Source organism: Halomonas flagellata (assembly GCF_022487945.1).
GTDB lineage: Bacteria > Pseudomonadota > Gammaproteobacteria > Pseudomonadales > Halomonadaceae > Halomonas > Halomonas flagellata.
Map to the genome: position 1 here is coordinate 1 of NZ_JAKVPY010000014.1, position 55529 is coordinate 55529.

51 protein-coding genes, 1 pseudogene and 2 riboswitches (1 of these 54 running past the window's edge) are annotated in these 55529 nt (G+C 66.0%); of the genes and pseudogenes, 34 read left to right on the plus strand and 18 right to left on the minus strand.

Annotated elements, in window-relative coordinates; genetic code table 11:
• Positions 1-179: 179 nt before the first annotated feature.
• Complete coding sequence (locus MKP05_RS12455; protein WP_240568560.1) at positions 180-1115, minus strand: LysR substrate-binding domain-containing protein; 936 nt, start codon at positions 1113-1115, stop codon at positions 180-182.
• A 236-nt stretch (positions 1116-1351) separates the two neighbouring features.
• Here MKP05_RS12455 and MKP05_RS12460 point away from each other — a divergent pair, with 236 nt between their 5' ends.
• The 8 genes from MKP05_RS12460 (at position 1352) to MKP05_RS12495 (ending at position 10616) form a co-directional block, all read left to right on the plus strand.
• Positions 1352-2380 carry a GlxA family transcriptional regulator gene (locus MKP05_RS12460; protein ID WP_240568561.1) on the plus strand — a complete coding sequence of 343 codons (1029 nt, stop codon included), beginning with the start codon at positions 1352-1354 and terminating at the stop codon, positions 2378-2380.
• A gap of 205 nt (positions 2381-2585) precedes the next feature.
• On the plus strand, positions 2586-3476 hold the full coding sequence (gene dapA, locus MKP05_RS12465; RefSeq protein WP_240568562.1) for a 4-hydroxy-tetrahydrodipicolinate synthase: 891 nt from the start codon (positions 2586-2588) through the stop codon (positions 3474-3476).
• A gap of 24 nt (positions 3477-3500) precedes the next feature.
• Positions 3501-4829 carry an NAD(P)/FAD-dependent oxidoreductase gene (locus MKP05_RS12470; protein ID WP_240568563.1) on the plus strand — a complete coding sequence of 443 codons (1329 nt, stop codon included), beginning with the start codon at positions 3501-3503 and terminating at the stop codon, positions 4827-4829.
• A gap of 25 nt (positions 4830-4854) precedes the next feature.
• A complete protein-coding gene (locus MKP05_RS12475; RefSeq protein ID WP_240568564.1) occupies positions 4855-6360 on the plus strand; it encodes an aldehyde dehydrogenase in 1506 nt (501 codons plus the stop codon).
• 268 nt (positions 6361-6628) lie between these two features.
• Positions 6629-7657, plus strand: a complete 1029-nt coding sequence (gene dctP, locus MKP05_RS12480) for a TRAP transporter substrate-binding protein DctP (protein WP_240568565.1) — start codon at positions 6629-6631, stop codon at positions 7655-7657.
• A gap of 86 nt (positions 7658-7743) precedes the next feature.
• The gene (locus MKP05_RS12485; RefSeq protein ID WP_240568566.1) at positions 7744-8247 is read left to right on the plus strand and encodes a TRAP transporter small permease; all 504 of its coding nucleotides are present in this window, start codon (positions 7744-7746) and stop codon (positions 8245-8247) included.
• A gap of 44 nt (positions 8248-8291) precedes the next feature.
• Complete coding sequence (locus MKP05_RS12490; protein WP_240568567.1) at positions 8292-9590, plus strand: TRAP transporter large permease; 1299 nt, start codon at positions 8292-8294, stop codon at positions 9588-9590.
• A 30-nt stretch (positions 9591-9620) separates the two neighbouring features.
• On the plus strand, positions 9621-10616 hold the full coding sequence (locus tag MKP05_RS12495) for an Ldh family oxidoreductase (RefSeq protein WP_240568568.1): 996 nt from the start codon (positions 9621-9623) through the stop codon (positions 10614-10616).
• Positions 10617-10657: 41 nt separating this feature from the next.
• On the opposite strand, the gene MKP05_RS12500 is transcribed toward MKP05_RS12495, so the two are convergent.
• Together MKP05_RS12500 and MKP05_RS12505 are read right to left on the minus strand one after the other, a co-directional pair.
• The gene (locus MKP05_RS12500) at positions 10658-11731 is read right to left on the minus strand and encodes a proline racemase family protein (protein WP_240568569.1); all 1074 of its coding nucleotides are present in this window, start codon (positions 11729-11731) and stop codon (positions 10658-10660) included.
• Positions 11731-13782: an NADH:flavin oxidoreductase gene (locus MKP05_RS12505; RefSeq protein ID WP_240568570.1), complete on the minus strand. Its 2052-nt coding sequence runs from the start codon at positions 13780-13782 to the stop codon at positions 11731-11733. The genes MKP05_RS12500 and MKP05_RS12505 overlap by 1 nt, the downstream gene beginning before the upstream one ends.
• Before the next feature lie 175 nt (positions 13783-13957).
• Here MKP05_RS12505 and MKP05_RS12510 point away from each other — a divergent pair, with 175 nt between their 5' ends.
• The 3 genes from MKP05_RS12510 to MKP05_RS12520 are packed head-to-tail and all read left to right on the plus strand — an operon-like array spanning position 13958 to position 16485.
• Positions 13958-14752: a pyrroline-5-carboxylate reductase family protein gene (locus tag MKP05_RS12510; protein ID WP_240568571.1), complete on the plus strand. Its 795-nt coding sequence runs from the start codon at positions 13958-13960 to the stop codon at positions 14750-14752.
• A 33-nt stretch (positions 14753-14785) separates the two neighbouring features.
• Positions 14786-15538 carry an electron transfer flavoprotein subunit beta/FixA family protein gene (locus MKP05_RS12515; RefSeq protein ID WP_240568572.1) on the plus strand — a complete coding sequence of 251 codons (753 nt, stop codon included), beginning with the start codon at positions 14786-14788 and terminating at the stop codon, positions 15536-15538.
• Positions 15535-16485, plus strand: a complete 951-nt coding sequence (locus tag MKP05_RS12520; protein WP_240568573.1) for an electron transfer flavoprotein subunit alpha/FixB family protein — start codon at positions 15535-15537, stop codon at positions 16483-16485. Before MKP05_RS12515 ends, MKP05_RS12520 begins: the two co-directional genes overlap by 4 nt.
• An 18-nt stretch (positions 16486-16503) precedes the next feature.
• Here MKP05_RS12520 and MKP05_RS12525 read toward each other — a convergent pair whose 3' ends face one another.
• Positions 16504-17145 (minus strand): TetR/AcrR family transcriptional regulator, encoded by a 642-nt coding sequence (locus MKP05_RS12525; protein WP_240568574.1) that lies wholly within the window; start codon positions 17143-17145, stop codon positions 16504-16506.
• Between the two features lie 387 nt (positions 17146-17532).
• Between MKP05_RS12525 and MKP05_RS12530 the strand changes: the two genes are divergently transcribed.
• Positions 17533-18360, plus strand: coding sequence for a creatininase family protein (locus MKP05_RS12530; protein WP_240568575.1), 828 nt, complete (start codon positions 17533-17535; stop codon positions 18358-18360).
• Positions 18361-18377: 17 nt separating this feature from the next.
• Here MKP05_RS12530 and MKP05_RS12535 read toward each other — a convergent pair whose 3' ends face one another.
• Together MKP05_RS12535 and MKP05_RS12540 are read right to left on the minus strand one after the other, a co-directional pair.
• Positions 18378-19487 (minus strand): glycosyltransferase family 4 protein, encoded by a 1110-nt coding sequence (locus MKP05_RS12535; protein WP_240568576.1) that lies wholly within the window; start codon positions 19485-19487, stop codon positions 18378-18380.
• A complete protein-coding gene (locus MKP05_RS12540; RefSeq protein ID WP_240568577.1) occupies positions 19487-19672 on the minus strand; it encodes a 6-carboxytetrahydropterin synthase in 186 nt (61 codons plus the stop codon). Before MKP05_RS12540 ends, MKP05_RS12535 begins: the two co-directional genes overlap by 1 nt.
• Positions 19673-20214: 542 nt before the next feature.
• Between MKP05_RS12540 and MKP05_RS12545 the strand changes: the two genes are divergently transcribed.
• The 4 genes from MKP05_RS12545 (at position 20215) to thiC (ending at position 24910) form a co-directional block, all read left to right on the plus strand.
• Complete coding sequence (locus MKP05_RS12545; RefSeq protein ID WP_240568578.1) at positions 20215-21336, plus strand: porin; 1122 nt, start codon at positions 20215-20217, stop codon at positions 21334-21336.
• Positions 21337-21346: 10 nt separating this feature from the next.
• On the plus strand, positions 21347-21673 hold the full coding sequence (locus MKP05_RS12550; protein WP_146218746.1) for a hypothetical protein: 327 nt from the start codon (positions 21347-21349) through the stop codon (positions 21671-21673).
• Positions 21674-21810: 137 nt separating this feature from the next.
• Positions 21811-21938: riboswitch (TPP riboswitch) on the plus strand.
• 77 nt (positions 21939-22015) lie between these two features.
• A complete protein-coding gene (tenA, locus tag MKP05_RS12555) occupies positions 22016-22684 on the plus strand; it encodes a thiaminase II (protein ID WP_240568579.1) in 669 nt (222 codons plus the stop codon).
• Positions 22685-22779: 95 nt separating this feature from the next.
• Positions 22780-22929: riboswitch (TPP riboswitch) on the plus strand.
• Between the two features lie 91 nt (positions 22930-23020).
• Positions 23021-24910 carry a phosphomethylpyrimidine synthase ThiC gene (thiC, locus tag MKP05_RS12560; protein ID WP_240568580.1) on the plus strand — a complete coding sequence of 630 codons (1890 nt, stop codon included), beginning with the start codon at positions 23021-23023 and terminating at the stop codon, positions 24908-24910.
• 88 nt (positions 24911-24998) lie between these two features.
• Here thiC and MKP05_RS12565 read toward each other — a convergent pair whose 3' ends face one another.
• Complete coding sequence (locus tag MKP05_RS12565) at positions 24999-25499, minus strand: porin family protein (RefSeq protein WP_240568581.1); 501 nt, start codon at positions 25497-25499, stop codon at positions 24999-25001.
• Between the two features lie 187 nt (positions 25500-25686).
• Between MKP05_RS12565 and MKP05_RS12570 the strand changes: the two are divergent.
• From MKP05_RS12570 to MKP05_RS12590, 5 genes and pseudogenes are all read left to right on the plus strand, one after another.
• Positions 25687-25832, plus strand: a pseudogene (locus tag MKP05_RS12570) (phosphate acyltransferase); the annotation flags it as partial.
• Between the two features lie 76 nt (positions 25833-25908).
• Positions 25909-26511, plus strand: a complete 603-nt coding sequence (locus MKP05_RS12575; protein ID WP_110285546.1) for a class I SAM-dependent methyltransferase — start codon at positions 25909-25911, stop codon at positions 26509-26511.
• Positions 26512-26710: 199 nt separating this feature from the next.
• Positions 26711-27898, plus strand: a complete 1188-nt coding sequence (locus MKP05_RS12580; protein WP_240568583.1) for an acetate/propionate family kinase — start codon at positions 26711-26713, stop codon at positions 27896-27898.
• Complete coding sequence (gene pta, locus MKP05_RS12585) at positions 27895-30114, plus strand: phosphate acetyltransferase (RefSeq protein WP_240568584.1); 2220 nt, start codon at positions 27895-27897, stop codon at positions 30112-30114. The genes MKP05_RS12580 and pta overlap by 4 nt, the downstream gene beginning before the upstream one ends.
• 71 nt (positions 30115-30185) lie before the next feature.
• Positions 30186-31322 carry an aminotransferase class V-fold PLP-dependent enzyme gene (locus MKP05_RS12590; protein WP_240568585.1) on the plus strand — a complete coding sequence of 379 codons (1137 nt, stop codon included), beginning with the start codon at positions 30186-30188 and terminating at the stop codon, positions 31320-31322.
• Positions 31323-31388: 66 nt separating this feature from the next.
• Here MKP05_RS12590 and MKP05_RS12595 read toward each other — a convergent pair whose 3' ends face one another.
• Both MKP05_RS12595 and MKP05_RS12600 read right to left on the minus strand, forming a co-directional pair.
• Entirely contained in the window at positions 31389-32078 is a 690-nt protein-coding gene (locus MKP05_RS12595; protein ID WP_240568586.1) for a CBS domain-containing protein, read from the minus strand.
• Between the two features lie 149 nt (positions 32079-32227).
• A complete protein-coding gene (locus MKP05_RS12600; RefSeq protein WP_240568587.1) occupies positions 32228-33001 on the minus strand; it encodes a DeoR/GlpR family DNA-binding transcription regulator in 774 nt (257 codons plus the stop codon).
• Positions 33002-33210: 209 nt separating this feature from the next.
• Here MKP05_RS12600 and MKP05_RS12605 point away from each other — a divergent pair, with 209 nt between their 5' ends.
• The 6 genes from MKP05_RS12605 to cdd all read left to right on the plus strand — a co-directional run bounded on the left by MKP05_RS12605 (position 33211) and on the right by cdd (position 39099).
• On the plus strand, positions 33211-34485 hold the full coding sequence (locus MKP05_RS12605) for a NupC/NupG family nucleoside CNT transporter (protein ID WP_240568588.1): 1275 nt from the start codon (positions 33211-33213) through the stop codon (positions 34483-34485).
• Between the two features lie 70 nt (positions 34486-34555).
• Positions 34556-35332, plus strand: a complete 777-nt coding sequence (gene deoC, locus MKP05_RS12610) for a deoxyribose-phosphate aldolase (RefSeq protein ID WP_240568589.1) — start codon at positions 34556-34558, stop codon at positions 35330-35332.
• Positions 35332-36672 (plus strand): thymidine phosphorylase, encoded by a 1341-nt coding sequence (gene deoA, locus MKP05_RS12615; RefSeq protein ID WP_240568590.1) that lies wholly within the window; start codon positions 35332-35334, stop codon positions 36670-36672. Before deoC ends, deoA begins: the two co-directional genes overlap by 1 nt.
• The gene (locus MKP05_RS12620; RefSeq protein WP_240568591.1) at positions 36669-37931 is read left to right on the plus strand and encodes a phosphopentomutase; all 1263 of its coding nucleotides are present in this window, start codon (positions 36669-36671) and stop codon (positions 37929-37931) included. The genes deoA and MKP05_RS12620 overlap by 4 nt, the downstream gene beginning before the upstream one ends.
• On the plus strand, positions 37931-38668 hold the full coding sequence (gene deoD / locus MKP05_RS12625) for a purine-nucleoside phosphorylase (protein ID WP_240568592.1): 738 nt from the start codon (positions 37931-37933) through the stop codon (positions 38666-38668). Before MKP05_RS12620 ends, deoD begins: the two co-directional genes overlap by 1 nt.
• A complete protein-coding gene (gene cdd / locus MKP05_RS12630; RefSeq protein ID WP_240568593.1) occupies positions 38665-39099 on the plus strand; it encodes a cytidine deaminase in 435 nt (144 codons plus the stop codon). The genes deoD and cdd overlap by 4 nt, the downstream gene beginning before the upstream one ends.
• Positions 39100-39127: 28 nt before the next feature.
• Here the strand turns inward: cdd and MKP05_RS12635 are convergent, their stop codons facing one another.
• On the minus strand, positions 39128-40240 hold the full coding sequence (locus MKP05_RS12635; RefSeq protein ID WP_338072356.1) for a LacI family DNA-binding transcriptional regulator: 1113 nt from the start codon (positions 40238-40240) through the stop codon (positions 39128-39130).
• 200 nt (positions 40241-40440) lie between these two features.
• Between MKP05_RS12635 and rbsK the strand changes: the two genes are divergently transcribed.
• From rbsK to MKP05_RS12650, 3 genes are all read left to right on the plus strand, one after another.
• Complete coding sequence (gene rbsK, locus MKP05_RS12640; protein ID WP_240568595.1) at positions 40441-41394, plus strand: ribokinase; 954 nt, start codon at positions 40441-40443, stop codon at positions 41392-41394.
• Between the two features lie 23 nt (positions 41395-41417).
• Positions 41418-42467, plus strand: coding sequence for a nucleoside hydrolase (locus MKP05_RS12645; protein WP_240568596.1), 1050 nt, complete (start codon positions 41418-41420; stop codon positions 42465-42467).
• A gap of 71 nt (positions 42468-42538) precedes the next feature.
• Positions 42539-43804 (plus strand): NupC/NupG family nucleoside CNT transporter, encoded by a 1266-nt coding sequence (locus MKP05_RS12650; protein WP_240568597.1) that lies wholly within the window; start codon positions 42539-42541, stop codon positions 43802-43804.
• A gap of 75 nt (positions 43805-43879) precedes the next feature.
• Here MKP05_RS12650 and MKP05_RS12655 read toward each other — a convergent pair whose 3' ends face one another.
• Positions 43880-44248: a glutaredoxin family protein gene (locus MKP05_RS12655; protein ID WP_240568598.1), complete on the minus strand. Its 369-nt coding sequence runs from the start codon at positions 44246-44248 to the stop codon at positions 43880-43882.
• The gene (locus MKP05_RS12660; protein ID WP_240568599.1) at positions 44245-45726 is read right to left on the minus strand and encodes a hypothetical protein; all 1482 of its coding nucleotides are present in this window, start codon (positions 45724-45726) and stop codon (positions 44245-44247) included. The genes MKP05_RS12655 and MKP05_RS12660 overlap by 4 nt, the downstream gene beginning before the upstream one ends.
• Before the next feature lie 166 nt (positions 45727-45892).
• Here MKP05_RS12660 and MKP05_RS12665 point away from each other — a divergent pair, with 166 nt between their 5' ends.
• Both MKP05_RS12665 and MKP05_RS12670 read left to right on the plus strand, forming a co-directional pair.
• A complete protein-coding gene (locus MKP05_RS12665; RefSeq protein ID WP_240568600.1) occupies positions 45893-46777 on the plus strand; it encodes a DnaJ domain-containing protein in 885 nt (294 codons plus the stop codon).
• Position 46778: 1 nt separating this feature from the next.
• Positions 46779-47192 (plus strand): hypothetical protein, encoded by a 414-nt coding sequence (locus MKP05_RS12670; protein WP_110283440.1) that lies wholly within the window; start codon positions 46779-46781, stop codon positions 47190-47192.
• On the opposite strand, the gene MKP05_RS12675 is transcribed toward MKP05_RS12670, so the two are convergent.
• The 4 genes from MKP05_RS12675 to MKP05_RS12690 all read right to left on the minus strand — a co-directional run bounded on the left by MKP05_RS12675 (position 47155) and on the right by MKP05_RS12690 (position 52642).
• Positions 47155-48231: a Gfo/Idh/MocA family protein gene (locus tag MKP05_RS12675; RefSeq protein WP_110283439.1), complete on the minus strand. Its 1077-nt coding sequence runs from the start codon at positions 48229-48231 to the stop codon at positions 47155-47157. The genes MKP05_RS12670 and MKP05_RS12675 overlap by 38 nt on opposite strands.
• The gene (locus MKP05_RS12680; RefSeq protein WP_240568601.1) at positions 48228-49007 is read right to left on the minus strand and encodes a ThuA domain-containing protein; all 780 of its coding nucleotides are present in this window, start codon (positions 49005-49007) and stop codon (positions 48228-48230) included. The genes MKP05_RS12675 and MKP05_RS12680 overlap by 4 nt, the downstream gene beginning before the upstream one ends.
• Before the next feature lie 192 nt (positions 49008-49199).
• The gene (locus MKP05_RS12685) at positions 49200-50180 is read right to left on the minus strand and encodes a LacI family DNA-binding transcriptional regulator (protein ID WP_240568602.1); all 981 of its coding nucleotides are present in this window, start codon (positions 50178-50180) and stop codon (positions 49200-49202) included.
• A gap of 119 nt (positions 50181-50299) precedes the next feature.
• On the minus strand, positions 50300-52642 hold the full coding sequence (locus MKP05_RS12690) for a mechanosensitive ion channel family protein (protein WP_240568603.1): 2343 nt from the start codon (positions 52640-52642) through the stop codon (positions 50300-50302).
• A 253-nt stretch (positions 52643-52895) separates the two neighbouring features.
• Between MKP05_RS12690 and MKP05_RS12695 the strand changes: the two genes are divergently transcribed.
• Entirely contained in the window at positions 52896-53903 is a 1008-nt protein-coding gene (locus MKP05_RS12695) for an amidoligase family protein (protein WP_240568604.1), read from the plus strand.
• The gene (locus tag MKP05_RS12700) at positions 53900-54589 is read left to right on the plus strand and encodes a gamma-glutamyl-gamma-aminobutyrate hydrolase family protein (RefSeq protein ID WP_110283434.1); all 690 of its coding nucleotides are present in this window, start codon (positions 53900-53902) and stop codon (positions 54587-54589) included. The genes MKP05_RS12695 and MKP05_RS12700 overlap by 4 nt, the downstream gene beginning before the upstream one ends.
• A 52-nt stretch (positions 54590-54641) precedes the next feature.
• Here the strand turns inward: MKP05_RS12700 and MKP05_RS12705 are convergent, their stop codons facing one another.
• Entirely contained in the window at positions 54642-55073 is a 432-nt protein-coding gene (locus MKP05_RS12705; protein ID WP_110283433.1) for an OsmC family protein, read from the minus strand.
• 45 nt (positions 55074-55118) lie between these two features.
• Positions 55119-55529, minus strand: the 3' portion of a protein-coding gene (tpx, locus tag MKP05_RS12710; protein ID WP_110283432.1) for a thiol peroxidase. The gene runs 90 nt beyond the window's last position; the window shows 411 of its 501 coding nt (coding positions 91-501); its start codon lies beyond the right edge, outside the window; the stop codon is at positions 55119-55121.

Consider the following 55529-nt stretch of genomic DNA (forward strand, 5'->3'; position numbering starts at 1 on the left):
GAGGGGAGCCCGCCGTCCTTCACTCGCCGAGGTCGCTCGGGCTACGCCCTCACGACCTCGGCGACACAAGGTCTCGGCTTTCTCATCTTGATTGTCGCGTGACTCTCAACTTGATTGTCGCTCTACACATGAGGGTCCGGCGCCTGGCGCAATCACCTGCCGGACAGAACCTAAAGGCCTCAGGTGGCTGTCGGCACGCCGTTTTGGTCCATGAACCATTCCCGGAAGCGGCTCAGTGCCTCGTCCTCCTCCTTGTCCTCGCGGTAGGCCAGGTAATGGCGCGTGTCCTCCAGTACGACCTCCTGCTCGACCGGCCTGACCAGTCGGCCCTGGTCGACCAGCGGCCCGATAAGGTGATCCCAGCCCAGGGCCACGCCCTGGTCATTGAGTACCATCTGCACCAACATGTTGTAGTCGTTGGCATTGAAGTAATGAAGGCTGTCCCGGGAACGGCTCTCGATGTCGATATCATGGATGGCCAGCCAGACCCCCCAGTCCACATGCTCGGCGACCTGGGAGCGACCGTAGGGGCTCAGGTTCAGCAGGACCCCGTCTCGCAGTCCCTCGAGGGTCCGGATCTCGGGGTGTGCCTCGAGATAGGCCGGCGTGCATACCGGATAGATCACGTCATGGAACAGCGGCAGGCTGACGTAGCCGTCCCGCACCCGCGACATCTTGGTGATGAAGATATCGGGATAGACCCCCGGCTCCATGGAGAGGAAGTTCTGGGTCGTGACCAGATTGAGGTCGATATCGGGGTTGGCGCTGAAGAAGCTCGGCAGGCGTTGCGCCATCCACAGCGCCGAGAAGGCCGGGGAACAGCACAGCGTCAGGGGGCGCCTGGCGCTGGTGCCGTGGTCCTTGCGGATGCGATCCGCCGCCTGGGCGATGTTGATGAAGGAGAGCTGAGCCGCATCGAAGAAGATGGAGCCGGCGGTGGTCAGCTCGACCGAACGCCCGACACGCTTGAACAGGTCCGTGCCTAGGTAGCTCTCGAGTTCACGGATCTGCCGGCTGATGGCCGCCTGGGTGACGCACAGTGCCTCGGCGGCTCGAGTGAAGTTCTGATACTTGGCCGCCGCCACGAAGGATCTCACCGCGCGCAGCGATGGCATCTTGAGCAGCCTCTGATCGGGATCGGTGTGTGTTGTCATAACAAAAAGTTATCAACATCCTGAAAAAAAAGTCGATGCCGGCGATAATCGGCCGGAACCTAGACTACGGTCATGGAAAAGACGCCGCACCCGCATCTTTCAGGTTATCCAAAAGCGACGCCGGACAACAGCCGCAATTCGCCCTCAACCCTTGATGCATGCTTGGCATGCAAGGTTGCCGGGCCCCCTGGAGTGACATGATGCACACCTCCTTCAAGAGCTTGTTGAAACGCAAGAACATGGCACACCTCAACGCAGAGGAGGATTCCAGGTCCTGTCCTCCGCTGCGACGAGTGGGGTTCGTGCTCCTGGATAACTTCTCCTTGATGGCCTTCGCCGGAGCGGTGGATGCCCTGGTAACCGCCAACCTGATGACTCGGGAGCCGCTGATCGAGGTGCTGGTGGTCGGTGCAACGAGCGATCTGGTCGTCAGCGATCTGGGCACCGCCATCTCGACGGATTGCCAGCTACCGGCGCTTCCGGCACAACGGCTGGACCTGCTCATCATGTGCGGTGGTTTCCGTGTGCGCTTGCAGAGCTCGCCATCGATCCGCTCAACGCTACGCTGCTTCGATGCCGCAGGCACGACCCTGGGAGGGCTGTGGAACGGTTCCTTCTTTCTTGCCGAGGCGGGAGTGCTGGACGGCCATGACTGTGCAATACATCCCGATTCCCGGGCCATGCTGCTCGAGTCATTTCCCGGGGTATGCCTGTCCAGGCACTCCTATGTGCTGGACAGGAAACGGATCAGCTGCGCCGGTGCCAATAGCTCGCTCTCCATGATGCTGGACTGGCTGAGACGTGATCATGACCCGAGCTTTGTCGATGCAATCGAGGAAATACTCAATTGTGACAAGGCTCAAGAGGTCATGGATGTTTCCGTCCTGAGCCTCGATCGTGATCCTACCCTGCCGCAAGCCCTGAAACTGGCACTGGAGCTGATGCATAACAATATCGACGAACCTCTTTCGGTGGACGAAATAGCCCGCTGGGTCAACATCTCCCGTCGTCAACTCGAACGGCTCTTCAGTCGTTATGTCGATGCCTCCCCGTCCCGCTACTACCTTGAGCTCCGCGTGACTTACGCTCGGCAATTGCTGCAGCAGACCAACAAGTCCGTTGCCGATATTGCGGTGGCCAGTGGCTTTACCAGCCTTACCCACTTCCGTCATTGCTTCCGCCAGTTCTTTCACGTCGCCCCGGCGAAGTTCCGCAGGCAGCGCTAGCCCTGACATCTTGAGCCTGACTTATCGTAGGGAGCAAGCATTCCACATCGACCTGTCGGCACCGCACGCCGCTTTTCTACGAAGGTATGATCATAACATCTGGTCATGATTTGCCGGGATTAAATGTTGCTTTTCCGTGGCGAAGCTGCCCGCGTACCATCGTTTTACCGACCCATCCTCCAGCAAACAATCACAAGGTGACTTCATGAACTTCGATGGTATCTGGACACCCGTCATAACCCCTTTCGCTCAGGACGGCTCCATTCAGCTCGACACGCTGAGGAAGGTGGTCGACACGCTGATCGACCAGGGGGTACATGGCTTGATCATCGGCGGCACGACCGGCGAATACTATGCCCTCAGCAAGGAAGAGCGCAAGCAGGTCTTCGACTCTGTGGCAGGCCATGCCAAGGGCCGTATCCCGATCATGGCGGGCATCAATGCCACCACGACCGAGGACAGCCTGGAGCTTGGCCAGCATGCCAAGGCGGCCGGCTTCGACGCCATCCTGGTAGCGGCGCCCTACTACTGCCAGCCGGCCCAGGACGAGCTGCTGACCCATGTCCGGTGTGTCGATGATGCCCTCGACATGCCGATCATGCTCTACAACTTCCCCGACCGCACTGGTGTGCCAATGACGCTCGAGTTGATCGAGGCGTTGCGTGATCACCCGAATGTCCAGGCGATCAAGGAGAGCACCGGCTCGATCGAGCGGATGCATGCCCTGGCCAACGATCACGCCGACCAGCTTCAGCTGAGCTGCGGCATGGACGACCAGGTGCTGGAGTTCTTCGTCTGGGGGGCGCGCAGCTGGGTGGCGGGGGCTTCCAACTTCCTGGCGCCGGAGCATGTGGCGCTGTACCAGGCCTGCGTCGTCGAGCAGGACTTCGTCGCCGGCCGCGAACTGGCCGCCCGCCTGCTGCCGATGCTCAACCTGCTGGAGCAGGGTGGCAAGTTCTGCCAGTACATCAAGTACGGCTGCGAACTGGCCGGCCTGCCGGTCGGACCGGCGCATCGTCCGCTGCTGCCGCTGAACGAGACGGAAAAAGCCCGCTTCCAGCGTACCTATGACGCCCTGCTTCAACACCGCGGCTGACATCCCGCGCTGGAGATTCGCCCCATGCAGTTGACATGCCATTTCTTGCCCCAGAACGACGGGCGCTGTGGCTGGTACGAGACACTGCCCCCACCGCCCGCGTCGGCACCGCTTCAAGGTGAAGTGAAGGCCGACTGGGTGGTGTTGGGGGCGGGACTGGCCGGCCTGGCCGCCGCTCGGCGCCTGGCCGAACTGCAGCCGAATGCCGCCATCGCCCTGGTGGATGCACGGCGTGTCGGCTTCGGGGCCGCCGGGCGTAACTCCGGGTTCATGATCGACCTGCCACACGACCTGAACTCACACGATTACACCGGCGACCGGAGCCGCGATCTTGAACAGATCCGCCTCAATCGTGGGGCGATCGACTACATGCGCGAGATCGTGCAGCGCCATGGTATCGACTGTGACTGGCGGGAGCAGGGCAAGCTGCACGGGGCGGTGGAGGCGCATGGGCTGCGCGCCCTGGAGGCCTTCGCCAAGGGGCTGTCGGCCCTTGGCGAGCCCTACCGCGAACTCGACGCCCGGCAGATGAAGGCCATCACCGGCTCCGACTTCTATCACGGCGGCCTGCACACTCCCGGGTGTGTACAGGTCCAGCCGGCCTCGCTGGTACGTGGCCTCGGGGCCACTCTGCCGAAGAACGTCCGCCTCTACGAGGACAGCCCGGTCCGCGAGATCAACGTCGGCCAGCCCCATACGCTGGTGACCGACCAGGGGCGTCTCGAGGCGCCGCGGCTGGTGCTCGCCAACAACGCCTATGCCGCCCAGTTCGGCCAGTTGGGGCTCAAGGGCCGGATTCTGCCCGTCTATACCTACGGCAGTCTGACCCGTCAGTTGAGCCCCAAGGAGCTTGCGGCACTGGGCGGCGAAGAAAGTTGGGGGCTGATCCCGGCGAACCCGATGGGCACGACGGTGCGGCGCCTGGGAGACGGGCGCATCGCCATCCGTAACTCCTTCACCTACAACCCGCATGTCAGCACCAGTGCAAGCCGGCTGGCGCGTGTGCAGGCCGCCCATCGGCGCTCCTTCGAGCGGCGTTTCCCCATGCTGCCGGACGTGGAGCTCGAATACACCTGGGGAGGCGCGCTGTGCGTATCCCGCAATGGGGGCACGCCCTTCGGTGAGCTGGCCCCCGGTGTGTTCAGCGCCGTCTGCCAGAACGGGCTGGGCCTGACCCGCGGCACGATCTCCGGGAAGTTGATCGCCGAGCATGCACTCGGCGTGGAGAGCGAACTGCTCGACATCATGCTGAAGCAACCCAAACCCGCCGCCAATCCACCCGAACCGTTCCTCGGCCTGGGCGTGCGCTCGACGCTTGCCTGGAAAGAGTGGCAGGCCGGCAAGGAACTCTGAACCATCCGACACGAGGAGAACAACAATGTCCGATAATCTGACTCCGGATGCCATTGCGCGTCAGATCGAGCAACTCGAGTATCGCAACCTGGCCTTCATCGACGGTCGCTTCGTTCCCGCGAGTTCAGGCGAAACGTTCGATACCCTGAACCCGGCCACCGGGGAGCTCCTGACCCGGGTAGCCGCCTGTGACGGCACCGATGTGGACCTCGCTGTCCAGGCCGCCCGCCGGGCCTGCGAGTCCGGGGTCTGGTCGGGGCTCGCGCCCGCCGAGCGCAAGGCCATCATGCAGCGCTTCGCCGACCTGATCGAGGAACACTGCCTCGAGCTGGCCGTGCTGGAGGCCCTGGAGGCGGGCAAGCCGATCGGTGAGTGCTTCAACGTCGACATCCCCGATACCGCCAACACCATCCGCTGGCACGCCGAAGCCGCCGACAAGCTCTACGATGCCGTGTCGCCGACCGCCAAGGACGTGGTGGCGACAATCAGCCGTGAGCCGATCGGGGTCGTCGGTGCCGTGCTGCCGTGGAACTTCCCCGCCATGATGGCCGGCTGGAAGCTGGGACCGGCGCTGATCACCGGCAACAGCGTGGTGCTCAAGCCCGCCGAGCTGACGTCGCTCAGCACGCTACGGCTCGCCGAGCTGGCCCATGAGGCCGGCATCCCGGCCGGCGTGTTGAACGTGGTGCCGGGGCTCGGTCATGTGGCCGGCAAGGCCATCGGCCTGCATCCCGACATCGACCTGGCCGCCTTCACCGGCTCCACCGAGGTGGGCCGACGCTTCCTCGAGTACTCGGCGGCGAGCAACCTCAAGCGGGTGGTGCTGGAGTGCGGCGGCAAGAATCCGCAGGTCGTGATGCCCGACGTCGGCGACCTCAAGACCGTGGCGAGCAATGTCCTGGCCGCCGCCTTCTGGAACATGGGCGAGAACTGCTCGGCGGGTTCGCGGCTGATCGTGCATCGGTCGGTGAAGGAGGCGTTGGTCGACGAGATGCAGCGCCAGCTCGAGGAGGAGTGGGTCACTGGCGATCCCCTGGACCCCAATGTGCAGCTCGGCGCCCTGATCGAGCAGGACCACATGGACAAGGTGCTGGCGCATATCGAGCGGGCCAAGGCCGATGGGCTGGCGCTGGTGACCGGTGGGAAGCGCATCCTGCAAGAGGTGGGGGGCTATTTCGTCGCCCCGACCATCTTCGACGACGTGCCCAAGGATGCCGCCGTGGCGCGGGAGGAGATCTTCGGCCCGGTACTGGCGGTGATCCCGTTCGACACCGAGGAGGAAGCCATCGACATCGCCAACGACACCTGCTACGGCCTGGCGGCCTCGCTGTGGAGCGATGATCTCAATACCGTGCATCGCATGGCGGCCGCCATCCGGGCCGGCACCGTCTCCGTCAACTGCTTCTCGGAAGGCGATATCACCACCCCCTTCGGCGGTTACAAGCAGTCCGGCTTCGGTGGCCGCGACAAGTCCATCTATGCCCATGATCAGTACTGCGAATTGAAGACGACCTGGATTCAGCTTTCCTGATCCAGCGAGCCGTTCACAACACAGATTGCATTCTTTCCCCGCCATTCGCGGCCCCGTGGATGGCGGCTTGCTTGCCACCAGCGAATATCAGCATGTATCGATAAATGTCTACATTCATCGATCGAGGCAACGATAACCTCAGGTTTTGCTTTGTACTAAAGAAAAGTCGTTTCCATTACTTCCGCCACAGTAATAGCTTTAATACATGCCTGGCCACGGCCAGGCAAGAGGTGAACCCAACGACAATAGCCCACCCGGAGAAGGTGTTATGACATTAAAAAACTCAATAAATGTTAGCTCAAGCATAGCCGCAGTATCGGTTATCACCGCACTTGGTTTCTCAGCGTCCGCCTGGGCAAGCGATGAGGAATTAAAGCTTACGATCGCAACGGAGTCTGGTGACCGAGAATCGCCCCATGGTCTGGCAGTTAAGAGAATCTCTGATATAGTCGAAGAAAAATCCGATGGCAGAATTACCATCAATGTCTTCTATCAGGATGAGATCGGTGGGCCTCAGGAGCTTTTCGACCAATTGGTCAGAGGAAACATCGACCTCTTCCTGGGCTGGCCTCAAACCTCCTACGATGAGCGACTTGGCGTACTACAGCTGCCCTATCTGACCTTGGGTTGGGATGAAGCACTAGATGCCTATGGCAAAGATGGTTGGGTCTCGGAGGTCATCGGGCCCATCCTGTCGGATATTGGCCTGGAATACCTGGGGCCCTTTCCGGAAGGCTTTGGCGGCATAGCTACAGCGGATACATATGCTACTAACCATGAAGATGCACGGGGGATCAAGCTCCGGTCACAACCCATCTTCCCGCTGCCCCAAACGATACAGGCCATGGGGTTCCAGGCCGTTCCCATCGACTGGTCCGAGGTCTACACGTCCATCCAGACTGGGGTCGTCGATGGCGATTCGAGTAATGTGATCTACTGGGACTATACCTATTTCAACGACCTGCTTGACTATTTCGTCCACTCCAAGCACAACTTCTCCTTCTATACTTTTCTGATGAACCAGGATTCCTGGAACGCTCTCGACGAAGAGGATCGCGGGATCATCGCGGATGCCGTGGAAGTCGTGTCCAATGAGCAGTTCGAGAATGCCAAGGCCGAGGATGAAAAGTGGATCCAGACGGCCCAGGAAGAAGGTATGGAATATATCGTGCCGTCCGATGAAGAGATGGCTGCCTGGATCGAACGAGTCCGCGAGACAGTATGGGTCGAGGCGGAGGAGTCCCTGGGGGAGGATGTCATGAGCGCCGTCCGCGAGCATGCATCGGAACCACAGTAACGGCTTGCCGGATGACATGGAGTGGCGCCTGTTGATAGGGCCACTCCGTGTTCGATTCCTTTTAGGGTAACATTAGGGAAGTCATTATGGATTATTTCGCCCGCATCGATAATGTGGTCGCATCTATTCTGAAGGCTGCCGTTACAGTGCTAGGCCTTTTCATTTCTTTTGCCATGGTGGGTGGCATAATCTTCAGGGCACTGCTTGGCGTTCAGGTATTTGGCCTTGAGGAACTGGTGTTGATGGCCGCCATGTGGCTGTACATGCTCGGAGCGGCCCTGGCCTCGCGGGAGAGGTCCCATCTCAGTGCCGATTTCTTTCAGGCCTTTACCGACAACGAGGTCCTGCACGACATAATGAGGCTGATTGCCACAACCCTTTCGGTAGTGATGGCAGTTTTTTTCGTCACCTGGAGCTACAGCCTTTTTTCCTGGGGAGTCGAAAAGGGACAAGTCACACCGGTGTTCAGTATTCCGCAATACATTTCACAGGGAAGCCTTCTCGTTGCGAGCATTCTGCTGTTGCTCTACGCGCTCCGGGACCTCATTCATGATGTCAGAAAGCTATCCAGAAAAGCCGCAACCCAATAAACGTCTCTCCTCAAGAGACTTCCTGACAATAATAGGAGAAACACATGGGTGCCTTATTAGCGATAGGCGCAGTCATAATATTGATGGTCATAGGCGTGCCGGTCGTGTTCTCTTTCGCCGCCATGACCCTCGTACTCTCGTTCGCTTATGATGTCGACATATCGTCGCTGATGACGACGGGATTCTGGTCCATCAATTCCATTATCCTGCTCGCCCTCCCCTTATTTATCATGACCGGGTATTTGATGCAGTCAGGGGGGATTGCGGCCAGGCTCATACGCTTTGTCGAGGCCATCGTCGGCTCGTCGCGCAGTGGGATGGGGACCTCGATGGTGATGGGCTGTGGCGTCTTCGGAGCCATTTCGGGGACGGCCTCGGCCGCGGTGGCCGCGATTGGCACCATCATGATCGGCCCGATGGAAAAACACGGCTACAGCCGCCCGTATTCCACCGCTCTGGTCGGGATCTCTTCGCTGCTCGGCCTGTTGATTCCCCCCAGTATCACCATGATCCTGTACGCCGTGGTAACCCGGCAATCCGTTGCGGCCGTATTCCTGGCTACCATCGGACCGGGTATTTTGCTGATGATCTTCCTGTGCGTGGTCAACGCCATCAAGATGCGCAAGAATCCCGACTACAGCCCAGAAGTGATCGCACTGAGTGACCGGTTCCGGAATATCGGCAGTACCGGCTGGAAGGCCTTCCCCGCCTTGATGCTCCCTGTCATCATCCTGGGCGGCATCTACGGGGGCATCTTCACCCCCACCGAGGCGGCCGCCATTGCCGTCGTCTATGCCATTCCCGTCGGACTGTTCGTTTATCGCGACCTCGACCTGAAGGCCCTGGCACGGTGTTTCATCCAAGCCGCCACGACCACTGGCGTCATCATGATCATTCTGCTCTTTTCCTTCGTGGCCAGTCGTATCTTCACCTTCGAGCGAGTGCCACAGCAGCTGACCGAGCTGTTGCTCGAGTTGTTCCAGAACAAGCTACTGATTCTCCTCATGGTCAATATCTTCTTGATCTTGATGGGGATGATCATGGATGACGTGAGTGTCGTGGCCATCCTCAGCCCGCTGCTGCTGCCGGTCATGGAGAGCATCGGCATCCATCCGGTGCATTTTGCCGCCATCGTGGGCACCAGCGTCGTCATCGGCTGCAATAGCCCACCCATGGCGCCCATCCTGTTCATGAGCTGCCGGATCGGCCAGGTCGGGATGTCGCAGGTCATTCGGCCCGCCTTCAGCTTCATGCTGCTTGCCGCGCTGCCCGTGATGCTGATCACGACCTACTGGCCGGCGCTGTCACTCTTCCTGCCAAGGCTGCTCGGATACGTGAATTAATCAATATCAGAACATGAGAGGTATCTTTCCTTGAGTCAGCAGACACTTTTCGCCCACGATGCAGAGACATTGGCTGAACAGGCCTGTCTCGCCGCGGGCGCCAACCATGCTACCGCACGCTCCCTGGCAAGGGCGACGGTTTCGGCGGCGCTTTTCGGACACCCCGGTGTCGGGTTCCCGCATCTTCTGGATTATCTTTCCAGTTTCCGTGAGGGACGCATCAACAGAGAAGCAGAGCCGAAAATCACTTCGCCCTTGCCCGCCATCATCCACTCGGATGCGGATGGAGGCATTGCGCAACTCGGCTTCGACTTGGCAATGCCGACGCTTGTCGAAAACACACAGAAACTGGGCGTTGCGATCTTCACCCAAGGCAACAGCTATACCACCGGTGAACTGGGCTACTATGTTCGCCGTCTCGCCCTGGAAGGCGTGATCGCCTTTGCCGTGTCCAACAGTCCGGCCGTGGTGGCGGGCTCGCCCAGTGGCAAGATCGTTTTCGGCACCAATCCGATGGCGTTTGCCGCACCCCTGGCCGATGTCAACGCGCCGCTGGTCATTGACCAGGCATCCAGTGCGACGGCCTTCGTCAACCTGGTAAAGGCGGCGGAAGAAGGGCGTAAGATTCCCGAAGGTTGGGCCATCGACGAGCAGGGTAACGCGACCACCGATGCAGCGGCCGGCCTGCGCGGCGCACTCTTGGCATTCGGCGGTACGAAAGGCGCGAATGTGGCGCTGATGGTCGAGTGCCTCGCGGCCGGATTGTCCGGTGCATCATGGTCGCTCGACATGCCGGATTTCCAGGGCGGAGATCAGGTGATCGACGCCGGGATGACGATCATTGCGATTCAACCCACCGTTATTGACGACCGTTTTTCCACCCGCCTGACCCAGCATCTTGACCGAATCGCCGAACGTGGTGGTGCCTATATGCCCAACCGCCGCCCGGTACGAAGCGATCGTTCGGAAGAGGAACGCATTACCATCGACACGGTAGTGATTGAGAAAATCCGCCGCTCCTTGTGAGCGGCGGATGGGGTGCGTACTAGCCAGGGCCGCGCTTGTCTTCAGGCCCAGATGTCCTGCACACAGAATCCTTCCGTGAATGGATCATCATTGTCCAACACGTAGGTATTGATCCCATAGATCCAGCTCGTTCCCGAAATGGTAGGAATTACCGCTTGCCGTTCGCCAATTGTCGTTTCCTCAACCAGTCTTCCCGTAAACACATTGCCCAGGATCCCCTGGTGGCGAAAATCCTTATTCAACGGCAACTCCCCCTTGGCATGCAGGACCGCCATTTTTGCGCATGTTCCCGTCCCGCATGGACACCGGTCGATGGCACCTGTCCACGTGCTAGGCTTGTCCCAATCAAAGTCACCAGACGCCACTGTCACGACATTCTTCCAATCTGCATCTGGGCTACTTGCCGGCCCGGAAAGCTGTGATATCGTGATCCCGACCCCTGGATAATCAGGGTGCTCAACGGGCAACTGCTCGATAGCAGCCTGCCTGATCATGGCCGAGATCCGCGTTATCTCTGCGCCATGCTCGGGTGTGAGTTCTATCCAGGGAAACTGTCGGACATCCGCAATGACATAGAACATTCCACCCCATCCAACGTCTACTTTTACCTTGCCAAGGTGGGGAACGTCTATTTCTCTATCAAGGTAGGCTGCAAACGCAGGTATATTTTTGAAGGTGACGCTCTTTACCTTGCCATCCTTGCATTCGGCCCTGATGTTAATGAGTCCGGCCGGCGCCTCAAGAACAAGTTCCGTAACGGGCTCTTGCATCGGCAGCATTCCCATTTCAAGCAGCACCGTTGCCACGGAAATGGTATTGCCGCCAGACATGACCGGATACTCGACCTGCTCCATGATGACATAGCCGGCATCGGCATCGGGATGACATGGCGGAACAATGACATTACAGCAGAGAGGCGGGTAACCGCGAGGCTCACGCAGCATTAACTTACGCAGCTGGTCGTCATTTTCCCTCAGCCACACCATTTTCTCATGCACCGTCTTGCCGGGTATGTTGGGAACACCGCCAGTGACAACGCGCATCGGTTCGCCTGCATGCGTATCGATGGCATGTATGGTTCTCTTGAATGACATTTCTTCCCCCTTTGAATCCATCACAAATCCTTGACCAGCCGCAAGGCATCGTAGATCGCCGCATGGGTGTTCCGCGACGCGACGGCATCACCGATCCGGAACAGCTGGAATCCATCACCCGAATTGCGAATGACGGCCTGGGGCTTGCCAATGATCAGGTCCTCGTAGTTCACCTCGCCGCCATTGCTGGAATGCGGCTTCAGCTCGAAATAGATGTCGGCCATCGGCGTGATGCCGTAGTTGACCACCACCTGGTCGATGCGCCGCTCATGATCCAGGTCCAGCTGACCTTGAGGTACATAGTCGCTGGTGATCTTGGCCAGCAGATCGCTGCCGTCCCGCTGCACGGACTTCAGCCGATAGGTGGGCGTGAAGGTGACGTTGGGTCGCTGCAGGGAACGCATGTAGGGTACGAGATTCATGGCCATGATTTCCGACGAGAAGGTACGGTCCGGCGTCATGATCTCGAGCTGTGCCCCGGTGGCGGCAATGATCTCCGCGGCCTGCATGGCGGCATGATCGCCGGCATCGTCGAACAGCAGCACCCGATTGCCCGGGGTCACGTGTCCGGAGAGGATATCCCAGGCGTTGACCACCAGGTCGTGCCCGACCGCAGGCTGGTCTTCCAAGGGGTAGCCGCCGGTCGCCACGATCACCACGTCCGGTTTCTCGGCGAGCACGTCCTCGACCTCGGCCCAGGCGTTGTAGCGGATCTCGACGCCGAGAGCCTCGCAGCGCGCCAGGCGCCAATCGATGATGCCCATCATCTCGCGACGCCGCTCACTCTGCGCCGTGAGGCGCACTTGTCCGCCGGCATCGCTGGCGGCTTCCAGTACCAACACCTCATGGCCTCGCTCGCCGGCGACGCGGGCGGCCTCCAGCCCCGCGGGCCCGGCGCCGATGATCACTACGCGACGCTGCTGCGCTGCCTCGGGGATGGTGTGGGGCATGGTGGTTTCCCGCCCGGTGGCGGCGTTGTGGATGCAGTAGGCGGCACCACCCTGGTAGATGCGATCGAGACAGTAGTTGGCACCGACGCAGGGACGGATCTCTTCCTCGCGGCCTTCGATAATCTTGCGCACGATGTGCGGGTCGGCCATGTGGGCGCGGGTCATGCCGATCATGTCGACCTTGCCCGAGGCGATGGCATAGCGGGCGGTGGCGACATCCTGGATCTTGGCGCCATGGAAGGTGGGGAAGTCCACCTCGCGACGGATCTCTCCGGCGAAGTCCAGGTGCGGGGCGCTGGGCATCCCCTGGATGGGGATCACGTCGGTGAGCCCCGGGTCGGTGTCGATGTGGCCGCGGACCACGTTGAGGAAGTCGACCAGGCCGCTGTCCTTCAGGCGCCGTGAGATCGCCATACCGTCGCTGGCCGTCAGCCCGCCCGGCAGCATCTCGTCGCCGGTATAGCGCACGCCGACGATAAACGCCTCGCCGACTCGCTGGCGAATGGCACGCAGCACGTCGAAGGTGAAACGCAGCCGGTTGTCGAGATCGCCCCCGTAGGGGGCCTCGAGGGTGTTGGTCAGCGGTGACCAGAACTGGTCCATCAGGTGGCCATAGGCCATCAGCTCGATGCCGTCGAGGCCGGCCGCGTGCATGCGTTCGGCGGCGTCGGCGTAGTCACGGATCAGGCGCTCGATATCCCAGTCCTCGACCTGCTTGGGAAAGGCGCGGTGGGAGGCTTCGCGACGGTGCGAGGGCGACACCGCCGGCAACCAGTCGCCCTTGTCCCAGCGGGTACGCCGGCCCAGGTGGGTCAGCTGGATCATCACCGCGGTGCCGTGCTCGTGACAGGCATCGGTCAGCTCGCGCATCCAGGGCACCACCTCATCCCTGTAGGCCAGGATGTTGTTGAACACCGGCGGGCTGTCCTTGGCCACTGCCGCCGAACCGGCGGTCATGGTCAGGCCAAGGCCGGCCTTGGCCCGCTCGACGTGGTAGGCACGGTAGAGCGCCTTGGGCATGCCGTCCTCAGGGTAGGCAGGCTCGTGGGCCGTCGTCATGAGCCTGTTTTTCAAGGACAGATGCTTGAGCTGAAAGGGCTGCAGCAGCGGATCGTTAGCCATGGTCGGGTCTCCATCTTGTTGTGGTCTTGACAAAGCTAGCGGCACATGTACACACTTGTCAACTAAGTGTACATCGATGTACATAAAGAAATAAACCGGATGTGCCAGGCCGTCATGAAGCGGTGAGACCAGCTACCGGCGGGGTGTCGGCCTATGGCAAGAGGAGATTGGACGCATGTCGCAAGGCGCAGTGATCGGCATCATTGGAGGTCATGGGTGGATGGGGCGTTCGTTGGGCATTGCCTTGCTGGAGCGGAACGTCGTGCCCGCCGGGCAACTGGTGGTCTCATCGCGTTCCGGGCGCGGCACCGCTTACCGCGACTGGCCCGAGGTGCGTTGCGTCAAGGACAACCGTGAGCTGGCTGACCTGGCGGATGTCATCGTGCTGTCCATTCGCCCGGAGGATCTCGCCAGCGTCGATATCGAGGCACACGACAAACTGGTCATTTCCCTGCTGGCGATGGCCTCCTCGCAGGAGATCTCCAGCCAGGTGGGAAGCCGACGGGTGGTGCGTGCCATGCCGAATGCCGCGGCGGAGATCCGTCGGGCTTACTTTCCGTGGCATGCCTCACCGCAGGTCACCGATGCCGACAAGCAGCTCGTCCAGGCGCTGCTGGCGAGTTGTGGCACGGCACGGGAGCTTCCCACGGAGCGCGACCTCGACTACCTGACGGCCCTGAGCGGGGCCGGGCCGGCCTACCCCGCCCTCCTGGCCCAATCGATGCTGGAGCACGCCAGGCAGATGGGGATCGCCGACGATATCGCCCTCGAGGCCGTCATGCAGACCCTGGTGGGCGGCAGCCTGCTGCTGGAAAGGCTGGGAACCGACCCCGGCGACATGGTGGAGCGGCTGATTGCCTATGACGGCACCACCGCCAAGGGGCTGCGAACGATGCTGGATGAGGGCATCGGCCAGGCGATTCATCGTGGCCTCGATGCGGCCCACCGGGCGGCCGGTGGATCGCGGTAAAATAAGTCAATCAAGAATTCGGGAGAGCATGGAATGAAAATCCTCGTCGCGGTCAAGCGCGTCATCGACTACAACGTCAAGATCCGGGTCAAGCCGGATCACTCCGACGTCGACCTGACCAACGTCAAGATGGCCATGAACCCCTTCTGCGAGATCGCCGTGGAAGAGGCGGTGCGGCTGAAGGAAAAAGGCGTGGCCAGCGAGGTGGTCGCCGTCACCGTCGGCCCCAAGGCCGCCCAGGAGCAGCTGCGCACCGCCCTGGCGCTGGGCGCCGACCGGGCGATTCACGTCGAGACCGAGGAACGCGTGGAATCCCTGGCCGCCGCCAAGGCCCTGGCCAAGGTGGTGGAAAGCGAACAGCCGGGGCTCACGATCCTCGGCAAGCAGGCCATCGACAGCGACAACAACCAGGTCGGCCAGATGCTCGCCGCCCTGACCGGCCTGCCCCAGGGCACCTTCGCCTCCGAAGTGGTCATCGAGAACGACAAGGCCCAGGTGACCCGCGAGATCGACGGCGGCCTGCAGACCGTCGAACTGACCCTGCCGGCCATCGTCACCACCGACCTGCGCCTCAACGAGCCGCGCTACGCCAAGCTGCCCGACATCATGAAGGCCAAGAAGAAGCCGCTGGCCGTCACGACCCCGGCCGAGCTCGGGGTGGAGATCCAGAGTAGAGTGACGCTGCTTAAGGTCGAGTCGCCGGCCGAGCGCCAGGGCGGCATCAAGGTGGGCTCCGTCGACGAGCTGGTCGAGAAACTCAAGAACGAAGCGAAGGTGATTGCATGAGCATTCTGGTCCTGGCCGACTATCACGACGGACAATTGAGCGCGGCGACGGCACAGGTCGTGGCCGCCGCCCAGCAGATCCCACAGGCCGGCGGTGGTGAGATCCATGTGCTGGTGGCGGGCGAGGCCGCCAGCGCCGAGGCCGAGGCCGCTGCCCGGTTCGACGGCGTGCGCAAGGTGCGCGTCGCCGACCACGCCGTCTATGCTCACCAGTTGGCCGAGCCGCTGAGCGCCCTGCTGGTCGACCTGGCCGGTGACTACACCCACGTGCTGGCTGCCGCCTCCACCACCGGCAAGAACGTGCTGCCGCGTCTCGCCGCGCTCAAGGACGTCAGCCAGATCTCCGAGATCATCGGCGTCGAGTCCGACGACACCTTCAAGCGCCCGATCTACGCCGGCAACGCCATCGCCACCGTGCAGAGCGCCGACCCGCTCAAGGTGATCACCGTGCGCGCCACCGCCTTCGATGCGGTTGCCGAGGGGAATAGTGCTCCCATCGAAGCCGTCGATACCGTGGTGGAGAACGCCCAGTCCACCTTCGTCAAGGAAGCACTGGCGGCCAGCGACCGCCCCGAGCTCTCCGCGGCGCGGGTGGTGATCTCCGGCGGCCGCGGCATGGGCAGCGGCGAGAACTTCAAGCTGCTCGACGGCATCGCCGACAAGCTCGGCGCGGCGATCGGCGCATCAAGAGCCGCGGTGGACGCCGGCTTCGTGCCCAACGACATGCAGGTCGGCCAGACCGGCAAGATCGTCGCCCCGGAGCTGTATATCGCCGTGGGCATCTCGGGGGCCATTCAGCACCTGGCGGGGATGAAAGACTCCAAGGTGATCGTGGCGATCAACAAGGACGAGGAGGCGCCGATCTTCCAGGTCGCGGATTATGGACTCGTCGCCGACCTGTTCGAGGCCCTGCCGGAGCTGGAAAGCAAGCTGTCAGGACCTTCTTGAGAGCAGCATAGGGCGCCGCTAACCGCCCTTCTCCGGCGCATAACCATGCCGGGCTTGAAAGCGTTGCAGCTCTCGGGGACGCGGCGGCTGCCCAGTGAAGATCTCGACATAGGCGGGAATGCGCCGCATGCGTACCTCGAGCGCTTCCTGGGTCTTCATCGAGATATAGCCGATCTGGGTGAGATAGATGGTGCGGCCGCGGACGTTGGCTGCCAGCGGTTCATAGCCGTAACGCTCGAACATGCGCGTCAGCGCCTCGATACGCGCCTCGTCCGCAGTATCGATCTCCCTTGCCACCCCCTCTGACTGCAACGCCCAGCTGCGCATCGCAAATTCCAGCTGGGAGTCGAAAAGCCCAGGATCCAGCCAGCAGTCGAAGACATTGAGGATCGCTTCGACAATGGTCTCGGCATAGGCCTCGGTCTGCCGCACCAGGCCCTGGGTGTTCTTTTCCCGCCAGCGCTCGATCAGAGCATCCAGCAGCGCCTCGCGATCCTTGAAGAACCAATAGAAACTGGTCCGCGAGAGGTTGAGCCGCTTGGCCAGCGGCAGGATCCGTACGCTATCCACGCCCGACTCAAGCAGCAACTCGAAGGCCGCATCGAGCCAGGCATCGCGGGAACCTTTCCATTTGGTGTTGTGATTATCGGCGGGTTGCATCGAGACGGTCTCTGTGGGGCGAGAATGCAGGGGAAGTGCAGGAGAAAACCCAAGCGTACATTAGTGTCTATTTTATGTACACAAAGTCATGCTGCCATCATTCCATGGTGAGCAGGACGAGAGACACTCCATCATGACCCACGATCCGCTACCACCTCCGGCCAGGATCACGGGCGTGAACACGAGCGAACCTCCTCTTGACGGGCGGCGCCCGGCGTGCAGGAACGTCACTCCGCGACGACACTGTGTTCGAAAGGCCGGAGACCACTTCATGCCCATGCCGTCACGCCCCCTGCGACACCTTTTCCTGCTCGGCATGCCCGGGCTGGCCTCCGGCGACCTCTATGCGCGACTGACCGATGACCGACACGGCATCAAGGAGACCTCATGAGCGACGCCCCCTCTCCCGATCAGACACGATGGGCCCGCTGGCTGGACCTCACCAGTCGCGAGATGGAGTACCTGCAGAGCAGTGCCGTGGCGGTGATGGTGCTCGGCGCCATCGAGCAGCACGGCGCCCATCTGCCGCTCTCCACCGACCTGGACATCGGCCAGGGGCTGCTCGAAGAGGCGCTTACCCACCTTCCCGCGCGGTTCCCGCTGGTGATCCTGCCACCCATGGCGGTGGGCGCCAGTGACGAGCACCTGAGCTTTCCTGGCACCCTGAGCCTCTCGCCGGAGCTGGCCATCGCCACCCTCGAGGCTCATGGCGACGCCGTGGCCCGCGCCGGCCTGCACCGGATGGTGCTGATCAACAGCCATGGCGGCAACCAGGCGGTGATGAACCTCGCCGGACTCCGGCTGCGCCGCCACCACGGCATGATGGTGGTCAAGGTCAACTACACCCGCATGCCCCCTCCCGGCACCCTTCCCGCCGGCGGCCTGCCGGCCGAGGAGCTGCGCCACGGGCTGCACGGCGGCGCCGTGGAGACCGCCATGATGCGTCACCTGGCCCCGCACAAGGTGCGCCTCGACCAGCTGGACCATCCCCATTCCTGCGGGGAAGCGATGGAGGAGCAGGGACTGCTGCTGGCCCCGGAGGGCGAGGCCGCCTTCGCCTGGCTGGCCGAGGACCTGCACCCCGAGGGAGTGGTGGGCAATGCCCGGCTGGGCACCGCCGAGCTGGGCGGTCGACTGGTGGCCCATTACGGCAAGCGCATCGCCCGCATCCTGCGCGAGACCCAGGCGATGGACACCGGTCGCACCCGCGGCTGAGCGACCTCAGGGCCGGTTCATGCCCCTCGGTCTCCGGGCGCCAGCGAAGCGGACGCCGGGAGATCCAAAGCGACCGCGAACCGTTCGCCGGCCTGCTGCCAGTCCGCCAGCCCCTCTCGGGCCCGACGGGCGCCGCGGCGTAGCCGACGGCGCAGCTCGGCGTCGTCGAACCAGCGCGCCAGGGCCCCGCGCAGCGCCAGTGCGTCGCCGGGCGGCACGGTGATGCCCGCCGCCGGCGGCAGGGTGTCGGCGAGCGCCCCGCCGGTGGTGGTGATCACCGGCAGCCCCCGGGCCAGGGCCTCGGTGACCACCATGCCGTAGCCCTCGTAATGCGAGGGCAGCACGAACAGATCCGCGTGATGGTAGGCCTCGGCCAGGCCGGCGGCGTCCCGTTCGCCCGGCCAGAGCAGGCGCTCGGCCAGGCCGTGGCGGCGGGTCGCGGCGACCAGGCGGGCGGCATGCGCCGGGTCCCGGTCGTGGCTGCCAATCGCTTCGCACTCCCAGTCGCGGTCGGCGAACCCGGCCAGCGCCTCGACCAGCAGCTCATGGCCCTTGCGCGGCGTCAGGCTGGCCACGCAGAGCAGGCGATGGGGGCGTTCGGTGTCCTCGAGATCCAGCGCGCTGGCGGCCAGGGCCGCCCGCTCGACCCCCGGCTCGACCACCCGGATGCGCGCCTCGGGCACGCGCAAACGCGACAGGCCCCGGGCGGTATAGGGGCTGGTGACGATCACCCGGTGGATCGCGGCCAGGGCGCGGGCCTCGCTCGCGAACAGGCGTCGTTGACTCTCCTCGTCGAGCCCGGTCTCGTCGGCCAGGGGATGGTGAACCAGGGCGGTGATCGCCAGGCGATCGGCATGCCGTTCGACCACCTCGGGCAGCCCGCCCATGGCCAGGCCATCGATCACCACCCGGGCCCCCTCGGGCAACGCTGCCAGGGTCGTGTCCAGGCTCCGCCGGGCCGTGGCGTCGGGGTCCGGGAAACGGCCGTCGAGCCCCGTCACCGCGACCCGCCATCCGCGGCGGCACAGCTCCGCGACCATGCGCGCGTCATAGACATAGCCCCCGGTGAGCTGGCCGGGGTCGCCGGCGACGATCAGGGTGAGGTCGGGCATCGTGGTCTTCTCCATCAGGACTTGTCCTCGCAACCGGTCCAGGAAAGATGGGACTCGTACAGGGTCACGCTCATGGCGTCGAGCTGGAAGCCGACGTCGATCACATAGCTGGCGCCGTGGATACGCCGGACGGGTCCGAAGATCTCGCTATGCAAGCCGTGGGCGATCATGAAGTGGTCGCGGACATTGAGTCGGTACATGCAAGGCTCCGGTCGGACATCGGGTCAGTCGTAGGCATCGTGATTCACAAATATACAAGATCATTCTATCTTTTTCCGATGCGAGATCTTGGCAGCCCGCTTTCAGCAGACGATCCAAGTGCCAACATTGCAGTGTCGAACTACTTGACTTTCTCCAAGCCGTCTACCAAGGTACATCAAGAGTATTTCATACCCATTCTGTCATGGATAATCGCGGCATTCACAAGGACAAGCAAGGGGGGGGCTGACGGACGAAAAGTCGCATTATGACGTGTATATGACTTCGATATCTTCTATTTGGCCAAGCTTGGCAGAGTGTTTCTTTTCGACGCTCAGGAGAAGTGAGCCTGGCATCAGGCGCACCTAGCTTCAGGCGCATAATAAGCACAAAGGACTCGGAGAACTCTATTCGGCACTAGACACAGAACATAGGCGCAGACATCCATAACCCCGCACCATTCCAGTGGAGAGTGAAGCAGCAGGCCGGCGCTCAGCCCCCAACAACCGACGCTCTTGTATCAACAACCATGGAGAGTTTACTCATGACAAAGCAATTCGTCACCCTGCAGCACCTTGGTGCGTTGTCCGCCGTCGCGCTGCTCGGGGTTTCGGGAACCGCATCGGCCATCGAAGCCGAGATCTCCGGCCACGTGAACCGGGCGATCATGGCTTACGAAGACGGCGAGGACTCACAGACCGCGTTCGTCGACAACGAGACCAGCAACAGCCGCATGCGCTTCCGGGGCTCCGGCGAGATAATGCAGGGGGTGAGCGCCGGCGTCTTTGGCGAATGGGAGATCGTCTCCACCAATTCCAGCGAGGTCACCATCGACACGACAAGCAGTGACAATAGTGAATTCCAGATCAACAAACGCCACCTGGACGCCTTCGTCGAGGGGGGCTTCGGCAAGGTCAGCCTGGGGCAGGGTGATGGCGCGGCCAATGGCATCGCCGAGATCGACCTCTCCGGCACCTCGCTGATCAACTATGCCGGCGTGACGGACATCGGCGGTAGCATCGCCTTCCAGGAGGGCGGCCAGCCGTTTACCGCGAATGGCGCGGTAGGGCAAGCCAGAATCCGGGATACCTACAGCCAGTTTGACTTCGAGAGCCGCTTCGACCGGGTGCGCTACGACACGCCGAGCGTCGGCCCCTTCGACTTCGCCATCGCCACCGGGACCAAGAGTGATGACGACGACACCACCGACGCGGCAGTGCGCTACGGGGCCACCTATGCCAACGGTGCGCAGATCGCCGCAGGGCTTGGCTATTCCGCGCGTTCCAGGGGTGGCGACACGGGAACGGTGGAGACCTTCGGCGGTTCGGCTTCGCTGCTGCTTGCCAACGGCCTGAACTTCACCCTCCTCTACACTCAGCGGGAGGATGATGCCGACCTGGATGCAGACACTGTCTGGGGCAAGGTCGGCTACAAGGTGGGCCATCACGCCGTCACCGTCGACGTGGGCCAGACCAACGATCTGCTGGGCGGCGGCGCCTTCGACTCCGAGAGCACGGTGTACGGTATCGGCTATACCTATATGCCGGTCAACTGGGCAGAATTCTATGCCGGCGTGAAGCAGCATCAGCTGGACGTGTCACTGGCCAGCGTAAGCGACCCTGATGACATCAACATCGCCACCGTCGGCACCCGACTGAAGTTCTGAGGAGGCGACCTTGAAGTACGCGCAACCGCTTCTCCCAATGATTCTCACCGTGGGCCTGCTGACTGGCTGCGCCGGTCAGCCCACGGAGTTCCGTTCCGACCGGGAGACGCCAGAGGGGCCAGGCATGCTCTCCGGCGAAGAGGGAGGGTGGGTACTGTTCGGCGAGAAGCGCCGACAGCGGAGCGAAGAGTCTTCATCCGGCGGGCCACTGCCGGATGAAGGCGAGTTCCGCGAATACCAGGAGTGGAAGGAACGGGCCCGGGAGTCCGGCGAGTACGAGGAGTTCCAGGACTGGCTGCGCTGGCGTGAATATCGCCGCTGGCAGGAGGCGCAGTAGCACCTCAGCCGCCCCTTTCAGGGCATAACGGCAATCACTCAACATCTGAACGATATGATGGTAATCATTTCCAAGAAACCTTTGGATATCACGACCTAAAGGCTGGCAAGTCACGGCCAGCCTGCTAGACTGGCCTCCAACGCTTGACGGGGTGCCGGTGAATCCGGCTGAGATGGCGCAGACTGACCGCAAGGTCATCACAGCGCTGGTCCCGTGGAACCTGATCCGGTTGGTACCGGCGTAGGGAATCAGGCGGTGGGATCGGCCACGCAGCACCTTCTTCGGCCCTCCCCCTCCTTCTCCTCGCCAGTGCTCCGGATCGACGCTTCGACCGGAGGCAAGATGGGCTACCGCTTCGACGACCTGACCGCCGCCTGCCAGCACGACTGGCGCGCCTACATCGAGCACGACTTCGTGCGCGAGCTCGGCGCCGGCTCACTCGCGCATGACGCCTTTCGCCACTACCTGCAGCAGGACTACCTGTTCCTGATCCACTTCGCCCGGGCCTATGCCCTGGCCGCCTACAAGAGCCGCACCCTCGCCGACCTGCGCCAGGCCCATGAGGGGCTCAAGGCGATTCTCGACGTGGAACTCGATTTGCATGTGAGCTACTGCCGCGACTGGGGCATCGACGAGGACGACCTGGCCCGGCTGCCGGAGGCTCGGGCAACGCTGGCCTATACCCGTTATGTGCTGGACACCGGCAACCGCGGCGACCTGCTCGACCTGCACGTGGCGCTGGCCCCCTGCCTGATCGGCTACGGCGAGATCGCGGGCTGGCTGGGTGCCCAGTCTTTCACGGTACGCGGCGAGGCCAACCCCTATGACGCCTGGATCGCCATGTACGAGGGCGAGGAGTTCCAGGGCGCCATGCGCGCCGAGCTCGACTGGTTGAATGCACGCCTGGCCGACGTCACCCCGGCACGCTTCCAGGAGCTGTCGGAGGTGTTCCGCGACGCCACCCGCCTGGAGATCGATTTCTGGCAGATGGGGCTGGATCGGGCTTTCTGACCTCCAGAGGCCCCTGGCCCCAACGCCACCCTCCCGCTGGCCCTGGTCAGGCCAGCGGGTGACGTCAGACTGGTGATCACGTGATCGCCCGACCACCACGCTTGACGGGGTGCCGTTGACGACGGCTGAGATCATGCCTCCCGCCACAAGGCGACAGCATGGATCCCGTTGAACCTGAACTGGCTAATTCCCTGTTTTCAAGGACAGGAGAGGGTACCAGCGTAGGGATCAAGCGACACGCCGCCATGGCGCTCCATGCCTGGCCGCCCCTGTCCTCCCCAGCTGTCCTCCCTGACAACAACCCCAGACGTGACCATCCCCAAGGGAGAACAACCGATGAGCAAGACCCAGCACTTCCTCGCCGAGACCGCCAAGGTCGACGCCGCCGCCGTCCAGCCGCTGCCCGGTTCGCGCAAGGTCTATGTGGAGGGTACGCGTCCCGATATTCGCGTGCCCTTCCGCGAGATCGCGCTGTCGCCGACCAAGACCTCCGGTGCCGACGAGGAGAACCCGCCGCTGCTGGTCTACGACACCTCGGGCCCCTACACCGACCCCGCGGCCGAGATCGACCTGCGCCGTGGCCTGCCCGAGCTGCGTCGTGCCTGGATCGAGGAGCGCGACGACACCGAGTTCCTCGATGGGCCGACCAGCGAGTACGGGCAGCGCCGTGCCAACGACCCCATGCTCGCCCAGTTGCGCTTCGACCTGACACGCACGCCGAGGCGCGCCAAGGCCGGCCGCAACGTCACCCAGCTGCATTACGCCCGCCAGGGCATCATCACCCCGGAGATGGAATTCATCGCCCTGCGCGAGAACCAGCGCCGCCAGGCCCTGGGCACCGAGGAAGTCGAGCGCATCCTCGGCCACCAGCACCCGGGCCAGGGCTTCGGCGCCCGCCTGCCCGAGGAGATCACCCCCGAGTTCGTGCGCCGGGAAGTGGCCGAAGGCCGGGCGATCATCCCCAACAACATCAACCATCCCGAGTCCGAGCCGATGATCATCGGCCGCAACTTCCTGGTGAAGATCAACGGCAACCTGGGCAACTCGGCGGTGACCTCCTCCATCGAGGAGGAGGTGGACAAGATGACCTGGGGCATCCGCTGGGGCGCCGACACCATCATGGACCTCTCCACCGGCCAGAACATCCACGAGACCCGCGAGTGGATCATCCGCAACGCCCCGGTGCCGATCGGTACCGTGCCGATCTACCAGGCGCTGGAGAAGGTGGGCGGCGTGGCCGAGGACCTGACCTGGGAGGTGTTCCGCGACACCCTGATCGAACAGGCCGAACAGGGCGTGGACTACTTCACCATCCACGCCGGCGTGCTGCTGCGCTACGTGCCGCTGACCGCCAAGCGCGTGACCGGCATCGTCTCGCGGGGCGGCTCGATCATGGCCAAGTGGTGCCTGTTCCACCACCAGGAGAGCTTCCTCTACACCCACTTCGAGGAGATCTGCGAGATCTGCAAGCAGTATGACGTGGCCTTCTCGCTGGGTGACGGCCTGCGTCCCGGCTCGGTCGCCGACGCCAACGACGAGGCCCAGATGGCCGAGCTCAAGACCCTGGGCGAGCTGACCCACATCGCCTGGAAGCACGACGTGCAGGTGATGATCGAGGGCCCCGGCCACGTGCCCATGCACCTCGTGAAAGAGAACATGGACAAGCAGCTCGAGTACTGCGACGAGGCGCCCTTCTACACCCTCGGGCCGCTGGTCACCGACATCGCCCCGGGCTACGACCACATCACCTCCGGCATCGGCGCGGCGATGATCGGCTGGTACGGCTGCGCCATGCTCTGCTACGTGACCCCCAAGGAGCACCTCGGCCTGCCCAACAAGGATGACGTCAAGACCGGCATCATCACCTACAAGATCGCCGCCCATGCCGCCGACCTGGCCAAGGGGCATCCGGCCGCCCAGCGTCGCGACAACGCCCTGTCCAAGGCGCGCTTCGAATTCCGCTGGGAGGACCAGTTCAATCTGGGCCTCGACCCGGACACCGCGCGCGAGTACCACGACGAGACCCTGCCCAAGGACTCGGCCAAGGTGGCCCACTTCTGCTCCATGTGCGGGCCCAAGTTCTGCTCGATGAAGATCAGCCAGGAGGTGCGCGACTACGCCAGCGAGCATGGCCTCGACGGCGACCAGGAAGCGGTGATGAAGGGCATGGAGGAGCAGGCGGAGAAGTTTCGCCGCGAAGGTGGCGAGCTCTACCGGGAGGTATAAGGCTCGACGCGGGCCTTGAAACGGAATGCCCCGCCGCTACTTGGTAGCGGCGGGGCATTCTTCATACGCCGGCCCGGGCCCGCGCGGGTCAGAACCGGTAGGTCAGGCCGATGCTCGCCGCGTCGAAGTCGTGGTTCGACTTGTCGAGGTAGCGCATGAAGTCGGCGCCGATCGCCAGGTTGGGGGCGACATCGAACTCGCCGCCGGCCCCGTAGGAGAAGTCGTCCTCGCGATCGATGTCGAAGTCCACCTCGGTGTAACCCAGCAGGCCGTAGAGGCGGAACTGCGGGGAGATGGGCAGGATACCCTTGGCATAGCCGCCGACCAGGTAGTCGAGATCGGCGCCACCGTCGGAGCCACCGGTACCCAGGTGGCCTTCGACGGCGAAGTAGTCGTTGAACTGGGCGCCGCCGCGCAGGCGCAGGCCGACGCTGTCGCGATCAGGCGCCCGGTCGCGATCGAGTTCCCAGAACATGGCGTCGCCGCCGATGTAGGGCTGTATGCTCATTGGCTGCTGGGCCTGGGCGGTGGACGCGAAGGCCCCCGCGACCAGCAGGGCCGAAACAGAGGAAATGGCAAGCGTCTTCATGGAGCACCTCCATAATTAGGAAACAGCGTTTCCCTTCGCAAGCACAATTCTGGTACAGTCAGGGCTCGAACGCAAGTCCCGGCTTACCTCTGCCGCGACTGGCCCAGCAGCATGTCAGGTATCCCCACTGTCTGACGCAATGCAGCATGCGTCCGCCGTTACGGCTTCCACGACACCGGCCATGCATCGTCAGAAGGCCCCGGATTCGCCGGTGGCGGCCGCACCACGGTGTTCGTCTTCCCCGACCTCAACACCGGCAACACCACCTACAAGGCGGTGCAGCGCAGCGCCCGGGGGGTCAGCGTCGCCCCCATGCGGCAGGGCCTGACGGAACGCGCTCTATCCCACTCGCCTCTGTCGGCCTAGAGTGGAAGCATACATTGTTCTCTAAGCAGCAGGAGGCATGCCCATGACGGCGCAAGACCGACCCACGGCCTTGGCAGGAAACGGGAGACGCGCCCAGCTATCGCTCTTCGCACGCAACTTCTTCAAGCACCCCCGTATGCTGGGCTCGATCATCCCCAGTTCCCCCTTTCTGGTGCGGCGATTGGTCGAGCGGATCGACTGGCAGAACACCCGGGTGGTCGTCGAATACGGGCCCGGAGTCGGGACCATCACCCGGGAACTCCTGCGCCACATGCCACCGGAGTTGACCCTGCTGGCGCTGGAGACCAATCAGGAGTTCGTCGACTTCCTCCAGCAGTCGCTGCCAGATCCCCGGCTCCGAGTGGTCCGGGGCTCCGCCGAGACGATCCAGGCCGAGCTGACCCGGCTGGGGCTGCCCGCCGCCGACTACGTGGTGGCCGGCATCCCCTTCAGCACCATGCCGGCCACGAGCCGCGAGGCCATCCTCATGAACAGCCTCGACGCGCTCTCGCCCCAGGGCTCCATGCTGATCTACCAGTTCTCCGCCAAGGTATTACCCGACCTGCACCGCGTCTTCTCCGACGTAGAGTGCGATTTCGAGCCCCTCAACATTCTCCCGGCGAAGCTCTACTACTGCCGCCCCTGAGGCGCCTGCCCGACCACCGCACCGACTGGAGAGATGGACCGCCCTCACCCCCTGATGCAACGCAGCATGCTACAGCCTGTCGGACTTGACGCTGATCTACTGCGAAACCCGGGCTTTCTCGCGACGACCGGTCAAATCCGACAGGCTGCTAGACTGATGTTTTACTGTCTTGCCTGACCTGCCTTTCCAAGGACTGCCGATGAACGACCCGGTGCTGGTCATCAACTGTGGCTCTTCCTCGATCAAGTATGCCCTGGTACCCGATACGCCAGACCTGCCGCGCCAGGCCGGGCTGGTCGAACGCCTGGGCAGCAGCGATGCCCGCCTGAAGGGGCACGACAGCCGCGGCGAACCGTTCGAGCGAGCCCTGGCCGGCGACGATCATGTCCGGGCCCTGGAAGCGATCCTCGACGGCCTCGAGGGACGCCTGCCCGGCGCCGTGGGGCACCGCATCGTGCACGGCGGCGAACGCTTCACCCGGGCCACGCGCATCGACGACGAGGTGGTGGCGGCCATCGAGGCGACCGCCGACCTGGCACCGCTGCACAATCCGTACAACCTCCAGGGGGTGGTGGCCACCCGCCAGCTGTTCCCCGAGCTGCCCCAGGTCGCGGTGTTCGACACCGCCTTCCACCAGACCCTGCCGCCGCGGGCCTACCGCTACGCCCTGCCGGAGGTGCTCTACCGTGACCACGGCATCCGCCGTTACGGCTTCCACGGCACCAGCCACGCCTACGTCAGTGCCCGCGCCGATGCCCTGAGCAGCCTCGAGGGCGGCGGCTGGCTGACGGCGCACCTGGGTAACGGCTGCTCCACCGCCGCCGTCCGGGAGGGACGCAGCCTCGATACCAGCATGGGCCTGACCCCGCTGGAGGGCCTGGTGATGGGCACCCGCAGCGGCGACGTGGACCCGGGCCTGCATTCGCACCTGGCCCGCCGGCTCGGCTGGCCCCTTGCGCGCATCGACGAGGTGCTCAACCGCGGCAGCGGCCTGCTGGGGCTCTCCGGGTTGACCAACGACATGCGCGAACTGGAGGCTGCCGCCGAGGAGGGCCATGCCGGCGCCCATCTGGCCATCGAGGTATTCTGCTATCGCGTCGCCAAGTCACTGGCGGCGCTCTCCTGCGCCCTGCCCCGCCTCGACGGCATCGTCTTCACCGGCGGCATCGGCGAGAACTCGCCGCTGGTACGGGAAAAGGTGGTCGGCCATCTGCCCCACTTCGGCCTCGGCCTCGACCGTGCCGCCAATGCCGCGACGGTGCGCGGCCGCGAGGGGCGCATCGACGGCCGCCACCCCGCCGCCCCGCGGCTGTGGGTGATTCCCACCGACGAGGAGGGCCGCATCGCCGAGGAGACGCGCCAGCTGCTGAAAGGGCCCGCCCGATGACATCCCCCGATATCCCCGACGCACCACAGACCCTGCTGCTGGTGCCCACCAGCGAGGGCGCCGGCCTCACTTCCGCCTGCCTGGGGCTGATCCGGGCGCTGGACGCCATCGGCCTCAAGGCCGGCTTCCTCAAGCCGCTGCGCCAGGACGAGCTCAATGGTCCGGGGCCGGACCGCTCCACGGCGCTGGTCGCCAGCACCCTGGGGCTGTCCCCGCCGGCGCCGATTCCCCAGGGCGAGATGGAGCAACTGCTGCGCGACGACCGTCTGGACGTGCTGATGGAGCAGGTGGTGGAGCTGCAGGACCAGGCGATCGCGGCCCATCGCGACAGCCCGCCGGACCTGCTGGTGGTGGAAGGTCTCGTGCCCACCCGCCACGGCACCTACGCCACCCAACTCAATGCCCAGCTGGCCCATGCCCTCAACGCCCGGATCATCCTGGTGGGCACCGGCGACATGGCCGACTCCCGAGCCCTGGCCGAGCAGCTCGACATGCATGCCCGCGCCTTCGGCGGGGTGAGCTCCAACCGCACCCTGGGGTGCATCCTGATGCGCCTGCACAACCTGCCGAGTGCCGGCGAGCACGAGGCCGCCCTGGCCCCGGGCACCGCCCCCCCGATGCTCGACGAGGCCCAGCTCGCCGAGCTGCGTCGCCATTCCCCGGCGCTGGCCACCGAGTGCTTCCACCTGATCGGCGCGGTGCCCTATACCCCTTCCCTCAGTGCCCCGCGGGTGCTCGACGTGGCGCGTGCCCTGAACGCCCGCTTCCTCAGCGAGGGCGAAGCGGCGACCCGCCGGGTGCTCTCGACCAGCCTGTGCGCGCGTAGTGCAGCCAACGCCCTGCATGTCTTCCGCCCCGGCAGCCTGATCGTCACCTCCGGTGATCGCGACGACATCGTGCTCGCCACGGCGCTGGCCACCATGAACGGGGTGCCCATGGCCGGCGTGCTGCTGACCAACGGCTACCTGCCCGGCGAGAACATGATCGAGATGTGTCGCCCGGCGCTGAAGACCGGCCTGCCGGTGCTGACGGTGGATACCGACAGCTTCACCACGGCGAAGAACCTCGGCCAGATGGGCAACGACATCCCGGTGGACGACCCAGAGCGGGCCGAACGGGTCGCCGCCTTCGTCGCCGCCCACCTCGACCTGCAGTGGCTCAAGGATCACCTCAGCCACGGCTATACCCACCGGCTCTCGCCCTCGGCCTTCCGCCACCAACTGGTCAAGCAGGCCCAGCGGGCCAACCGGCGTATCGTGCTGCCCGAAGGCGACGAGCCACGCACGCTGGAGGCGGCCGCCATCTGCCAGCGTCGCGGCATCGCCCGCTGCGTGCTGCTGGGCAGGCGCGAGGAGATCCAGGAAGTGGCCCGCCATCGCGGCATCGTGCTGCCGGAGGGGCTCGAGATCATCGACCCGGACAGCATCCGCGACCGTTACGTGGCGCCCATGGTGGAACGACGCACCGGCAAGGTGAACGAGTTGACCGCCGAGGCCCAGCTCCACGACAACGTGGTGCTCGGCACCATGATGCTGCTGCTCGACGAGGTCGATGGCCTGGTCTCCGGAGCGGTGCACACCACCGCCAACACCCTGCGGCCCGCCTTCCAGCTGATCCGGACCGCCCCCGGCTATCACCGGGTGTCGTCGATCTTCTTCATGCTGCTGCCCGAGCAGGTGGTGGTCTACGGCGACTGCGCGGTGAACCCCGACCCGGACGCCGAGGCCCTGGCCGAGATCGCCCTGCAGAGTGCGCGCTCCGCCCAGGCCTTCGGCATCGAGCCGCGGGTGGCGATGATCAGCTACTCGACCGGCGAGTCCGGCAGCGGTGTCGACGTGGAGAAGGTGCGCCAGGCCACCCGCCTGGCTCGGGAGCAGGCGCCGGAGCTGCTGATCGACGGCCCATTGCAGTACGACGCCGCCGCCATCGAGAGCGTCGGCCGCCAGAAGGCGCCGGACTCGCCGGTGGCCGGCCGCACCACGGTGTTCGTCTTCCCCGACCTCAACACCGGCAACACCACCTACAAGGCGGTGCAGCGCAGCGCCCGGGTGATCAGCGTCGGCCCCATGCTGCAGGGCCTCGCCAAGCCGGTGAACGACCTCTCCCGCGGCGCCCTGGTCGACGACATCGTCTACACCATCGCGCTGACCGCCATCCAGGCGGCCCAGAACGAGAGCAACCCGGAAAGGGTGAGCACCGCTGCTGGCCCCCGTTAGCGAATCGGAATATGCTCAGGGCATGAATGCACCTTCGGTCACGAAGGCCTGGAATCAATACGGAGAACGAAATGGCCGGCTTGCTACCCGATGTCGACCCCGATGGGCTGCTGGAGTACTCGGTGGTCTACACTGACCGCTCCCTGAATCACATGTCGGCTCGCTTCCAGGGCGTCATGCGCGATATCTCCGCCACCCTCAAGCGGGTCTACCACGCCCACAGCGCGGTGATCGTCCCGGGCAGTGGCACCTTCGGCATGGAGGCCGTGGCCCGCCAGTTCGCCACCGACCGGGGCTGCCTGGTGATTCGCAACGGCTGGTTCAGCTATCGCTGGAGCCAGATCCTCGAGATGGGCCGTATCCCCTCGGATGCCGATGTCCTCAAGGCTCGGCGGCTCGACGAGAACGACCCCACCTCGCCCTTCGCCCCGCCGCCCATCGAGGACGTGCTCGAGTCGATCCACCTGGAGCAGCCCGACGTGGTGTTCGCCCCCCATGTCGAGACCTCGTCCGGCATCCTGCTGCCCGACGACTACCTGCGCCGAATCGCCGATGCCATCCACGAGCAGGGCGGCCTCCTCGTGCTCGACTGCATCGCCTCCGGCACCCTCTGGGTCGACATGGCGGATCTCGGCGTCGACGTGCTGGTCAGTGCGCCCCAGAAGGGCTGGAGCGCCTCGCCCTGCTGCGGCCTGGTGATGCTGTCACAGCTGGCCCGCGAGAGCATCGACTCGACCACCAGCACCAGCTTCGCCTGCGACCTGAAGAAGTGGCTGTCGATCATGGAGACCTACGAGGAGGGCGGCCACGCCTACCACGCCACCCTCCCCACCGACGGCCTCGTCAAGCTGCGCGATGTGATGGCCGAGATCGAGGCCTATGGCCTGGAGAAGCTACGCGAGGAGCAGTTGGTGCTGGGCCAGCGCGTGCGGACCATGCTCGCCGAACACGGCCTGAAGAGCGTCGCCGCCCCGGGCTTCGAGGCCCCCGGCGTAGTGGTCAGCTACACCGACGACCCCCACATCGTCGACCGCTTCGCCGAGGCCGGTGTACAGGTCGCGACCGGCGTGCCGCTGATGTGCGACGAGGGCGACGACTTCCGGACCTTCCGCATCGGCCTGTTCGGTCTCGACAAGCTGCACCGGCTCGAGCGCAGCCTGGAAAACCTCGAGAAAGCCCTGCGACAGGCAGAAGCCCGCCGGGACTGACCACGGGGCCCGGCAACGCCGCGGGGGTGGCCATTCGGCCACCCCCCTGGCGTTGCCGGAGGCGCTTCAGAAACTCGACATGCCCCGCGGCACGAAGCCCAGGTTGTTCTCCACCGCCTTGACGCCCGCGGTATTCTCGGCGGCCACCTGGACGGCCAGTTTCTCCTCCTGGTTCTCCACCAGGCCCCACAGCTGCACCTTGCCCTCGGCGACGATGACGTTGAGGCGATCGACCAGCACGCCGGTATTCTCGTCGACCTCCTTGAGAATGGCGTTGCGGATCTCCCGGTCGTCGGTGGTGACATCCAGGCTGGTGTCCGGCGCCGTGACCGAGAACCCCCGCAGCAGGTTGGAACGGCTGACGATTCCCACGAGCTTGCCGTCACGCAACACCGGTACCCGCTTGATGCGGTGCTTCTCGAGCAGGCTGGCGATGCGATGCAGCGGTTCGTCCTCGCCGACGGTGACCGGCCTGGGGGTCATGATCTCGCGGGCCTTGCGACCATGGGACTTGACGTACTCGCCGGCATTGGCACCGGACAGGAGCTTCAGCCACCAGGACTTGTGGGTATCGGCCTCGTTCTCGACCCGACGCATCAGGTCACTCTCGCTGACGATGCCCAGCACCTTCTGGTCGGCATCGACCACCGGCACCGCGCTGATGCCGTGCTCCAGCAGGAGGCTGGCGATCTCGCGCACCTCGGCATCCTCGGTGACGCTGATCACATTGGTGGTCATGACATCGGCTGCTTGCATGTTGGTGTCTCCTGGGAAAGCGGGATGCTGCGTCAACGACCGATCCATCCAATCGCCGGCAGCGGCCGGCTGAAGTCGTTGCCTATTGTGCAGAATAGCAACGGCCCCGCCCTCTCGCCTTGATCCATGACAGGGTGGAGACGGCAATGTCAGGCGAGCAGGACCTCCGGCCCCATGCCGGCCTCATGACGGCGCTGCCGCAGCCGACGCCCCGCCTCACCGTCGGTGATCACCACGTCGAAGTCATCGACCCCGGCGAAACGGGCCGGACGGATCACGCCGAGCTTGCTCTCGTCGGCCACCAGCAGGCGCTGCCCGGCGATGGCGATGGCGGCCTGCTTGGGGGCCACCTCGTGAAAATGGAAGCAGCTCACCCCCTTCTGCTCGTGGACGCCCGCCGCCGAGAGGAAGGCGCGATTGATGCCGAGTCGGTGGATCGCCGCGGGGATGTCGGCGCCGCCGAACGACTGGGACGAGCCATGATAGAGCCCGCCGAGCAGCACCAGGCGCACCCCGGGCAGCATGCTCACCGCATTGGCCACGTTGAGCGCATAGGTCACCACGGTGAGCTCGCGGTGGGTCGCCAGGGACTCGACCAGCGGCATCAGGGTGGTGCCGCAATCGATGAACAGGGTGTCGCCCTCCTCGATGAAGGCGGCGGCCCGTTCGCAGAGCCGGCACTTGGCCGGGTAGTGGCTGACCTTCTGCTCGTCGAGGTCGTAGACCGGGGCGAAACGGGGGTTGTCGGCCATCACCAGGCGCCCGCCGAAGAAGGTGATGGCACCGTCGCTCGCCGCCACGTCACGGCGAATGGTCATTTCCGAGACAGCACAGAGCTTTGCCGCCTCGGCGAGTCGCATGGTCCCGCCGCCGGCCAGCGCCTCCTGCAGGCGCACCAGTCGCATGGCACTACGGCCGTTCATCGAGCCTCCTCGTCCTGTGTCACGGCGATCACCGCGGGTCTCCATGCTGATCGAGCGCCGGACGAATTGCCATCGCGCTCGCCGCGCCTCGACCCTTATGGCGAGCCGCCCAAAAAATATTGTTAGAAAAATAACACTATTTGTTATATTTTTCACCTTACACCCAAGCCCCACCCCATCCGGGTGAGACCAACGACAAAAGGTGCCCCATGACCCTCATCATGAGCCTGGTCGGGATGGCGACCCTGATCGCCATCGCCCTGCTCTTCTCGACCGACCGCCGCGCCATCCGCCTGCGCACCGTGGGCGGCGCCTTCGCCATCCAGGCCGGCATCGGCGCCTTCGTGCTCTACGTGCCCGCCGGCCAGACGGTGCTCGCCACCGTCTCCGCGGCGGTCAGCCAGGTGGTGGCCTATGCCAACGACGGCATCGGCTTCCTGTTCGGCGGCCTGGCCGACGTGGAGGCCACCGGCTTCGTCTTCGCCATCAAGGTGCTGCCGGTCATCGTCTTCTTCTCCTCGCTGACCGCCGTGCTCTACTACCTGGGCATCATGCAGTGGGTGATCCGGCTGCTCGGCGGCGCGTTGCAGAAGGCCCTTGGCACCTCGCGCACCGAGTCGCTCTCGGCCACCGCCAACATCTTCGTCGGCCAGACCGAGGCGCCCCTGGTGGTACGCCCCTTCATCGCCCGCATGACCCCCTCCCAGCTGTTCGCGGTGATGTGCGGCGGCCTGGCCTCGGTGGCCGGCTCGGTGCTGGCCGGCTACGCCGCACTCGGCATCCCCATGGAGTACCTGGTGGCCGCCTCCTTCATGGCCGCTCCCGGCGGGTTGCTGTTCGCCAAGCTGATCATGCCCGAGACCCAGGCGCCCGAGGACAGCATCTCCGCCGCCGAGGCACGTCTCGAGGAGGAGGAGGACCACCCCACCAACGTCCTCGATGCCGCCGCCGCCGGCGCCTCCTCCGGCCTGATGCTCGCCGCCAACGTCGGCGCCATGCTGATCGCCTTCATCGGCCTGATCGCCCTGATCAACGGCATGCTCGGCGGCATCGGCGGCTGGGTCGGCATGGAGGCGCTGAGCCTGGAGCTGATACTGGGCTGGCTGTTCGCCCCGCTGGCCTTCCTGCTCGGCATTCCCTGGGAGGAGGCGACCCTGGCCGGCTCCTTCATCGGCCAGAAGCTGGTGGTCAACGAGTTCGTCGCCTACATCAACCTGGCCCCCTACCTCGACGGCGAGCAGCTGGTCGCCGCCACCGGCCAGGCGATGACACCGCATACCATGGCGATCCTCTCCTTCGCCCTGTGCGGCTTCGCCAACCTGTCCTCCATCGCCATCCTGCTCGGCGGCCTGGGCAGCATCGCCCCCAGCCGCCGCCACGACATCGCCCGCTTCGGCCTCAAGGCGGTGCTGGCGGGCACCCTCTCCAACCTGATGTCGGCCACCCTCGCCGGCTTCTTCCTGGCCCTCGGGGCCATGGGCTGACCACCGACACCCACGTCGGGAGCCGTCCATGCGGCTCCTGCCCCCAAGTTCCGTTACGGTGAACGCTGACATGACAGACCTTCAACAGACCGCGCGCCAGGCACTGGCGCTGATGGACCTCACCAGCCTCAATGACGACGACACCGACGAGCGCATCGAGTCGCTATGTCGGCGCGCCAAGACGCCGGCCGGCACCCCGGCGGCGGTGTGCGTCTACCCCGCCTTCGTGACCTCCGCACGCCGCGCCCTCAAGGCCCACGGGCTGGAGGGCAGCGTCAAGGTGGCCACGGTCACCAACTTCCCCCACGGCGGCGACGACGTGATGGCCGCCGCCCGGGCAACCCGCGAGGCCGTGGCCGCCGGCGCCGACGAGGTGGACGTGGTCTTTCCCTATCGCGCGCTGATGGCGGGCGACGAGGTAGTGGGCCGCGAGCTGGTCGCCTGCTGCCACCTGGCCTGTGGCGACGCCACCCTCAAGGTGATCCTGGAGACCGGCGAGCTCAAGGATCCCGCCCTGATCCGCCGTGCCGCCGAGCTGGCCATTGCCGGTGGGGCCGACTTCCTCAAGACCTCCACCGGCAAGGTGCCGGTCAACGCCACCCTGGAGGCGGCCGAGATCCTGCTCACCGCCATCCGGGATAGTGGGCGGGACATTGGCTTCAAGGCCGCCGGTGGGGTGCGCACCGCAGAAGACGCCCAGGCCTATCTCGCCCTCGCCGAGCGCCTGATGGGGGCCGACTGGATCACCCCGGCGCATTTCCGCTTCGGCGCCTCGGGCCTGCTTGGCAGCCTGCTCGAGACCCTGGGCGTGACAAGCGGCAGGAACACCCCGACGGGAGGCTACTGATGCGCTCTCAAGCACTCCCCCAGGAGCTGATCCGCGCCAAGCGCGACGGCCAGGCACTCGATGTGGAGGCGATCCGGGCGCTGGTCGCTGACATCGCCGACGGCAGCCTGGGCGACGCCCAGGTCGGCGCCTTCGCCATGGCGGTGTTCCTCAACGGCATGAACGCGGCCGAGACCGTGGCCCTGACCGAGGCGATCCGCGATTCCGGCGAGGTGCTCGACTGGTCGGGCCTCGACCTGCCCGGCCCGGTGCTCGACAAGCACTCCACCGGCGGGGTCGGCGACCTGGTCTCGCTGGTGCTGGGGCCCTGGATCGCCGCCTGTGGCGGCTTCGTGCCGATGGTCTCCGGCCGCGGCCTGGGTCACACCGGCGGCACCCTGGACAAGCTGGAGGCGATCCCCGGCTACGACATCGCCCCCTCCCGGGCTCGCTTCCGCGAGCTGGTTCGCGAGACGGGCGTGGCCATCGTCGGCCAGACCGGCGAGCTGGCGCCCGCCGACCGGCGCCTCTATGGCGTGCGTGACGTCACCGCCACGGTGGAGTCGCTGCCGCTGATCGTGTCGTCGATTCTCGGCAAGAAACTCGCCTGCGGCCTCGATGCCCTGGTGATGGACGTCAAGGTCGGCAGCGGCGCCTTTATGCCCACGCCGGAGAAATCCCGGGAGCTCGCCGAAACGATCGCCGAGGTAGCAAGCAAAGCCGGCACGCCGACCACGGCGCTGCTCACCGACATGAGCCAGCCGCTGGCCCCCTGCGCCGGCAACGCCATCGAGGTGCGCGAAGCGATCGCCCTGCTGACCGGCGAGAGGCGCGACGGGCGGCTGTTCGAGGTGACCCGCGAACTGGCCGCCGAATTGCTGCTGGCCGGCCGTCTGGCCGACTCCGCCAACGCGGCACGCCACCGGCTCGACCGGGCGCTCGCCTCCGGTGCCGCCGCCGAGCGCTTCGCCCGCATGGTGGCCGGCCTGGGCGGGCCCACCGACCTGCTCGAGCAGCCGGACCGCTACCTGGCCGAGGCACCGGTCAGGCGTGCCGTCTTCGCCGAGCGGCCCGGCCGGATACAGCGACTGGATACCCGCGCCCTGGGCCTGGCGGTGGTCGAGCTCGGCGGCGGCCGCCGCCAGCCCGAGGAGGCCATCGACCCGTCCGTCGGCCTCTCCGCGATCGCCGCCATCGGTGACCCGGTGGATGCCGAGCGCCCGCTGGCGGTGATCCATGCGGCAGGCGAGGACGCCGCCGAGCGCGCCGCCCGGCAGTTGCTGGCCGCCATCACCGTGGGCGACGAGAGTCCCGCACCGCCTAAACTGATCCATGACGTCATCCGTCGGGAGGCCCCATGACCCGCGCCATCGTGCTGGTGCTCGACTCCTTCGGCATCGGCGCCACCCCGGACGCCGCCGACTTCGGCGATACCGGCGCCGACACCCTGGGCCATATCGCCGCCGCCTGCGCCCGCGGCGAATGCGACGACCGGGGCCGCAGCGGGCCGCTGCGGCTGCCCAACCTGGCCCGGCTCGGGCTCCTGCATGCCCACCGCGAGAGCACCGGCGGCTGGGCCGAGGGCGTCGCGGTGCCCGCCGACGTCGAGGGGGCCTACGGCTACGCCCGGGAGGTCTCGTCGGGCAAGGACACCCCCTCCGGCCACTGGGAGATCGCCGGGGTGCCGGTGCGGTTCGCCTGGGGCTACTTCCTCGAGAAGGAGGCGAGCTTTCCCGCCGAGCTGATCGAGGGGCTGGTCCGCGAGGCCGGGCTACCCGGGGTACTGGGCGACTGCCACGCCTCGGGCACCGAGATCATCGCCCGGCTCGGCGAGGAGCACGTCGCCAGCGGCAAGCCCATCGTCTACACCTCGGCGGACTCGGTGTTCCAGGTCGCCGCCCACGAGGAGGGCTTCGGCCTGGAACGGCTCTATCGGGTCTGCGAGATCGCCCGGGAGCTGCTCGAGCCGTACAACATCGGCCGGGTGATCGCCCGTCCCTTCACCGGCGAGAGTGCCGCCACCTTCGCCCGCACCGCCAATCGCCGCGACTACAGCGTCGATCCCCCCGCCCCCACGGTGCTCCAGAAGCTGCATGAGGCCGGCGGCGAGGTCGTCGCCATCGGCAAGATCGCCGATATCTATGCCCACTGCGGCATCTCGCGCACGGTCAAGGCCAGCGGCCACGATGCCTTGTTCGATGCCACCCTCGAGGCGCTGACCCAGGCCGGGCCCCGCTCGCTGATCATGACCAACTTCGTCGACTTCGACATGGTCCACGGTCATCGCCGCGACGTGGCCGGCTACGCCGCGGCGCTCGAGCACTTCGACGGCCGGCTGCCGGAACTGCTCGCCCGGCTCGGCGACGAGGACCTGCTGATCCTCACCGCCGACCACGGCTGCGACCCCACCTGGTCCGGCACCGACCACACCCGCGAGCATGTCCCGGTGCTGGCGCTGGGCGCAGGCCTCGCCGCCGGCTCACTGGGCGGCCGCGAGACCTTCGCCGATATCGGCCAGAGCCTGGCCGCCCTCTTCGACCTGCCGCCCATGGCCGACGGCGAGAGCTTTCTCGCCCCTTCGACTCCCCTCACCGGCACCGCATCCTCAGGAGGCCACTGATGGCGACCCCCCATATCAATGCCGCGCGCGGCGACTTCGCCGATACCGTGCTGATGCCCGGCGACCCGCTGCGGGCGAAGTACGTCGCCGAGACCTTCCTCGACGAACCGCGCCTGGTCACCGACGTCCGCAACATGTACGGCTACACCGGCCGCTACAAGGGCCGCGAGATCTCGGTGATGGGCCACGGCATGGGCATCCCCTCGGCCTCCATCTATGCCAAGGAGCTGATCACCGACTATGGCGTCGAGCGCCTGATCCGCGTCGGCTCCTGTGGCGCCGTGCGCGACGACGTGGCGCTGCGCGACGTGGTGATCGGGCTGGGCGCCTGCACCGACTCCGGGGTCAACCGCACCCGCTTCCTGGGCCACGACTTCGCCGCCATCGCCGACTTCGAGCTGAGCCGCCACGCGGTGGATGCCGCCCGGGCCCTGGGCGTGGCGGTGAAGGTGGGCAACCTCTTCTCGGCGGACCTGTTCTACAACCCCCAGGGCGAGATCTTCGCGCTGATGAAGCGCTACGGCATCGTCGGCGTGGAAATGGAGGCCGCCGGCCTCTACGGCGTCGCCGCCGAGTTCGGTGCCCGCGCCGCGACCATCTGCACCGTGTCGGACCATATCCTCAAGGGCGATTCGCTCGGCAGCCAAGAGCGCCAGAGCACCTTCGACGAGATGATGGAGATCGCCCTGGAGAGCGTACTGCGCGACGACCGGGAGCGGGAAGGAGACACCACATGAGCGAGTCACGATCTCAGCCAACCCCGGCCCAGCCCCCCCTCGATGCGGCCATCGTCGCCGAGTTGATCGCGGTACGCGACCGTGCCTACGCCCCCTACTCGCACCACCCGGTGGGCGCGGTGGTGGAGAGCGACAGCGGCACCCGCTACGCCGGCGCCAACGTGGAGGTCGCCCATTACAAGGGCCTGTGCGCCGAGGCCTCGGCCATCGCCGCCATGGTCTCGGCCGGCGAGCGTCGGCTGAGCAACGTCTACGTGATCGGCCCCGGCGAGCATCTCTGTACGCCCTGCGGTGACTGCCGCCAGCGCATCCGCGAATTCGCCGATGCCGACACCCGCATCCAGGTGGTGGACGCCGAGGGCCGGCTGCTGCGGCACTACACCATGGACGAGCTGCTGCCCGACGCCTTCGGCCCGGAGAATCTACGCTAGTCGCCGCGAGGCCGAAGACCGCCTCCCGTCACCGGGGCTCACCGGTGGTGGCCTCCGAGGGCGGATGAACGGAGTCTCGAATGACCAGTTCCGGCTTGACACGGACGTGCTCGGTGGCTGGCGCCTTGGTCGCCATGGCCGTCGTCAAGAGGCGGCAGGCCTCGTGGCAGAGGGTATCGACCCGTTGGCGCACGGTCGTCAGCGACGGCGTGAACAGGCGCGTGATTTCGATATCATCGTAACCGATGATCGACAGGTCCTCGGGGACCCGGAGCCCCTGTCGGCTCGCCTGGCTTATCGCGCCCAGCGCCGACAGGTCATTGAAGGCGAACAGGCCGGTGGGACGCCTGTCCCCCTGCCGCAGGTGGCGAACGGCGGCCTCTCCCCCGCCGATCTCCAGATTACCGGCATAGACCCAGGCGGGATTGGGCTCGAGGCCGGCTTCCTCGAGGGCACGCAGGAACCCCCGGTAGCGCTGCTGCGACTGATAATGGTCCGCGGGCCCGGTGATACAGCCGAGGTCGCGGTGGCCCTGGGCGATCAGGTAGGAGGTCGCCAGATAACCGCCATGCTCGGAGTCATCAATGACGCTCGCCACCCCGGGCGCTTCCATATCCATCAGCACGACCGGGAAAGAACAGGACGCCAGCAACTCCAGATAGGCCTCGGACACCACGGACTCCAGGATCAGCAGGCCATCGATACGTTTGCCCTTCAGGGTACGGATATAGCTGCGTTGCTTGTCGATGTCGCGCCCGGAGTTGCAGAGCATCAGGTTGAAACCGGCGTCATAGAGCCGGGACTCGACCCCGGCGACGACTTCCGCGAAATAGGGGTTGGTGGAACTGGTGACGATCATCCCGATGGTATGGGTCACGTTCTTCTTCAACGACTGCGCCGAGGTGCTGGGGGTATAGTCGAGCCGCTCGATCGCCGCCATCACCTTGGCCCGGGTGTCCGGCTTGACGAAGCGGGTGCCGTTGACCACATGGGAGACGGTGGAGACGGACACGCCCGCCTCCTGCGCCACATCGGTAATCGTCACCATCGGGATACCCCGTTCCGAGCCTTCTCCCGGCCCCCCTGCGTACTGATCATCGCCTCGCCTCTCCCTCACCTGCCGCAAGCAAGCATAACCCATTGATTTGAGAATGACATCGCCGCCCACCCGGGGAAGACCGCCAGGCCACGCCCCTGGGGAACGGCCCTCCTGCCCGTCTCTCCCGCATCATGCCGACGAGGTAATCATACCCAAAATCCTCATAGAAAAACGATTGCGCAAACGTTTTTCTTGATCTAGGGTAGCCCAAAATACAACCAGACACTCCCAGGGTGACTGCATTGACTATTGCCACCGTGAATCAACCCCATGACGACGAGTCGGGCGCTCACGCCGACGTGGTCGTCGTCGGCAGCCTGAACATGGACCTGGTGGTGCGCGCGCCGCGCCATCCGCAGCCGGGCGAGACGCTGACCGGCCATGCCCTTGTCACGACTCCCGGCGGAAAGGGCGCCAATCAGGCCGTGGCGCTCGCTCGGCTGGGCGCCTCGACGGCGATGATCGGCTGCGTCGGCGACGACGCCCATGGCCATGCCCTGCTCGCCGGCCTCGACCAGGAAGGCATCCTTCGCCAAGGGATGCGGCTGACTTCCACGCGCCCGACCGGGGTGGCCATGATCCAGGTCGACGATGCGAGCCAGAACTGCATCGTGGTCATCCCCGGCAGCAATGCCGAGCTGCTCCCCGCGGATGTGGAACGCGGCGACGCCCTGCTGCGTTCGGCCAAGCTGCTGGTCTGCCAGCTCGAGGTGCCCCTGGAGACCGTGCGCCACGCCCTCGACCGGGCCCGCCGGCATGGCTGCACCACCCTGCTCAATGCCGCGCCCGCCATGGCACTGCCCAACGACGTCCTGGCGCGGGTCGATTGGCTGGTGGTCAACGAGACCGAGGCCGCCGCCCTCTCCGGCCAGGCCGTCACCCACCCCGATGAGGCGGCCCAGGCTGCACAGCGCCTGCGCCGGCAAGGCTGTCGCCGGGTGCTGGTCACCCTGGGTGCCCAGGGCGTGGTCGCGGCATGCGACGACAGCCTGCACCACTACCCGGCTCCGGCCGTCACGGCCATGGATACCACCGCCGCCGGCGACACCTTCGTCGGCGGCTTCGCCGCCGCCCTGGCCCGCGAGGCCGGGGTGGAAACGGCGATCCGCGAGGGCCAGGCGGCCGCCGCGATCGCCGTCACCCGCGCCGGTGCCCAGAGCTCGATCCCCCACCGCGACGAACTCGTGACGCCCTGACCCCAACCCACAGGAGAACAACAATGGCCACTCACGCCTCCCGCCGCCCCACCAGGGTGCTCTTCGATACCGACCCGGGCATCGACGACGCCATGGCGCTGCTGTTCCTGCACCGTCATCCGGCCATCGAGCTGGTCGGCATCACCACGGTGCACGGCAACGCCTACACCGAGACCACCACCCGCAACGCCCTCTACCTGGGTGAGCGCTTCGGCCTCGAGGTGCCCATCGCCCGCGGCGCCACGGAGCCCCTGGCGATGCCCAAGTCGGCGCCGCCGACCTTCGTGCATGGCGACGACGGCCTCGGCAATGTCGGCCTGAGCTTCGAGCCGACCCGCCGACCGGATCCCCGCCCCGCCTACCGCCTGATCATCGACACGGTGCGCCGCTTTCCCGGCGAGGTCACCCTGGTCGCGGTCGGCCCCCTGACCAACCTGGCCCTGGCGATCCAGGAGGCCCCCGAGATCGCTTCCCTGGTCAAGGAGGTGGTGGTCATGGGCGGTGCCTTCGGCGTCGGCGGACAGGGCGGCAACATCACCCCGGTGGCCGAGGCCAATATCCACGGCGACCCCCACGCCGCCGACCTCGTCTTCACCGCCGCCTGGCCGGTCACCGTGGTCGGCCTGGACGTCACCCACCGGGTGCTGATGTCCAACGCCGACTTCCGGCGGCTGCGCGAACAAGGCGGACAAGACGGCGAGTTCATGTGGGCGATCTCGCGCCACTACGTGGACTTCTATTCCGAGCGCGAGGCCATCGACGGCTGCTATGTCCACGACTCCAGCGCCGTGGCCTATGTCCTCGACCCGAGCCTGTTCGAGGTGCGCCGGGGTCCGGTGCGCGCGGTGTGCGACGGCCTCGCCATGGGCCAGACCATCCAGCGGCCGGACGACCGGGACTTCCCGCCCACCGCCTGGGACGGCCTGCCGTCGCAGCGGGTCTGCGTGGACGTGGACGCCCAGCGCCTGATGACGCTTTACATGGACACCTTCGTCACCGGCGATCCGGGGCAGCCAGGAGCCTGTCGGGAGGACCTGGCGGCCTTCGACGAAGTGCTGCGCCCGGTCGACTGACGCCACCCACCCGGGCTCCCAAGCCTACGCACAACCCATAACGACAACACCCGGATCATGAAGGAATTCCAATGACAATCACCATGAGCCTGGTCGGGATGGCGACCCTGATCGCCATCGCCCTGCTCTTCTCGACCGACCGCCGCGCCATCCGCCTGCGCACGGTGGGCGGCGCCTTCGCCATCCAGGCCGGCATCGGCGCCTTCGTGCTCTACGTGCCCGCCGGCCAGACGGTGCTCGCCACCGTCTCCGCGGCGGTCAGCCAGGTGGTGGCCTATGCCAACGACGGCATCGGCTTCCTGTTCGGCGGCCTGGCCGACGTGGAGGCCACCGGCTTCGTCTTCGCCATCAAGGTGCTGCCGGTCATCGTCTTCTTCTCCTCGCTGACCGCCGTGCTCTACTACCTGGGCATCATGCAGTGGGTGATCCGGCTGCTCGGCGGCGCCCTGCAGAAGGCCCTCGGCACCTCGCGCACCGAGTCGCTCTCGGCCACCGCCAACATCTTCGTCGGCCAGACCGAGGCGCCCCTGGTGGTACGCCCCTTCATCGCCCGCATGACCCCCTCCCAGCTGTTCGCGGTGATGTGCGGCGGCCTGGCCTCGGTGGCCGGCTCGGTGCTGGCCGGCTACGCCGCACTCGGCATCCCCATGGAGTACCTGGTGGCCGCCTCCTTCATGGCCGCCCCCGGCGGGTTGCTGTTCGCCAAGCTGATCATGCCCGAGACCCAGGCGCCCGAGGACAGCATCTCCGCCGCCGAGGCACGTCTCGAGGAGGAGGAGGACCACCCCACCAACGTCCTCGATGCCGCCGCCGCCGGCGCCTCCTCCGGCCTGATGCTCGCCGCCAACGTCGGCGCCATGCTGATCGCCTTCATCGGCCTGATCGCCCTGATCAACGGCATGCTCGGCGGCATCGGCGGCTGGGTCGGCATGGAGGCGCTGAGCCTGGAGCTGATACTGGGCTGGCTGTTCGCCCCGCTGGCCTTCCTGCTCGGCATTCCCTGGGAGGAGGCGACCCTGGCCGGCTCCTTCATCGGCCAGAAGCTGGTGGTCAACGAGTTCGTCGCCTACATCAACCTGGCCCCCTACCTCGACGGCGAGCAGCTGGTCGCCGCCACCGGCCAGGCGATGACACCGCATACCATGGCGATCCTCTCCTTCGCCCTGTGCGGCTTCGCCAACCTGTCCTCCATCGCCATCCTGCTCGGCGGCCTGGGCAGCATCGCCCCCAGCCGCCGCCACGACATCGCCCGCTTCGGCCTCAAGGCGGTGCTGGCCGGCACCCTCTCCAACCTGATGTCGGCCACCCTCGCCGGCTTCTTCCTGGCCCTGGGTTAGGCCCCGCGACGAACGCCCGATGCTTTGCCCCCGAGAACCTCGCCCCGGAGCCCCTGGTGAAGCCCTCAGCTCGTCTCACTCGCCGAAGTGCCGGCGCAGCCAGGCGATGATCTCGCGGGTGTCATAGAGCCAGCGGTCGGGGCCCTCATCGGCGGCGATGCGCAGGCAGGGCACCTGCACCTTGCCGCCCTCCTCCTTCAGCGCCCGGCGGTGGTCCGGGTCGAGCTGGGCGTCGCGCACCTCGATGGCGAGGTTCAGCCGGATGATCTCGCGGCGCACCTGGATGCAGTCGGGGTCAGCACGGAACTGGTAGAGCGCCAGCCGCTCGCATTCGCGATCCACCCGGGCCTGGGCGTCGGGGCGACGCTCGACCTCGGCAGAGGGGCCGAGCTTCTCGGCCACCCACTCCACCGGGGCCAGCAGGGTCTTCAGCAGCGATGTCATGCGGTGCCTCCTTCTTCGTGCACCAGTTCGACATCGACGATCTTCGATCGACTCATGACGATCTTCCAGCGCTGCAGCATCGGCTCCCCTTCGCCCTCCACCTCGCGGATCACCAGGTTGATCAGGTGGCGCTTCTCCACTGCCTCCCGGGAGACCTGACCCTCCTTGAGCCGATAGACGTGATGCGAGCCCTTGTCCATCAGCCGGGTGAGCAGCGACAGATCCAGGCTCAGGGTCTCGCGGGTGCGGTTGTAACCGCTGAGAAAACGGGTCGGCGACATCCGCGAACTGGCACGGTAGTGCAGCACCACCTCCTCCCGCTGGGCCACGTTGCGCTTGCGCACCCGCTTGATCTCCTCGTCGAGGCGGGTGAAGCGCTTGTAGTCGAACCACTCGAGCTCACGCCCCACCGGCTCGTTGCTGGTCGGGTCCAGGTACTGGCGGCGCCACTTGGGGCGCCCCCGGCGCAACAGTCGCCACAGGGTGACGCGCAGATCGTCCTTGAACACCTCGCGCAGGGCATAGAGCAGCGCCATCACCAGCACCAGCAGCGCGGTGATGTCGCCGAGCACGGCGCGGGCCTCCAGCAGGCCCAGCGAGACGAAGGCCATCACCACCGCCGTGGCCAGTCCCTTGACCGCCTTCTGCTCGCCGCCGCCGAGCTCCTGGTTGCGTTGCTTCAGGGTCACCGGATACTCGATCAGCCGGCGCAGCAGGCGCATCTTGTTGGAGATACGCGTCGGGTCGCGGGTCACCCGCGCGGAGTTGTACTCGTGGGACTCGCGATGCTCACTCTCCGCCCGGCAGATCGCCAGCAACCGCTCGCGCACCTCCCGGTAGCCACTGCCCCGGGGCAGGTGGGCGACCAGCGCCAGCAGGCTCTGCTCGGTGAGCCAGGAGAGGTAGTTGTCGATGTTGGCGTAGTAGCGGTGCAGGCCCTCGTCGCCGGGCTTCTGACGACGCAGCCGTCGCAGGATCCCCTGGGTGAGCTCGCAGAGTTCCTCCAGGCGCTCGCGCAGCGGCGCGGCGGGATCGCCCTCCCGGCGGCTCTCCTCCACCCCGCCGCCGTCGGCAGACTCCGTGGCCCGGTCGCTGTGCCGCCGGGCATTCGACTCCTCGCCCTGCTTTTCTGCCTTGCGCGCCTCGCGGGCGGCATCGAGCAGCGCCTGGGTCGAGCGCTCCAGCGCCACCGCGTACTGGTGGGCGTAGAGGCTCAGGCCGAGGCGGTACTGGTTCGGATCGAGCTTGCCGCGGCCCGCCAGGCGGCTCATCACCAGCGGCAGGTGATGGCGATCGCTGTAGTAGGTGCGCTTGACGTGGATGGCGCCATGGTAGAAGGCATCCTCGGAGATCACATGGGTGTTGAGCCCCAACTCGCCGGGCACGAACAGGAAGAGGTCCAGCTTGTGGGAGGTCTCCTCCTGCAGCACACGGGAGATCTTGAGGTGGAAGCTGTCCTTGCGCTCGACAGTGATCACTTCGCCGCTGCTCCTGGCCCGGGGCCACCCCGCGAAGTCGGGGTCATGCCATGAACTCCGATGGTACTGCGTGAGGCGTCGGACTTGCCAACGCTCCGCGCCGAGGCGACCATGGCGTACCCCCTTGATCTGCCAAGAACAACACCGAACTCCCGGGAGCCAGGGAATGACCATTGCCCGCTTCTCGCCCTTCGAGCTGCTGCTGCTCAAGAGCCGCCACCAGGCCGATACCGCGGCCCTGCTGCTGCTCGCCTGGGTGCTGGCGAATCGCGGCCCGATCGGCGAGCCGGAACGCTCACGCCTGACCGAACTGACCGGCGGCTTTCGCCACGGCCACGCGCTGGCGCCGATCCTCGAAATCGCCGCCACCCAGGACCTGGGCGCCATCCAGTTGGCCGCCGAGGTGCTGCAGAAGGAGATTCATGGGGAGCAGGCCGCCCCTTTCCTGCGCTTGGCCATCGCCCTGGCGGTGGAGGATGGCAAGCTGTCGATGGCCAACCAGCATGTGCTGCGCTTTCTCGCCGATCTGCTCGGCGTCTCCCCCGGCGAATTCGCCCCGCTGTTCGAGGCGGTGGCCGGCAGGGCCTTCGCCGACCCCGACGATCCCAGCCGAAGCGGCTATTGGCAGGCCAAGGAGCATCGCCGCCGCCAGCGCGAGCAGGAGTCGCAGCGACAGGACGACCGGCAGCACTCCCGGAGCCACTCCGGCCGGGAAGGCAGTCACCGCCGGAAGGAAGAAGAGAGCAAGTGGCAGCAGGCCGGGGGACGGGAACAGCACCGCCAGGAACGCTACCGCCAGGAACAGCATCGCCAGCACGAACGGGGCGCACGCCAGGACCCGCCGCCCGGTGACCGCACCCGCCGGGCCCTGGCGGTGCTCGGCCTCGAGCCCGGCGCCAGCCGCAGCGAGATCCGCCACGCCTACCGCCGCCTGGCCCAGGCCCACCACCCCGATCGCTTCTTCAACGCCGGCGAGGCGGTAATGGCCAGCGCCTCCCAGCGCTTCCAGCGGATCCGCCGCGCCTATGACTACCTGATGCAGGTAAGCTGAGATGCGCGATCTCTACAAGCGGCTGGGGCTCGACCCACGGGCCGGCGAAGTCGAGATCACCGGCGCCATCGAGCGTTGCGAGCACACCGCGCTCAGGGCGGATGCCCGCACGGTGCTCGAGGTCGGCTCCCGGCGCGAGGAGTACGATGCCCTGCACGTCACCCTGTCGGACATCGGCCGCCTGCGCGCCCGCCTCGGCCTCACCCACGCCCCCTATTGGCGCGACGGTCCGGCCGACGACTTCTCGCTGCCGCCGGATACCCACGGCTCCCGCCACGACGAGCTGATGCAGCGCCTGACCCGTGCCGCCCTGCTGCACAACCGCTGGCAGCGCCTGCGCGGCCCCTGGCTGGCGGCCGCGCTCTTCGCCCTCGGTATCATGCTGGGGATGGGGCTGTGTCGCTGGCTGCCGTAACGGCCACGCTGCGATCCCGCTCGTCGGACAGGAAGCAGGCATCCAGCACCGCCTGCAGTTCCGCCCCTCGCGCGAAGTCGGGCTGGTCGTTGATCCCGGAGCGAATGCCGTCGATGAAGCGCCGATAGTTGCTGGGCGTCGGCGGCGCTGCCACCGAGGTCCAGCGTGCCGCATGGACATCCTCGCCGAAGCAGGTCAGCACGCGATCCTTGGCGTCGTCGAGCACCACGCTGACCGCCCCGCGATCGCCGTAGACGCTGAGCTTCAGGGAGTTATGGTGGCCGGTGGCCCAGCGCGTGGCCTGGATGGTGCCGAGCGCGCCGCCCGCGAACTCGACGCGCATCAGGGCGCTGTCGTTGGCATCGAGCACATAGTCGCCGATGCGGTTGTCGGGCGCCTTGTCGAAGCACTTGAGCTGGCAGTTGACGGCGGCGATGTCGCCCACCGGGAAGCTGGCGAAGTCGAGGATATGCACCCCCACGTCGCCGAGCACGCCCTTGCTGCCATGGGCCTCGGAGAGCCGCCACAGCCACTGGCTGTCCCGGTCCCAGCGGCCCCAGGCGTGGCTGACCAGCCAGCTCTGCAGGTAGCTGGCGTCCACGTGCATCACCCGGCCGATGGCGCCGGAGGCGATCAGCTCGCGGGCATGCTGGATGGCCGGCGCATCGCGGTAGCTGAGATTGATCATGTTGATCACCCCGGCACGGCGCGCCGCCGCGGCCATCTCCCGGGCGTCGGCCTCGTTGGTGGCCAGCGGCTTCTCGCAGAGGATATGCTTGCCGGCGGCGATGGCGGCGAGCGAGGTCGCCTTGTGCACCCCGTCCGGGGTGACGTTGCTCACCGCCTGGATGTCGTCCCGGGCCAGCATGGCGTCGAGGTCGGTATAGGCCTCGGGAATGCCGTGCTGCTCGGCGAAGGCGCGCACCTTGTCGCCGTCCAGGTCGCACACCGCCACCACCTCGACGCCCTCCAGGGCCTTGAAGTGCTTGGCATGCTCGCCGGCCATGCTGCCGGCACCGATGATCGCCAGTCGAATCATTTGAACCCCTCCTCGCCGGGCTTGTGCAGCCCCTCGCCTTTCACTTCCACCGGGTTGGGCGCCTGCTCCGGCGGCACATTGGGGCAGCTGTCGATCCACCGCGAGCCCTCGGGGCGCGCCCACTTCACGGCGTTTCTCAGCACGAGGCGCACCTGATCGTCGTAGTAGATCGGGTAGGTCTCGTGGCCGGGGCTGAAGTAGAAGATCTTGCCGTTGCCGCGTTTGTAGGTGAGCCCCGAGCGGAACACCTCGCCCCCCTCGTAGGCACTGATGAAGATCACCTCGTCGGGGTTGGGCACCGCGAACGGCTCGCCGTACATCTCGGTGTGGGGCAGTTCGAGGTAGTCGCCCAGCCCCTGGACGATGGGATGGCCGGGATTGACCACCCAGAGACGCTCGCGCTCGCCGGCCTCGCGCCACTTCAGCGAGCAGGTGGTGCCCATCAGGCGCTTGAAGATCTTGGAATAGTGGCCGGAGTGCAGCACCAGCAGGCCCATGCCCTGCAGCACCCGCGCCTGGACCCGGTCGACGATCTCGTCGCGCACCTCGCCGTGGGCGGCATGGCCCCACCACAGCAGTACGTCGGTATTCTCCAGCACCTCTTCGGTCAGGCCATGCTCGGGCTCCTGGAGGGTGACCGCGCGGGCCTCGATTTCGGGATCCTCGTTGAGCGCGGCGGCGATGCAGGCGTGCATGCCGTCAGGATAAATCCGCGCTACCACCTCGTTGGTCTGCTCGTGTACGTTCTCCCCCCAGACGGTGACCTTGAGCGTCATCGTGATTCTCCTGTCAGGGATGCCCCTCGGGGCGATGAGTGGATGGCACTGATCAGTGCAAGCAGGGACAAAGTAAACGTTTACCATGAGAGAGTAAACGTTTACCCAAACGACTTTCGTCGCATATCGATACTGTCAGGGGCGGGAGCGACCGCAGGCAGCAAGGCGATAGCCACGACCGGCGGGCGCGAATCAGCCGGTCTGGCGGCGAATCAGCGTCACCGGCAAGTCGATATGCCGGGGCCTGGCACCGGCGATGGCCTCGCCCAGCAAACCCACGGCCTCGACGGCGAGCCGCCCGATATCCTGGCGCACCGTGGTCAGTTGTGCGGCCAGGGTCGGCAGATCGTCGAAGCCGGTCACCGCGACCTGTTCGGGCACACGGATGCCCCGATCCTCCAGCGCCGTCAGGCAGCCGCGCGCGAACTCGTCGTTCTCGCAGACCAGGCCATCGAGTGGTGGTCCCGGCTGCAGGAAGCGACCGAGATAACGATAAGCGGTCAGGGCGGGATCGTAGCTGAAGGGCACGCTGATGAGGGATTCGGGCAATCCGGCTTCCGTGAGGGCCTGCTGGTAGCCCAGCAGACGATGCCGGTCGTCGCCGAGCTCGTTGCCGATAAAGGCGATCCGTCGACGTCCCCCCTCTATCAGGTGGCGGGTGGCCAGGTAGATGCCGTAGCGGTCGTCCGGCGCCACCGAGAAGCCCTCGCCCGGCGGGCCGATGCGCACGAAGGGAATGCGCCGTGAAGCAAGAAAACCGGGGCGCTCGTCCCCCGGGAAGTCGCTCAGCAGGATGGCCGACCCCGCCCGCTCGGGGAGCGTCGGCGTCTGATCGCAGGCGAAGAAGATCGGCACCATGCCCTGCCGATACAGCGCCAGGGTCAGATGTTGGTAGAGCAGGATGTAGTAGGGACGCAGTTCGATGTCCTGCCGCCCCAGGGAGATGCCGACCACCGCACTCTTGCCGCCAATCAGCGCCCGGGCCGCGGCGCTGGGCTGGTAGTGGATGTCGCGGCTGATCTGCAGGATATGCTCACGCAGCGCCTCGCTGATCCCGGGCTTGCCGTTCAGCGCCCGGCTCACCGAGGCGATGGAGACTCCCGCCGCCTTGGCGATCTCGCGAATGGTGGCGCCCTTCCCCGGGCGCTCCGTCTGGGTGTCGTCTCTGCTCATCGCCCCCCCTCCGCCACTGCGGCGGAGTGCGATCCGCCGATATCCCGTGAAACCCGGGCCCGATTGTGCCCAAAGTCGTCGGGACGTGCATCCGGCCGTGGTACCGAATCCCCGCGGAGCTACGCCGGATCCGGCGAACCGCCGCGGGCGCTGGTGTCGCCCTCGGGGTCGGCCACGCCGGCCTCGCCGGGGCGGCGGCCACTGGCGTCGTGGTCGTCCCCATCGGCATCCGAACCGTCCAGGCGCCCACCGCCGCGGCCTTCCATACTGACACTGAGCCGCGGCATGCCGAGGTCGAGCCCCTGCTCTTCCATGCGCTGCTTGAGCAGCAGGTTGAAGGCACGGGCCACGTCCCACTGCATCACCGGTGCGGTTCGCAGCCGCATGCGCAGGAGGGCGCCGCCATCGTCGAAGCTCTCGATCCCCTGCAGCTCCAGCGGCGACCAGATATGGTGGCGCATCATCGGGTCCTGGCGCAGTTCGTCGGCCACTTCCCGCACCAGGGCGATGACATCGTCGACCCTCATGTGGTGGGGCACGCGGACCCGCATCAGGGCGATGCCGAACTGCCGCGACATGTTGTGGATCGAGTCGATGCGGCTGAAGGTGATGATGTGCACGATGCCGTCCAGGTCGCGCAGCCGCACGGTCCGCAGGGTCAGCCCCTCGACGCTGCCCGTGTGGCCGTTGATCTCGACGAAGTCGTCGATGGCCAGGGAGTCCTCGATGAGGATGAAGATGCCGGTGATCAGGTCCTGCACCAGGGCCTGGGCGCCGAAGCCGATGGCCAGGCCGATCACCCCGGCACCGGCCAGCAGCGGGGTGACGTTGACGCCCAGGTTGGCCAGGCCGACGATGGCGGCGATGATCACGATGGTGGCGAAGATCACGTTGCGGATCATCGGCGTGATGGTCTGGGCACGGGCCTGGTTGACCCGCCGGCCGCGGGAGCGCGCCGAGGAGATCAGCGCCCGCTGGATGGCGGTGTCGGCGAAGATCCACGCCAGCCAGGCCAGCAGCACGGTGAAGCCGACACCCAGCAACGCCTGCCCGATGCGGGCACTGGCCACCCCCTGCTGGCCAAGCCCGATCAGCGAACCGCCCCACACCTGCAGCGAGAGCTCGGCGAAGGCGATCCACGCCAGCACATGGGAGAGCGCATAGCCGAAGCGCTCGAGCCGCTTGCGATACTCGCTGACGCGACGTCGGCGCACGGCGCGTTCTGACTGGCGCCGCAACAGCCCGGTCACCACCAGGGTCAGCACCAGCAGCGCCGCGGTGATGATCGAGCGGGCCAGTGCCGTGCCCACATCGCCCACGGTGATGAAGATCGCCACCAGTGACGCCCCCACCATCAGCAGCGCCGGCACGTGCCAGAGCCCGCCCACGACCCGGATCACCTCGGCCGAGCCGCCGCTGTCGCGCCGCTGGGGGTAGGGACGGTTGCGGATCAGGTGCTTGATCGGCCGCTTGAACTTGAGGATGAAGCGTCCGCTGAGCAGCGCCGCCAGCATGTTGGCCAGCACCGACATCAGGCCGGCCAGCTCGTCGCCGAGCAATGCCACCAGCCGCGACGAGTTGAAGGCATCGCCGAGGGCGACCAGCGCACCGATCATGAACAGCCGGCGCAGGCCCTGCTGCTGGAGGATCTGTACGGCGACGAAGCGATGCCCCCGGGTGAACACCGAGATCACCGTCTCCACCACTACCGAGAGGGTGCGCCCGCACAGCGCCACATAGGCCACCACCAGCACCATGGCCCGGCCGGGACTGGCCGGTACCAGCTGGGCGATACCTAGCACCAGGGCGAAGGCCAGCGCCCAAGGCAGCATGCGGCGCAGGAAGTGCGCCGCCAGCAACCCGGCGCGAGGCTCCCGGGGCAGGTCCAGTGGCCAGCCCCGGCGCTTCGCCAGCAATCGACCCAGGGCGATCAGGATCACCAGCAGCCCGACCCAGATGCCCAGCAACACCGCCCCCTCGATCACGAAACGCACCAGCTCGGCATTGCCGGTCTCGACCACCAGCGCACTGAATGCCTGCCAGCCCTGCTCGAGCTGCTCCCCCCAGTGGTCCAGCGGCGAGTCCCCCGCATCGGCCTGCTCGCCCAGGTCGCTGATGGTCTCGGCCAGGGCGCCGAGCAGCCCCTGACGCGACGCCACCCCATCCTGCTCGGTGGCCTCGCCATGGGCCGCCTGCAGGTCGCGCAGGCTGGCCAGCAGGTCGCGGCGGCGTTGCTCATCCTCCAGGGTAGCGATCACCCGCTCCAGGGACTCCTGAAAGGCCTCGGGATCGTGCGTCTCGCCCGACTCCTCGCCCTCCAGCAGCCCGGACAGCCCCAGCTGCTGCGCCTGGACCGGCAGGGCCAGGCAGAGCCCCACCAGCAGCAACCACGCAAGCAGCAGGCGCCCCGCCGGCGCGGAGCATGGGGAAGGTATGGGGCCAGTCGGCGGGCTGGGCAGCATCTCGTCTCCGTCTCGGTCGAGGCAGTCTCCACGGGGGGGCTCTCCTGAATCCCGCGGGCAGTATGCTAGGCTTTGTCCGAAAACTGCCTGCGCTCGCCCATACAGCGTTAAAAATCAGCTTAAAATGCTCATTTACACCCACGTAAACTCCGCTTTTGCGCTGATTTTTGCCTTGTCTGGCCATCGCTCGCCGACTTTTCGGACTAAGCCTAGGCTCCTCAAGAACCCCTCATGTCACGCACAGGATGCCGTCATGACGCCGATACCGCCACCCGAGCCCCGCAATGCCGCAGGCGAGATCCGGCGTGTCGGCGTGGAGATCGAGTTCGCCGGCCTGCCGCCACGGGACACCGCCGAGCTGGTCCGGGGGCTGTTCGGTGGCGAGATCGTGACGGTCAGCGCTCATCGACTCAAGGTCCACCGGACCCGTTGGGGCGACTTCATCATCGAGCTCGATACCCAGTACGCCCATCCCGACGACGAGGTGCTCAACACCGGGCCGAAGGACGACACCGAGTGGGAGCGCCAGCGCCACCAGATGCGTGTCGACTTCCACACCCGCACCCGGGAGCTGATCGGCGACGTGGTCACCGGCCTGGTGCCGACCGAAATCATCTGTCCGCCGGTCCCCTGGGACGAGCTCGACCAGCTCGACGCCCTGTTCGGGGCGCTGCAGGGCCATGGGGCCAAGGGCACCGATGCCAGCCTGCTCTACGGCTTCGGCCTGCACCTCAACCCGGAGGTGCCGAGCCTGGACGTGGCCGCGGTCCTCGCCCACCTGCGCGCCTTCCTGCTGACCGCCGAATGGCTGCGCGAACAGATCGACATCGACATCACCCGGGAAGTGCTGCCCCATGCCAATCCCTTCCCCAAGCCCTATGCGCTCAAGGTGCTCGCCCCGAACTATGCCCCGGACGTCGACACCCTGATCGGCGACTACCTGGAGTACAACCCGACGCGCAACCGCGAGCTGGACATGTTCCCGCTGTTCGCCTGCCTGCGACAGGACTACCCCCACCCCCTGTTCACCCACCGTCTGGTCAAGCCGCGCCCGACCTTTCACTATCGGCTCCCCAATGCCCAGCTCTCCGAGCCCGGCTGGGGCTCGGTGGTGGAGTGGAACCGCTGGGTGGAGGTCGAGAAGCTGGCCGCCGATCCGCAGCGGCTGGCCGAGCGGGCCACCGCCTACGTGATCAAGCACACCCGGTCGCCGATCCTCCGCTTGCTGCAGAAGCTGCGTGGCTGGATGGGGGCAACGTGAGCCGCGACCTCCCGTCCCGCCCACTGATCGGCATCACCACCTCCGACGACAAGAGCCAGATCGCCTGGCGCTTCGACTGGTTCGCGGTGTGGCGCCACGGCGGCCGCCCCCTGCGGCTGTCCCCTTCGCGCCCCTGGCCGGGACACCTCGACGGCCTGATCGTGGGGGGCGGTGATGACATCCAGGCCCACCTCTACGGCGGCGAGGTGCAGCTCGACGTGCGGGTCGATCCCCAGCGCGACGAGCTGGAGCTCGAGCTGCTCGAGCATTTCATCCCCCGGGGCATCCCGGTGCTGGGCATCTGCCGCGGCGCCCAGCTGATCAACGTTCACCAGGGCGGCACCCTGGACCCGGACATCTACACCACCCACGAGGGGCTCAAGCGCCGGCGGACCGTGCTGCCGCGCAAGACCGTGGACATCGTCGGCGACAGCCGGCTGCACCGCGTCCTCGGCGTGAGCTGGTGCCGCATCAACAGCCTCCATCACCAGGCGGTGCAGCGGGCCGGCCACGGCATCGAGATCGTCGCCCGCGACCGCGACGGCCTGGTCCAGGGCATCGAATCACGCGACCACGACTTCCTGATCGGCGTGCAGTGGCACCCGGAGTGGCTGCTCTTCAACCGGCCACAGCAGCGCCTGATCCGCGCCCTGGTCAAGGCCGCCGGCCGTTCCCGCCACCCATGAAAACGGCCACCGCAAGGGTGGCCGTCGGGAAGTTACCGCGAGGTGCGCCGTTTCAGCTCTCGAGGCTCGCCTCCAGGGTGATCTCGGCATTCAGCAGCTTCGACACCGGGCAGCCACCCTTGGCCTTCTCGGCCGCCTCCTCGAAGGCGGCCCGGTCGGCACCGGGCATCCGCACCCGGGTCTCCAGGTGCACGGCGGTGATGCTGAAGCCATCGTCGCCCTGGTCCAGGGACACCGTCGCCCGGGTATCGATGCTCTCGGCCTCCATGCCGGCCTCGCCCAGGATCAGCGACAGCGCCATGGAGTAGCAGCTGGCGTGGGCGGCACCGATCAGCTCCTCGGGATTGGTACCGGCCTCGCCCTCGAAGCGCTGCCTGAAGTCATAGGGCGTTTCCTGCAGCACGCCGCTCTCGGTGGACACCGTGCCCTTGCCGTTCTTCAGACCACCCTGCCAGCGGGCGGATGCCGTCTTCTTGATGCTCATGAATCGCTCTCCTTGTCTAAATCGCACCCAAAGTGTAGACGGCACTCAACCGAGTGCCTTCAGCGCCGCCTCGTAGTCCGGCTCCTGCTTGATCTCCTCGACCAGCTCGCCGTGAATCACCCGGTCCTGCTCGTCGAGCACCACCACCGCCCGGGCGCAGAGGCCGGACATCACGCCGCTGCAGAGATCGACGCCCCAGTCCCGGTGGAACTCGGGGTGGCGGAAGGTGGAAAGCGTCTCCACGTGGTCCAGCCCCTCGGCGCCGCAGAAGCGCTTGGCGGCAAAGGGCAGGTCCGCGGACACCACCAGCACCACGGTATCAGCCATGGTGGAGGCCAGCTCGTTGAACTTGCGCGTCGAGGTGGCGCAGGTGGGGGTGTCGACGCTGGGGATGATGTTGAGCACCTTGCGCTTGCCGGCGTAATCGGCGAGCGTCACGTCGGCCAGCTCGATGTT

Excerpts from the sequence above, each read along its gene's own strand:
- MKP05_RS12645 (WP_240568596.1), top strand. The coding sequence starts at position 41,418 with ATGGCCACTCACGCCTCCCGCCGCCCCACCAGGGTGCTCTTCGATACC.
- MKP05_RS12600 (WP_240568587.1), bottom strand. The coding sequence starts at position 33,001 with ATGAACGGCCGTAGTGCCATGCGACTGGTGCGCCTGCAGGAGGCGCTG.
- MKP05_RS12690 (WP_240568603.1), bottom strand. The coding sequence starts at position 52,642 with ATGCTGCCCAGCCCGCCGACTGGCCCCATACCTTCCCCATGCTCCGCG.
- deoA (WP_240568590.1), top strand. The coding sequence starts at position 35,332 with ATGCGCTCTCAAGCACTCCCCCAGGAGCTGATCCGCGCCAAGCGCGAC.
- deoC (WP_240568589.1), top strand. The coding sequence starts at position 34,556 with ATGACAGACCTTCAACAGACCGCGCGCCAGGCACTGGCGCTGATGGAC.
- MKP05_RS12665 (WP_240568600.1), top strand. The coding sequence starts at position 45,893 with ATGACCATTGCCCGCTTCTCGCCCTTCGAGCTGCTGCTGCTCAAGAGC.
- MKP05_RS12455 (WP_240568560.1), bottom strand. The coding sequence starts at position 1,115 with ATGCCATCGCTGCGCGCGGTGAGATCCTTCGTGGCGGCGGCCAAGTAT.
- MKP05_RS12490 (WP_240568567.1), top strand. The coding sequence starts at position 8,292 with ATGGGTGCCTTATTAGCGATAGGCGCAGTCATAATATTGATGGTCATA.
- cdd (WP_240568593.1), top strand. The coding sequence starts at position 38,665 with ATGAGCGAGTCACGATCTCAGCCAACCCCGGCCCAGCCCCCCCTCGAT.
- MKP05_RS12575 (WP_110285546.1), top strand. The coding sequence starts at position 25,909 with ATGACGGCGCAAGACCGACCCACGGCCTTGGCAGGAAACGGGAGACGC.
- dapA (WP_240568562.1), top strand. The coding sequence starts at position 2,586 with ATGAACTTCGATGGTATCTGGACACCCGTCATAACCCCTTTCGCTCAG.
- MKP05_RS12545 (WP_240568578.1), top strand. The coding sequence starts at position 20,215 with ATGACAAAGCAATTCGTCACCCTGCAGCACCTTGGTGCGTTGTCCGCC.
- MKP05_RS12635 (WP_338072356.1), bottom strand. The coding sequence starts at position 40,240 with ATGGGTTATGCTTGCTTGCGGCAGGTGAGGGAGAGGCGAGGCGATGAT.
- MKP05_RS12680 (WP_240568601.1), bottom strand. The coding sequence starts at position 49,007 with ATGACGCTCAAGGTCACCGTCTGGGGGGAGAACGTACACGAGCAGACC.
- MKP05_RS12595 (WP_240568586.1), bottom strand. The coding sequence starts at position 32,078 with ATGCAAGCAGCCGATGTCATGACCACCAATGTGATCAGCGTCACCGAG.
- MKP05_RS12620 (WP_240568591.1), top strand. The coding sequence starts at position 36,669 with ATGACCCGCGCCATCGTGCTGGTGCTCGACTCCTTCGGCATCGGCGCC.
- MKP05_RS12460 (WP_240568561.1), top strand. The coding sequence starts at position 1,352 with ATGATGCACACCTCCTTCAAGAGCTTGTTGAAACGCAAGAACATGGCA.
- MKP05_RS12685 (WP_240568602.1), bottom strand. The coding sequence starts at position 50,180 with ATGAGCAGAGACGACACCCAGACGGAGCGCCCGGGGAAGGGCGCCACC.
- MKP05_RS12650 (WP_240568597.1), top strand. The coding sequence starts at position 42,539 with ATGACAATCACCATGAGCCTGGTCGGGATGGCGACCCTGATCGCCATC.
- MKP05_RS12695 (WP_240568604.1), top strand. The coding sequence starts at position 52,896 with ATGACGCCGATACCGCCACCCGAGCCCCGCAATGCCGCAGGCGAGATC.
- MKP05_RS12475 (WP_240568564.1), top strand. The coding sequence starts at position 4,855 with ATGTCCGATAATCTGACTCCGGATGCCATTGCGCGTCAGATCGAGCAA.
- MKP05_RS12565 (WP_240568581.1), bottom strand. The coding sequence starts at position 25,499 with ATGAAGACGCTTGCCATTTCCTCTGTTTCGGCCCTGCTGGTCGCGGGG.
- MKP05_RS12580 (WP_240568583.1), top strand. The coding sequence starts at position 26,711 with ATGAACGACCCGGTGCTGGTCATCAACTGTGGCTCTTCCTCGATCAAG.
- MKP05_RS12590 (WP_240568585.1), top strand. The coding sequence starts at position 30,186 with ATGGCCGGCTTGCTACCCGATGTCGACCCCGATGGGCTGCTGGAGTAC.
- dctP (WP_240568565.1), top strand. The coding sequence starts at position 6,629 with ATGACATTAAAAAACTCAATAAATGTTAGCTCAAGCATAGCCGCAGTA.
- MKP05_RS12705 (WP_110283433.1), bottom strand. The coding sequence starts at position 55,073 with ATGAGCATCAAGAAGACGGCATCCGCCCGCTGGCAGGGTGGTCTGAAG.
- MKP05_RS12525 (WP_240568574.1), bottom strand. The coding sequence starts at position 17,145 with ATGCAACCCGCCGATAATCACAACACCAAATGGAAAGGTTCCCGCGAT.
- MKP05_RS12535 (WP_240568576.1), bottom strand. The coding sequence starts at position 19,487 with ATGGAGAAGACCACGATGCCCGACCTCACCCTGATCGTCGCCGGCGAC.
- MKP05_RS12485 (WP_240568566.1), top strand. The coding sequence starts at position 7,744 with ATGGATTATTTCGCCCGCATCGATAATGTGGTCGCATCTATTCTGAAG.
- MKP05_RS12520 (WP_240568573.1), top strand. The coding sequence starts at position 15,535 with ATGAGCATTCTGGTCCTGGCCGACTATCACGACGGACAATTGAGCGCG.
- MKP05_RS12505 (WP_240568570.1), bottom strand. The coding sequence starts at position 13,782 with ATGGCTAACGATCCGCTGCTGCAGCCCTTTCAGCTCAAGCATCTGTCC.
- MKP05_RS12540 (WP_240568577.1), bottom strand. The coding sequence starts at position 19,672 with ATGTACCGACTCAATGTCCGCGACCACTTCATGATCGCCCACGGCTTG.
- MKP05_RS12515 (WP_240568572.1), top strand. The coding sequence starts at position 14,786 with ATGAAAATCCTCGTCGCGGTCAAGCGCGTCATCGACTACAACGTCAAG.
- MKP05_RS12670 (WP_110283440.1), top strand. The coding sequence starts at position 46,779 with ATGCGCGATCTCTACAAGCGGCTGGGGCTCGACCCACGGGCCGGCGAA.
- MKP05_RS12510 (WP_240568571.1), top strand. The coding sequence starts at position 13,958 with ATGTCGCAAGGCGCAGTGATCGGCATCATTGGAGGTCATGGGTGGATG.
- MKP05_RS12655 (WP_240568598.1), bottom strand. The coding sequence starts at position 44,248 with ATGACATCGCTGCTGAAGACCCTGCTGGCCCCGGTGGAGTGGGTGGCC.
- MKP05_RS12675 (WP_110283439.1), bottom strand. The coding sequence starts at position 48,231 with ATGATTCGACTGGCGATCATCGGTGCCGGCAGCATGGCCGGCGAGCAT.
- MKP05_RS12500 (WP_240568569.1), bottom strand. The coding sequence starts at position 11,731 with ATGGATTCAAAGGGGGAAGAAATGTCATTCAAGAGAACCATACATGCC.
- MKP05_RS12470 (WP_240568563.1), top strand. The coding sequence starts at position 3,501 with ATGCAGTTGACATGCCATTTCTTGCCCCAGAACGACGGGCGCTGTGGC.
- deoD (WP_240568592.1), top strand. The coding sequence starts at position 37,931 with ATGGCGACCCCCCATATCAATGCCGCGCGCGGCGACTTCGCCGATACC.
- tenA (WP_240568579.1), top strand. The coding sequence starts at position 22,016 with ATGGGCTACCGCTTCGACGACCTGACCGCCGCCTGCCAGCACGACTGG.
- pta (WP_240568584.1), top strand. The coding sequence starts at position 27,895 with ATGACATCCCCCGATATCCCCGACGCACCACAGACCCTGCTGCTGGTG.
- MKP05_RS12605 (WP_240568588.1), top strand. The coding sequence starts at position 33,211 with ATGACCCTCATCATGAGCCTGGTCGGGATGGCGACCCTGATCGCCATC.
- thiC (WP_240568580.1), top strand. The coding sequence starts at position 23,021 with ATGAGCAAGACCCAGCACTTCCTCGCCGAGACCGCCAAGGTCGACGCC.
- MKP05_RS12530 (WP_240568575.1), top strand. The coding sequence starts at position 17,533 with ATGAGCGACGCCCCCTCTCCCGATCAGACACGATGGGCCCGCTGGCTG.